Here is a 57671-nt window from a genome sequence, read left to right as displayed (position 1 = left end):
CAACAGCCGTGCATGTGCTGATCGATCAGCACCACTTCGCTGATGTGCTCCCCCAGCGCCGAACCGGAGAGGTGCGACTGCCCTGGCCCGGTCATACGCTCCAGGCCATCCGGAATTTATCCGCCAGAGCCTCCGGATCGAGGTCACCGTAACGGTCATGTTCCATCCGCCGGACCGCAACGACGAGGTCGACCACGGCGTCGCCCAGGATTGATCGCATCAGTTGTGACTCGTCAAGCGCGGCAATGGCTTCCGTCTGAGATTCGGGCAGCAGCACGGTACCGGCACGGCTTCGTTCGGAATCGGAAAGCGCACCGGGATCGACGGTTGTTTCCGGTTGCAGCACCGCTTCGCTGGTAATCCCGTCGAGCGCGAGCCCCAAGATCGCCGCCGACGCGAGATACGGGTTCGCGGCAGGATCGACGACTTTGACTTCGACGTTGCCGCCGCGCGGGTTGCCGACATTGGCCTTGACGAATCGAACGGCCGCCTCTCGGTTCTCGACGCCCCAACACGCGTAAGCTCCCGCCCAGTTGCCCGGCCGCATCCGCAAGGCCGACACGATCGACCCGCACAACATGCCCTGCGCCTGCGGCAGTCCGCGCAGCACACCGGCCACCGCGCTCTGCCCCGCCGCTGTCATGCCGCCGGGCCCCGGTCCACCGGAAAACAACGGTCCCTGCGAGGTAGTCAGTGAGAAGTGCTGGTGGGCACCGGATCCCACGCTGCCGGCGAACGGCGCCGGCGAGAGACTGATGCGCAGCCCGTGCCGGCGCGCCGCTCGCCCGAGGATGATCCGCAGCAACACCATCTGGTCGGCGGCCGCCACCGGCGGGTGCGGGGCCAACGACACCTCGAACTGGTTGGCTCCCGACTCGGGATGGAACTGCTCGATCGCTACACCGGCCGACGTCGCCGCACCGATGACGTCACGGATGAACGACTCTCGCTCGAGTATCCCGGCCAACCCGTACTGCGCCCACAGCGTGGCGGGCAGTTGGTGCCCATCGGGCCCGACGAGGACGAACTCGATCTCGTGGCCGACGAGCGCCTCGACACCGGCGTCGGCGAGCGCGGTTTCGACGCGGTGCAGCGTTCCGCGGGTACAGGCCGCAACCGGGGTGCCGTCCTGGTCGAAGAACGATGCGGGTGCCCACGCCAAGCCGTCGCCGATGATGCGCAGGGCCGAAAGATCGATGCGGATGCGTTGATCGCCGACCACACTGACGTTGTCGTTGTAGGCGATGCCGGTCTGGTCGATGGTGAAGGCGTGCCACACCGGGCTGGCCCCCAACCCGGGATCGGCGAACGTGTTGGTCCGCCGGATCGGCACCGTCTTGGCGTTGATCAAGCCGGCGGGATTGACCACGGTGCCGATGACGGTGTCGACGCCCTCGGCTTCCAATTGGGCGATCGCCGCGGCGGCAAGCGGAGTGGCTGTCATGGCAGCCATTGTGCAGCGCTGGTGTCAGCCGCGTGCTTTCACGCGCGGCTGGGCAAGGTCAGTTTGCAGGCCTGACCGATGTCGAGAGTCCGCAGGACGCGACCCATGCCGACCCACAGGGCGCACGACAGCGCCAGGTCGGCGAGCAACTCCTCGGAGAAGTGCTCGCTCGCCCTGGCCCAGAAGTCCTCGTCATCGCGCAGCACGGTGTGTTCGGTGGAGAACCGGTGCGCGAACTCGGCGGCCAGCCGCTCCTGATCGCTGTAACCCGGCCAGGTGCGCCACTGCGCCGCGTGCTCGTAGAGGTCTTCGTCGACACCGGCGGCCGGCCCGTCGGCATCGCGGGTGTTGGCGCACACAACGCACTCGTTGTTGTTGGCGATCACGGCGCGCGCCAGCTCGCGGGTACGCAACGGCAGCCGGTTGCTGGTGTAGACCGCCCGGCTGAAGTTGGCCAGTGCGCTACCGAGTTCGGGTGATTTCCCAATCCAGCCGGCCAGGTCGTCGTCGGCGAAGGTTCCGATTCGGCTCATGGCGAGATGGTACGCCCGCGCCGACCGGCCGGGGCAAACGGTTAGGTGGCGGCGCCGGCGTGTGATCCGGCGATCGCCATGGTTGGCGCGTCACCACCCCAATCCCGTTGTACGAGAAGGCGATACGCGACATGCCCGAGGGCGTCCTCGACGTGCCGGCGATCCGGGCGACCGGCGAACCCCGGGGACCGCTCCAACTTGTCCATGATCCAACCCAGCAACAGTGAGTACACGTAGTCCACTTGCTGGACGCCCGCCGGCGTCAGCCACATCCGGTCACCGTCGCGCAGGATGTAACCGGTGGCGGCCAGGCGGGTGAACGTGGGTTCCAGTACCTCGAACGGCACCCGCAGATAGTCGGCGATGTCAGTCAACCGAGCGGTACCGAAGAATTGGCCGAAGCGGTTGACCCGCATGACGCCCCACAACCCGGCCACGTCGAGTCGGCAATCGGGCCGCATCGCGATGCTGCGCAGTCGGACCCCCGGGTCCCCGCGCAGCATCCGCGCAATCGCGTTCTCCAGCAAGCTCTCCGGGGTATCGGTGCTGGGCATTCCGAAGCCGTCGCCGATGTCGACGGCGCTGTTGTGGATGTCGCGCAGCGGAACTTCGCGCAGGAACAACGCCAACACGAAGCCGACCGCGGCCACCGGTGCGGCCCAGAGAAAGACCTGGCTCAGCGATTCGGAATAAGCCTGCACGATCGGCGCGGCCACGTTGTGTGGTTGACGATGCAGGGCCGCCGGAGAACTCACCGCTTCGGGCGACGCCCCGCTGGCCGCCAGCGCGGGACCCAGCCTGCGGTTGAGGAAGTTGACGAACAATGACCCGAAAATGGCTGCCCCGAACGAACTTCCGATAGTCCGGAAGAACGTCACACCGGAGGTGGCAACGCCGAGGTCCTCGAAGTTCGAGGTGTTCTGCACGATGAGCACCAGCACCTGCATGGACAGGCCGATACCCGCACCCAGAAGCAGCAAGTACAGCGACTGCACCAGCGCCGACGTGGCAGGGTCCATGCGCGACATCAACACAAAGGCGGTGGCCATGATGGCGGTGCCCGCCACCGGAAACAGTTTGTACCGGCCGGTGCGCCCAACCAAGGTGCCGCTGCCGGTGGAGGTGATGAGCATGCCGACCACCATCGGCAGGGTGCGCAGACCCGACGTGGTCGCCGAGACGCCATTGACGTACTGCATGTAGGTCGGCAGGAACGTCATCGCGCCCAGCATCGCGAAACCGACGACGAAGGACAGCACACAGCACACGGTGAACACCGGACTACCGAAGAGCCGGATCGGCAGAATCGGTTCGGTGGCGCGGTTTTCCACCCACACGAACACGCCGAGCGCCACCACCGCACCGACGAACAGACCGATGATGGTGGTCGAGCCCCATGGGTACCGGGTCCCGCCCCAGCTGGTGGCCAGGGTCAGCGCGGAGGCGCCCAGGCCGATGAACACAATGCCGGCGTAGTCGATGATCGGCTTGGTGGCGGCGGTCAGCGCGGGTATCGCCGCGGCGGCCACGAAGATCACCACCACCGATACCGGAATGTTGATCCAGAACGCCCAGCGCCAGGTCAGGTAGTCGGTGAAATAGCCGCCGAGCAACGGACCGACCACCGTCGTGACGCCGAAGACCGCCCCGAGGATGCCTTGATAGCGGCCGCGTTCGCGCAGCGGCACCACTTCGCCGATCAACGCGCTGGCGGTCACGGTGATGCCACCCCCGCCGATGCCCTGCAGCGCCCGCGCCCCCACCAGCATGGCCATCGATTGGGCCAATCCGCACAGCACCGAGCCGATGACGAACGACACCACAGCGGCCTGGAAGACCCGCTTGCGCCCGAACACGTCGCCGAGCTTGCCGACGAGCGCGGTGACGATTGTGGACGCCAACAGGTAGCTGGTCACCACCCAGGATTGCCGTCCCGCGTCGCCCAAGTCGGCGACGATGGTCGGCAGGGCGGTCGCGACGATGGTCTGATCCAGTGCCGCCAGCAGCATGCCGAGCACGATCGCCAGGAAGATCAGGTTGCGCCGTTGCGGGCTGATCAGCGTGCTACTCGGTGCCATGGCAGTGGGGCGGGCCGCCGTCACGGCTGATGGTGTCGCGCTTGTCATGCTGCCTTTCTCGGCCTTTCTGGGCGTCAGATCCTGACGGGTGCCCTTTGTGGGCCAACGGCAATCACGCGATGGCGGCTACCGCTGTCGCTGAGTGCGCCCAGCGTCACCGACCCCCCCGCTGTCAGCTCGGTGGGCGCGAAACGCACTGAGCGGAGTACAGCTCCTCGCCCAACTTGTCCATCAACTCCAGTTGCGTCTCCAAGTAGTCGATGTGCAGTTCCTCGTCGGCCACGATCTTCTCGAGCAGCACGGCGCTGGTGCTGTCCTGTTTTTCCCGGCACAACAGGATGCCTGGCTTGAGCCGGTCCAGTACCTCGTACTCGATAGCTAGGTCGGCCTCGAACTGCTCACGCAGCGTCTGGCCGATCCGCAACGAGAAGATGCGCTGGTAGTTCGGCAGGCCGTCGAGCAGCAGGATCCGGTCGGTGATCGCCTCGGCGTGCCGCATCTCGTCGAAGGATTCCTCGCGGGTGTGCTGTGCCAGCTCGGTGAGACCCCAGTTGTCCTGCATCTTCGAGTGCAGGAAGTATTGGTTGATGGCGGTGAGCTCGCTGGTCAGTTGCTCGTTGAGCAGGCGCAAAACGTCCGGATCACCTTGCATGATCACTCCTTATGGGTGTGAAGGCTGTCATCGCGAACCACGACGGGAGGCTGGGCTGGAGCTCACCCGCGCGGTCCTAGCAGCACATTTTGCTGGCCGTCTAAATCTAGTGCAGGACAGGGGTCTGCGGGCACACCGTCTCACGCCCCGGGCGCGTCACGCTGTGCGGAGGCATGGGCCAGAAGCACTGGACTTAGGTTAGACTGCGCTAACGAACTTAGGTTAGACTCGGCTAATATGCGGGGTGTGAATAGCTGGGCTCCGCCGGTCCGCCGGCACGGCATGGGGGTTTGCTGAATGTACGTATGCCTCTGTGTTGGGGCCACCAACCAGACCGTGTGCGACATCGTCGCCCGGGGGGCATCGACCTCCAAGGAAATCGCCGCCGCATGCGGAGCCGGTGGAGACTGCGGGCGGTGCCGACGGACGATCCGGGCGATCATCGCCGCCGCCGCAACCGACACCACCGCGCTGCGGGCTGCTACCGACGCCGTTTGCTGAAATCCTCCAAAGCCGCCGCGTTGGCTTGGGCGCCCATCAACTCGACGAAGTGAGCGTTCTCCCGCGCGGTCGCTGCGGCGATCTCCGGACGGACCGGCTCGACCATCGTGTGCTTGACCGCCATCAGACTCGAAATCGGCCGCGCGGCCAGGATTTCGGCGTGCCGGCGGGCCTCGGTCAGCAGCGCGTCCGGATCACACACCCGCCAGACCAGCCCCATCCGCAACGCCTCGTCGGCGTCGACCCATTCCGAGGACAGCAACAACCACGCGGCGTTCTGCCGGCCGACCAGTTGCGGCAACAGATACGACGAGGCTGCTTCCGGTGCCACACCCAGGCTGGTGAACGGGCACTTCAATCGGGCCGTCGACGACATGAAGGCCAGGTCGGCGTAGCCCAGGATGGTGGCACCGATGCCTACGCCCACGCCGTTCACCGCGCAGATCAGCGGTTTCGGGAAGGCGCTGAGTGCGTCGATCAGGCCTGGGAATCCGTACCTGCCCGGAGTGAAGCCGGGGTCGGTGATGCGGGCCTGCATTTCGGCGAGATCGGTGCCCGCGCTGAAACCGCGCCCTGAGCCGGTCAGCAGCACGACGGCGACTTGCGGATCCTCGGCGGCGTCCAACAGCGCCTGCGCGGTCGCGTCGTAAAGGGCTTCGTTGAACGCATTGAGTGCTTCTGGTCGATTCAGGGTGAGGGTCCGTACCCGGTTCTCATCGTCGATCAGCAGCGTCACCGCTGCAGCCTAACCGTTGCTGTAGACGCGGGTCGGCTCGATCAGCACCACGGCGCGACGCTCCTGGGTCATGACGCGGTCGTAGGTGTCCCAGTCGTCGTGGGTGCCGCCCGCCGCGGTGAACACCTCACGCAAGAGCAGTCGCAGCTGATCGGTGTCGGTGAGCCAGGGCTGGGCATCGTCGGGACCGACCAATTCGGTGCGGCCTTCGACGGTCGCCCACTGCCAGCCGTTGCGAAACGTCACGGCAAGTTGCGGGCGGGCCCGCAGATTGGCCAGCTTGACCTTGCCGTACGTGGTGAATCCCAGCACTTGCTCGCCGCTGGCTGGATGCGATAGCAGTCCGACGTTGACCAGCGACGCCTGCACGGTGCCGTCGGCGCGGACGGTAGAGACGACCGCCAGACCGCTTTCCGCCGCGGCCAGACTCACCGCGTCGCTCAGTGTCGTCGATGTGCTCATTGGCGGGTCCCTCGCTCATCCAAACGGTGTTCGGTAGACGTAGCGGCTGGTCGGCACCGTGTCGATATTGGTGTTGGCGCCGAACGCGGCTGTGCTGGCGACCATCCGGTTCAGCCGGTCTTGCAAATCGTTGTCGTCGGCAGCACCGAAGAACGCCTTCAAGTCGGTGACCGCTTCGGCAGGGAACAACTCCTCGACGATGCCGCTGATTCCCGGCGCATCGGCGGTGAGGGCTCGGGCCACCCAATTCTGGGTGTAGCCGAATGTCGCCTGGGTTTCGATGGCGACCGACGTATGGTCGAGTTGCCAGCGATCGAGCCAGGTGGCCTGGTCCAGCTCCGGAGGGCGCCGCAGCAGCGCGACGTTGGCCAATCCACTGGTGCGGGCGCCGGATTCGGTCACCGGTGGAGCCAGCGGTACCGATTCGGTCACCAGATAAGCGGCGAGCCTGTCGCATTCCCGGCTCAGCACCCGCAGCGCTGTCGTCAGCTGCGCGCCATAGCACTGTTGTGTCCATAGGCTGACCACCGCGGCGACCGGTGGATCCAACGTCGTCAACGTCATCAGTGAATCGCGCACCGCGCTGTCTCGGACATTGACCGCAAGCCCGGGGAGGCCGAGCTCGAGCAAAGCATCGGCCACCGGCCCGCGCTGCCGGTTGCACCACTCGTCGTCCGGCTCTGCCCGCATGAGCACGGCGATCACCTTCTCCATGGGCCGAACTTAACGTGTGTGGTCTTTCGCCGGGCGGACCGGCTGTTCGGCGCTGATGACGTCCCCGATGATGCCGGCGAGGCGGCGATAAGCCTCGTCGCGTCCACTGGACGCCCGGAACACCAGGCCGATCCGCCGCCCGGGACGCGGGGCGGCGAACTCCGCCAGCGCGATCCGGCTGCGGGCGGCTTCAACGGGCACCGCGCTCTGCGGGATCAGCGTGACCCCCAGCCCGCCCATCACGCATTGAACGGCGGTGGCCAGTGATGCCGCCCGGGTATCGGCGAGGTCGGCCCGCACCCCGGCTTTGTGGCAGACGTCGAGGGTCTGATCACGCAGGCAGTGTCCTTCGTCGAGCAACAACAGAGGTAGCTCCGCCAACGCGGCCGCAGGCACCCGATGCTTGCCGGCCAGCGAGTGTCCGGGGGGCAGCGCCAGGATGAAGTCCTCCTCATAGATCGGGATCTCCGTCACCCCGGTTGCCTCGGAGGGCAACGCGATCAAGGCGGCATCCAATGCGCCTTCCCGCAAGGACCCGAGCAGGCGTTCGGTCTGGTCCTCGATCACCCGCACCGTCAGCTCGGGCAGCCGACGGCTCAGTCCGGCCAACACCGTGGGCAGCACGTAGGGCGCGACGGTGGGAATCAGGCCCAGGCGGATGGCACCCTGCAGCGGGTCGGCGACCCCGGCCGCCGCGGTGGTGAAGGCATCGGCGGCCTCGACGGCGGCTTGGGCCAGTGGCAGCAGCCCTGTGCCGTCAGCGGTCAGGAAGACCCGACGCGTCGACCGCTCGACGAGCTGGGTGTCCAGACCGGTCTCCAGCGCGGCCAACGCCTGTGACAATGTCGACTGGCTGACGCCCAAAGCGGCTGCGGCACTTCCGAAATGCTGCTTTTCCGCCACCGCTACGAACGCCCGCAGCCCGGCCAGGGTGGGCTGATAGTTCTTATCGGTCATACCGATTAGTATAGTGGCAGGAATCACCTTTACCGCACAGTTTCTCCCAGGCACTATGGGGTACAGAGGGCGCAATCCTCGAAAAGCCTTGTGTAGATATCGAATAAGGAGTGCTATGTCCCTGCTCACCATCGGTGACCAATTCCCGGCCTACAAGTTGACCGCGTTGATCGGCGGTGACCTGTCGAAGGTCGACGCCAAGCAACCCGGTGACTACTTCACCACCATTTCCAGCGACGACCACAAAGGTCAGTGGCGAGTCGTGTTCTTCTGGCCCAAGGACTTCACCTTCGTGTGCCCAACCGAGATCGCGGCGTTCGGGAAGCTGAACGACGAATTCGCTGACCGCGACGCGCAGGTCCTGGGTGTTTCGATCGACAGCGAGTTCGTCCACTTCCAGTGGCGGGCCCAGCACGAAGACCTCAAGAAGCTTCCGTTCCCGATGCTTTCGGACATCAAGCGCGAACTCGCCCTGGCGACGGGCGTGCTCAACGCCGACGGCGTCGCGGACCGGGTCACCTTCATCGTCGACCCGAACAACGAAATCCAGTTCGTCTCCGCGACCGCCGGATCGGTGGGGCGTAACGTCGACGAGGTGCTGCGGGTCCTGGATGCCTTGCAATCCGACGAATTGTGCGCCTGCAATTGGCGTAAGGGCGACCCGACCATCGACGCGGGCGAATTGCTCAAGGCGTCAGCGTAATTCGGACCTGGCTGATTGGAGTCGAGATGAGTGTGGACAACCTCAAAGCGGCGCTGCCCGAGTATGCGAAGGACCTCAAGCTCAACTTGGGCTCGATCACTCGCAGCACGGCGCTCAACGAGGAACAGCTGTGGGGCACACTGCTGGCCAGTGCCGCGGCGACCCGCAACGCTCAGGTGCTGAGTGAGATCGCGGCCGAGGCCGGTGATTACCTGTCGGCCGATGCCTACAACGCCGCCCTGGGTGCGGCCTCGATCATGGGGATGAACAATGTGTTCTACCGTGGTCGTGGCTTCCTGGAAGGCAAGTACGACGACCTGCGGCCCGGACTGCGGATGAACATCATCGGCAACCCGGGGGTGGACAAAGCCAATTTCGAGCTGTGGAGCTTCGCCGTATCGTCGATCAACGGTTGCGCGCACTGCGTGGTCGCCCACGAGCACACCTTGCGGGAGGCGGGTGTCGACCGGGAGGCCGTGCTCGAAGCACTGAAGGTCGCGGCCATCGTCGCCGGTGTGGCACAGGCCATCACCGCCGCCCAGACACTCACGGCCGTCGGCTGATCGTGTCCCCTTCGTGGGTGCAGCACGCGATCTGGTGGCAGATCTATCCCCTGGGCTTCGTCGGGGCGTTCCCCAGCGAAACCCCGCCCGGCCCAGGGGAACATCGGCTGCGCCGGATCGTCGACTGGTTTGACCACGCCATCGAACTGGGCGCTTCCGGCATCGCGCTGGGTCCCATCTTCGCTTCCCGCACCCACGGTTACGACACGACGGATCACTATCGCATCGATCCTCGCCTCGGCGACGACGGCGACTTCGATCACCTTGTGGCCGAAGCCCGTCGGCGCGGCCTACGCGTGTTGCTCGACGGCGTGTTCAATCACGTCGGCCTGGACTTTGCGCGCCACCAGCAGGCACCGCATGACGAGTCGTCGGCGCGCTGGTTCCGTGGCCGCCCCGGTCGGTTTCACACCTTCGAAGGCCACTCCGAACTCGTCACTCTCAACCACCGCAATCCCGACGTGGTGGACTACGTTGTCGACGTCATGGCGCACTGGTTGCAACGAGGCGCCGATGGATGGCGTCTGGATGCGGCTTATGCTGTGCCGCAACAATTCTGGTCCGAAGTGCTGCCCAGGGTCCGCGACCGGCACCCCGACGCGTGGTTCGTCGCGGAATTGATTCACGGCGACTATGCGGCCGAGGTCACCGCGGCCCGATTCGACTCGGCTACCCAGTACGAGCTTTGGAAAGCAATATGGAGCAGCCTCAACGACGGCAACTTCTACGAGCTGGACTGGGCGATGCAGCGGCACAACGAATTCCTCGACAGCTTTGCGCCGCTGACCTTCATCGGCAATCACGACGTCACCCGCATCGCAAGCCGGCTGGAAAATCCCGCCCAGGTGGCCCATGCCTTGGTTGTGCTGTTGACCGTCGGTGGCGTCCCCAGCCTGTACGCCGGTGACGAGTTGAATTTTCGCGGCGTCAAGGAGGAGCGCTACGGCGGCGACGACGCGGTGCGACCCGAATTCGGTGCTCCGCCACCGCAGCTGGACCCGTCGGGCGTTCAGATTTGGGAATTGCATCGATACTTGATTGGGCTGCGCCGCCGGCACCCCTGGTTGCACAACGCCAAGACCAAGGCGCTGCGGCTGGACAACCGCCAGTACGTGTATGAGACCCGCGACGGCGATGACGTGCTGCTGGTAGCACTCAACATCGACGACAAGCCACTGCGGATCCGGCTGACGGAGCTGGGTGCGCCCCAAGGCCAAGTAGTCGCCGGATCGTCGGCGCCGCCGCCGGAAACCCTCGACGCGGTGGTCGTCGAGCCACACGGTTGGCGCATACTCAGTCCGGCCTGAGGCCTATTTGAGCCGGGCGACCGTGCGCTGATCCTCTCCCCCGCCGTAGTACTTGGCCAGTACTGCCACAAAATCCGCGTTGTCGTCGGTGGCGCGGGCGAACAACGTCATCGACGAGGACAACTTGAGGTCGTCGGGCGAACCGAAGATGTCTCGAGCGGAGCGTCCTTCGACCTGCACGACCAGCCGGGCGCACTCGCGCAGCCGCGGACCCAGGATGTCGTGTTCCAGATACGCCCGGGCCTCGTCAAGTGAGGAAATGCCGTACTGGTTGGCGATCTGGCTGCTGCCCAACCCGCGGAGTTGGGGGAAGATGTACCACATCCAGTGGCTCCGCTTTTGCCCGGCGCGCAGTTCCTCGACAACTCTGCGGTAGACCGGAGCCTGGGCGTTGACGAAACGCTTGAGGTTGTAGGGGTCGCTTGCCGAATCCATAGGACCACGGTTGCACACTGGGGGCAGGGTCCGCGTGGGCTTGACTCGAGCAGGACGGAGACGGATGTAGATGGCGGTCGAGCGACGCGTACCGCGGGTCCGCGACCTGGCCCCGTTGATCCGATTCCAGAAGCCCCGGCTTGACCGAACGCAGCGTCGCCTCGACAACGCGTTGACCATCGCAGACCTGCGCCGCATCGCCCGACGCCGGACCCCCAGGGCGGCCTTTGACTACACCGACGGCGGGGCCGAGGACGAAGTCTCCATCCAACGCGCCCGACAAGCCTTCGAGGACATCGAGTTTCACCCGACGATTCTGCGCGACGTGCGAAACATACGCGCGGGGTGGGATGTGCTCGGGGGCCCAGTGGCTTTGCCGTTCGGGATCGCGCCGACCGGGTTCACCCGCTTGATGCACACCGAAGGTGAGGTCGCCGGCGCTCGAGCGGCAGCCGCGGCCGGCATCCCGTTCTCGCTGTCGACGTTGGCCACCAGCTCGATTGAAGACGTGGTCGCCGCGGCGCCACAGGGCCGCAAGTGGTTTCAGCTGTACATGTGGCGCGACCACGATCGGTCCATGGCCTTGGTGCGGCGGGCCGCCGATGCGGGGTTCGACACCCTGCTGGTGACGGTCGACGTTCCGGTCGCCGGCGTCCGGCGGCGAGATGTTCGCAACGGAATGTCGATACCGCCGGCGCTCACCGTGCGCACCGTCCTGGACGCGTTGCCGCGACCACGCTGGTGGTTCGATCTGCTGACCACCGAGCCGCTGGCGTTCGCGTCCCTGGATCGCTGGCCCGGGACGGTCGCGCAATACCTCGACTCCATGTTCGACCCCGGAGTCACCTTCGACGACCTCGCCTGGATCAAGGCGCAATGGTCAGGAAAGCTGGTCGTCAAAGGGATCCAGACGCTCGACGATGCCCGCGCGGTGGTTGACCACGGCGTGGACGGCATCGTGTTGTCCAATCACGGTGGCCGCCAACTAGATCGAGCGCCAGTGCCTTTCCACCTGTTGCCCTCGGTTGCTCGGGAACTGGGTAACGACACCGAGATTCTGCTGGACACTGGCATCATGTCCGGGGCTGACATCGTCGCGGCGGTCGCCCTCGGCGCGCGGTGCACCCTGATCGGGCGGGCCTACCTGTATGGATTGATGGCCGGCGGTGAGGCCGGCGCCCGACGTGCGATCGAGATTCTGGCGAACGGGATTACCCGCACCATGCAGTTGCTCGGCGTGAGTTGCCTGGAGGAGCTGTCACCCAAACACGTCACGCAACTGCGCCGGCTGGGGCCAGCACGGTAGTCACTTGTCGCGCGGATGGTCTACCTGACCGGACAGGGCCGTCAGAATGCCCCGGTCCAAATCGGCCGCACCCGGGCCCTTGGCCGGAGGAACACCTTGGCAATCGCAGGTGAGACTGCCGAACGGGCTGGTGTGCGGCTCGGAAAGCTCGGGTTCGGCGTTCGTCGGCGCCGCGCCAACGGCGAAGAAAGAAAGTGTCATCGCAGCGCTGACAAGCACTTTGGTGAACATTTGCGGGTCCTTCCGCTACTGCGACTAAGCCGCCCGGCCTCTTGGTGGACATTCTACGTTCAAAGGTTGTTCATTTTGCGTTAACCCGGGCTTCTCGGGGATCACCGGTGTGCCCAGCGACGATGCGGCTCGCCGAGGCGTCCAGCGCGACGTAGCTCACCACAGACGGGGAACAAAAGGCGGCCGGCCCGGGTTGAGCGCATCAGGCTTAACTTTTGGAGGATTGATGCCTGAAGCCATATCACTGCCGGTGCTGTTCGCTACCGACACCATCGTCTTGCCGGGAATGGTGGTGCCCATTGCCCTCGACGACGCGGCGCGGGCGGCGGTCGACGCCGCTCAGTCCAGCGAGTCACGCCAGCTGCTCATCGCCCCCCGGCTCGAGGACCGCTATCCCACACACGGCGTAGTGGCCAAGATTCTGCAGGTGGGCAGGATCGCCGGCGGAGGAACTGCCGCCGTCGTCCGCGGCGAGCGTCGCGCGCACATCGGAGCGGGCGCCACCGGACCGGGTGCCGCGCTGTGGGTCGAGGTGACCTATGTTCCCGAAACACCGGTGACCGACGAAGTCAAAGCGCTGGCAGCCGAATACAAGAAGTTACTGCTGGCCATGCTGCAACGGCGCGAAGCGTGGCAGATCATCGACTACGTCAACCAGCTGACCGATCCGTCGGCATTGGCGGACACGTCCGGGTACGCCTCGTATCTGACCGACGTGCAGAAGCGCCAGCTCCTGGAGACAGTCGACGTCGCCGAGCGGCTGCGCGTGTTGATCGACTGGACCGGCGAACACCTCGCCGAGGTCGAGGTCAACGACAAAATCGCCGAAGACGTGCGCGACGGCATGGAGAAGACGCAGAAGGAATTCCTGCTGCGCCAACAGCTGGCCGCCATCCGCAAAGAACTCGGCGAGGGCGAACCCGACGGTTCGGACGACTACCGGGCCCGCGTGGAAGCTGCCGAGCTGCCCGAGAAGGTGCGCGAGGCCGCGCTGCGCGAGGTCGGCAAGCTCGAACGCGCCAGCGACCAGAGCCCGGAAAGCGGCTGGATCCGCACCTGGCTGGACACCGTGCTGGACCTGCCCTGGAACGTCCGCACTGACGACGCCACGGATTTGCAGGCCGCCCGGGCAATTCTGGATGCCGATCACCACGGGCTGGACGACGTCAAGGACCGCATCGTCGAATATCTGGCGGTGCGCACTCGGCGCGCCCAGCGGGGACTGCAGGTGGTCGGTGGCCGCGGTTCCGGTGCGGTGATGGTGCTGGCCGGCCCACCCGGTGTCGGCAAAACATCGCTGGGTGAGAGCGTGGCCCGGGCGCTGGGCCGCAAGTTCGTGCGCGTCGCCCTAGGCGGTGTGCGCGACGAGGCCGAGATCCGCGGGCACCGGCGCACCTACGTCGGCGCGTTGCCCGGCCGGATCGTGCGGGCCATCGGTGAAGCGGGTTCGATGAACCCGGTGGTGCTGCTGGACGAGATCGACAAAGTCGGCTCGGACTATCGGGGCGACCCGAGCGCGGCGCTGCTCGAGGTGCTCGACCCCGCGCAGAACCACACCTTCCGTGACCACTATCTGGACCTGGATCTGGACCTGTCCGATGTGGTGTTCCTGGCGACGGCCAACGTGATCGAGAACATCCCTTCGGCACTGATGGACCGCATGGAATTGGTGCAGATCGACGGCTACACCGAAGACGACAAGGTGGCCATCGCCCGCGACTACTTGCTGCCGCGTCAGCGCGAGCGGGCGGCGCTGAGCGACGACGAGGTCGTGGTCACCGACGCCGCCCTGCGCAAGATCGCCGCCGATTACACCCGCGAGCCGGGGGTTCGGCAGTTCGAACGGTTGCTGGCCAAAGCGATGCGCAAGGTGACCACCAAGCTCGCGCCCGGATCGGATGGGTCAGCGGGTCCGCTTGTCATCGACGAGCCGGATCTGGTCGGCTACCTGGGCCGGCCCCGCTTCACCCCGGAGTCGGCGGAACGCACCGCGGTGCCGGGCGTTGCCACCGGCCTGGCCGTCACCGGCTTGGGCGGGGACGTGCTCTTCATCGAGGCCGGGGCTACCGACGGCGAAGCCGGTCTGCAGTTGACCGGCCAGTTGGGTGACGTGATGAAGGAGTCGGCGCAGATCGCGCTGTCCTACGTGCGGTCATATGCCGCTCAGTTGGGGGTCGACCCGAAGTCGTTGGATCGGCGCATCCACGTGCACGTGCCCGCCGGGGCGGTGCCCAAGGACGGGCCGTCGGCCGGCGTCACCATGGTGACCGCTCTGGTGTCGATGGCCACCGGACGTCAGGTTCGCTCCGATGTCGGCATGACCGGCGAAGTGACCTTGAACGGTCGCGTGCTGCCGATCGGCGGGGTCAAGCAGAAGCTGCTGGCCGCTCAGCGCGCCGGATTGTCCACGGTGTTCATTCCGGCACGCAACGAGCCGGATCTGGATGACGTGCCCGCCGAAGTGCTCGATGCGCTCACGGTGCTACCGATGACCGACGTCGCCGAGATCGTGACGCAGGCGCTGGAGTCGGCGGCGCCGACGGCAACGGCAGCGGCCTGATCGGTCGGGCGGCCGGGTGGCGGCTCCACTCGGCCGCCCAACTGAGACTGCTAGTCGCATGTCAGACAGCTGGGAGAAAGCTGGAAGATTTCTGGGAGATTGCGTTTTCGTATCGGCGGGCTGGGGTAGCCCAGAGGCAGGGGGTCATCCCTGAAGCCTCGAACAGGGGCAATGGGACTAACCGAACATAGCTAGTTGCTGTCAGCTGCCCCCATAGCAGCGAAGCGCAGAGAAGGAGTCACCATGAAGTTCAAGCAATTCGTCGCCGGTGCGGCGATGACCGGTGGTCTTGCAGCGGGCGCACTCGGGCTGGGCGCCGGTTTCGCCGCAGCTGACCCGCCGGGACCAGGCCCGAACATCCCCGGCCCGAACATCCCTGGGCCGGACGTCCCAGGTCAGAATGGGCCGGGTCCGAACGTGCCGGGGCCGAACAACAACCCGATTTGTTACGGGCCGGGTGCCAACTGCTTGGGGCCGGGCAGCCCGCTTCCGCCCGGACAGAACGGATTCCCGCCGCCGGGGCACTACAACGACCCGGTCCGCTACGGACAGCCGGCGACCTTCTTCGTTCCCCAGTACAACCAGGCCTTCCCGGTCGTGTTCAACCCGGACGCGGGGGCTTGGGGAGTCATTACGCCCGATGGTGCCTTCATCGCGGTGAATGCCTAGCGAAGCCGAAGAAGACAGCCGCCGCCTTTATGGCGGCGGCTGCTTCGCGTCTCCGACCTCTCAACCCAGCAATGGCCTACGACGCCGACCTCGCTGAGCGGATCCGAGAGCTGCTCGCGTCGCAGCCCGACGTGGACGAAAAGCGCATGTTCGGTGGGCTGGCCTTCATGGTCGGCGGGCACCTGGCCGTGGCGGTAAGCGGGCAGGGCGGAATTATGGTGCGAGTGCCGCCCACCGACACCGACAAATTGCTCGATCGAGCCCACGTCAGCCCCATGGTGATGGCCGGTCGGGAAACCCGCGGCTGGCTGCGCATCGCCGCCGAGGGAGTGAAAACCAAACGACAGCTGGACAGTTGGGTCTCGCGTGGCGTCAGCTATGCGCTGTCCCTGCCCGCCAAATGACGCCCGCGGTTTGTCATATCGCCGTAGGGGTACGCCGCTGACCATGGACAAGTCGCGGCAAATGGTGCGGCGGCTGCTCAAGGTTGCCGGCACCACGTATGCGGCCGAGGCTGGGATTCGCCTCGATGACAAACCCATGCCGCTGTTCCAGCTGTTGGTGTTGTGCATGTTGTCCAGCAAGCCGATTGACGCAACCATCGCCATGCGCGCGGTGCGAGAACTGTTCAAAACAGGACTACGCACGCCGAAAGCCGTGCTGGCCGCCGACCGTGGCACCATGATCAGCGCCTTCGGTCGCGCCCATTACGTCCGTTACGACGAAAGCTCGGCGACCCGGCTCGCCGAGATCGCCGAGCGAGTGCGCGACGAATTCTCGGGCGACCTAAGGGAACTGGCCCGGCGCAGTGACCACGACCCCCAGTCGGCCAAGCGAATGCTGAAGAAGTTCAAAGGCATTGGCGACACCGGAGCTGATATCTACCTGCGCGAGATACAAGACGTCTGGACCTGGGTGCGGCCGTATTTCGACGACCGCGCCACCGCGACGGCCAAGCAGTTGGGTCTGCCGACCGATCCCACCCAGCTCTGTGCGCTGGCCCCGCGCAACGCCAGCGCCGAACTCGCGGCCGCCCTGGTGCGTGCGTCACTGGATGACGACGTGCGCCGGCAGGTGACCGGTTGAACCGGCCATGAGCGTGCGAATCGGCACTTCCGGGTGGTCCTACAACCACTGGGCGGAGGTGCTGTACCCGCCGCGCTTGCCACCTGCCCGCCGCTTGGCGCGCTACACCGAGGTCTTCGACACCGTCGAGTTGAACGCCAGTTTCTATCGCTGGCCCAAGGATTCGACATTCGCCGGCTGGCGCGAGCGAGTGCCCGACGGATTCACCTTCTCGGTTAAGGCGCACCGCGGTCTGACGCACTACCGCCGACTGGCCAACCCAGAACCCTGGGTCGAACGGTTCGAGCGATGCTGGCAGGCGTTGGGTGATCGTCGCGGAGTGTTGCTGGTGCAACTGCATCCGGAGCAGCAGCGGGACGACGCGCGCCTGGATCATTTTCTGGCCAGCGTGCCGAACTGGATCCGGGTTGCCGTCGAGCTACGCCATCCGTCGTGGAACGACCCGGCCGTCTACGAACTGCTGGAACGCCACCGCGCTGCCTATGTCGTGATGAGCGGCGCCAATCTGGTGTGTGTCCCACGCGCCACCACCGACCTGGTGTACGTCCGCATGCACGGGCCGGAACCGGCGTCGCTGTATACCGGTTCCTACACCGACAGCGACCTGCGGTGGTGGGCCGAGCGCATCACCGAGTGGGACAGTCAGGGCCGCGACGTATGGATGTACTTCAACAACGACATAGGCGGCCACGCGGTGCGGAATGCGTTGTCGCTGCGGGAAATTCTGACATGAGCCGGCGATGATCGGTTACTCGACGGGCTTCCAGGTGTGGTCGATGATGGCGGGCGGGTGTTGGGCCTGCAGCCGTTCGCGCTCCGCGCGGCGGCGCTTGATCCGTAGCCGGGCGTCCGCAGGCATCGCGATCACCTCGTCGCACGTCAGGTAGTACACGTCATCGACGACGTCGATCAGGTCCGCAGCGACACGACGGGAACCCAACTCGCGCAGTGTGGTTCGAAGTTCGTGGGTGAACCGCAGGGTGGTGTCATGAGCCAACTCCCGCGAGCCGCGGGCACCGGCAGTCAGCCGCCGACTGAACTTCGCCGTCGGGGTCGGCTGCTCGGGACTCATCGCAAGTTCGGCCGCCATCATCAGCAGCGACGCCGGATCATCGCCGAAAGTCGGGTTGGCCAACTCGGCTTCCCCGCGACCCCGATGCCACAATTGCGCGACGGCCGCATCGAGTGCGGCAGCCGCGGCCGGAGAAAGGGCGCGAATACTCGCGGCATTGCCTTCGCGGGCCAGCGCGCACAACGGCGGGTCGGCACGCAGTGCGGCCGCAAGAGCGGCTGTCTCGGCAGCGATCCGGCTGCTTTCCATGATCGCCCCGAGTCCCGAGACGCCCGCCTCGGCGCGATTGTGTTCCAGCAGTGCCGCTCTGATGCCGGTGTCCAGAACCCACAGTCCGGTCAGCATCCATCCTTGCTGAATGCGATTCCGTAGCAAGCCGACTCGCACTTCCAGGGCGGCCTCCGGCAGTGAGGTCAGCTGCGCGGGGTCGAGGTGCTCGGCGGTTGCCGCGGTGAGATAGGCCTGCGTGTCCGCCCGCAAGTGCCGCAACAGCCCCAGCGACCGCGCCGTCACAACCACTTTGGCAACCGAGCCGAGCGGTCCAGCCGCCACCTGGGGGCGGCCCATCGGCAGCAGTTCGGTGACTTCGGCCCGGTCGCCCAAGGAGCGCTGGGCGACCGTACGTTCGTTCCAGCCCGGAAGTTGAGCTGCGGCAACGATGTTGGCCGATACCCCGACATAAGGCCGGTGACCGAAGACCGCAATGGCCCGGTTCGCCCACTCCTCGGCGACGACGTCGCCGAGGGCGAGCACATGCCCCATCTCCCGACCGGCGGCACGCAGGCCGCTGACCTGAACGTCCAGCGTTATTGGGGTCAACGGTCCGGGCAGGGCCTCGGCCAAGGCGGCGGCGCTGAAGACCGGAAAGCGCGGATCGACCCGGTCGTCGAATTCACCTTCCAGGCCCTCAGGTGCCGCCGAGTCCAGCACTGCGCCGTCCGGCGGTTGCGGCCGTGCCGGTGCCTCTATCGGTAGTGGCAACTGACCCGATCCGTCGACCGCACCCTCTGGGTGCAGTCTGCGCCCCGCCAAACCTCGTCCGGTGTCGACGATTGCGTCGAGCGCCTGCCAGCCGAACTCGAAGTGCCAATCTTCCGGCGCGGAACTGATGTCCATCTTCGGGATCAGCTCGTCCCACTTACGGACGCCATGTATCCGCAGTCGAGGGTCGACCGAGCGCAGCAGTCGCCACGCAGTCACTACGTTGATGGTGTCCGGGGTGGCCAGATCGACGACCCCGGTGCGGTCGCTGCTGACCGCCAGAACCAGGAAGCGGACCAGGTCGTCGAGGTGCAGCACCCGCATGGGCAGGGCGGAGACCTTGTCGCGCATCAGCGTGGCCACGGTGCGGCACACCATCCAGTCGAGGTGGCGACCGACCGGGGGCGCGATGCGGATCACCAAGCCCGGCGCCCAGCCGGTGGACACCAACGACTCGGCCTGCTCGTACAGGTCCGGTCGTCCGGCGGCGTGGGTTACCAGCAGCATCCGTGCGCCCGCGCGGGCGGCGGCATGGCTGGCGTGAGCGACGCCGGAAATACCTGCACCGCCCGGTGCGGTGGTGTCCACCGGCGCGAGATGGATGACGGCGTCGGCCTCGGCGGCTAATTCCCCCAGCACGGGGTGGTGCAGCGGCGCGCAAACGAAGTCGACGTCACGGTGCAGCGCCGGGTGGTGACGCCGGCCGACGCCGCTGACGCTGTGTCCGGCGGCGATCAACTGGCGCGTGACCTGCCGCCCAACGGCGCTGGTGGCGTCGGTAACCAGGATCCGCACCTGGCCTCACCTCCCACGACGTCTGTGATGACAATAGGCAGGCGGCGATACTTGCGCGACGTTTGAGTCTTGAACGTGACCCTAACTGTGACCCTCGCGCAAGGTTGCCGCACCGCGGCGGTGTTTACCGGTCGGTTACTGAAGTGCCGCGCTGCCGTCGGCAGCTACCGCAACTTTGGCGCCCCCGATGTCTTCGCTGACGGTCGTTTCGGCAGCGGCGGGATCAGTGATGATCGCCAAGGCGCGGGCGTCGTCGGGCGTGCGCACCGCCAGGAACGCCTTTTCCGGGCGTCCGTCCCGGTCGAACGGTGTCGTCCACGCTTCGACCGTTCCGACGCCCTCCCATTCGATCAGGCCGGTGCGGGTCGGCTCGCGATCGACCGCCGCCTGCACATCCTCCCAGCGGAATTCCGCGGGCGGCTCGGTGCTGTACACACCGAAGCTGTGCTTGGTCAGGAAGCCGCCGTTGGCGGTGATCAAGCCGCGTCGGCCGGGGTTGGCGATCAACACTTCGGCCATGGTGGCGATCGAGTGGGTGACGTAGTTGCTCCACGGGCCGCCGGCGAAGGTAAGGCCTCCGGTCACAGTCAACGGCCGAGCCGGGTCATCGACCGGAAGGCCCAGCTCTGCGGCGGCGACCTGAACGGCAGAGGGGAAGCAGGAGTACAGGTCGACGTGGTCTACCTCGTCGATGCCCAACCCGGCCAGTTCCAGCGCACGGGCACCGCCGAGGCGGATGGCCGGTGACCGGTGCAGTTCGGCCCGCTCGGCGATGGCCGAGGTGTCGTGCGCGTCGGTACCTGCGTGCGGGTAGACCCACCGTTCTTCCGGTACGCCCAGGTGCCTGGCCTGCTCGACCGACGTCAGAATCAGCGCCGCCCCCTGGTCGACCATGTTGTTGGAGTTCATCAACTTGGTGTACGGCCAGCTGATCATTCGGTTCTGCGGACCAGCCTGCCAAATCTCCTCGGCGCTCACCGGCTGACGGATCCAGGCGTTCGGGTTGTCGACCGCTACCGCGTTGAACCGCGCCCAGAGCTCTCCCACGCGGCGGCGGTGGTCTTCGGTCGACTCGCCGTTGGCCAGCCGCAGTGCCTGCTCGAACAGCGGGTACACGAAGGCAGGCCGATCAAGTTTGATCCTGATCTCGGCGTCGCCGGCCATCGGTACGTCGTCATCGGCGACTTCCGGCATCGGGACGGAGTTGTCCTGGTCGGTCCACACCAGCCGGGCGCCCACCTTCTTCAGCCCGGTTCTCGTGCGCCATGTTTCGGCGCCGGCAATCAGGACCGTTCGCGTCGCGCCGCGCTGGATGTCCAGGCAGGCCTGATTGACCAGCGATTGGGGGGTGTTGCCGCCGACGCTGCTGTAGCCGGCGCGATAGTCGCGGAGTCCCAGCCGTTCGCCCAGGAGCAGCCCGGGATTGCGGTAATGGGCGGACAGGATGTTGACCACACGGATGGAGTCGACCGCTTCGATCACTCGGGCATCCGCGGCTTGTCGGGTGGCGGCCACCATGAGGTCGACCGGTTCCACGGAGTGCTTCTCCGGATCGATTTCGTCGCGATGGTTGACCTGGCCGGATGCGATGAGGACCGGAGTCCTGGGATCGACGGGCATGCCTCGAACCTATCGCGGGGGTAGGCGGGGCGGCGTTGCACCCTGGGCGGCGCTAGAGCCGCTAGGCGTATTCGGCGGGCGCGAACAGCGTTCCTTCGGCGATCAATCGCTCGATGTCCGCTGCGGTCAGGCCGAGCAGGTCGCGGCAGACCTGCCGGGTGTGCTCGCCGGGCAGGGGCGCCGGGCGCTGTGGCGCGGGCGGGATGTGCCGAAACGGCGCCGGGCCTGTCTCGGCGGGCAGCGGACGCTGGATCAGCGGATGCACCAACTCCTGCAGCACGTTGCGCTCGAGCAGTTGTGGGTCGGTGAGGAGGTCCGGTGGGCGGTTCATCGGACCGGCCGCTACACCGGCGGCTTGCAAGAGGGTGGCGGCTTGCACCGGAGTGCGCGCCTGCGTCCAGGTCGACACCAGGGCGACCAGGTCGCGACGGTGGGCGACCCGCGCTGCACCGGTGGCAAAGCGTGCGTCCGCCGCCCACCGCGGCTCGTCGAAAACGTTTGTGGCTGCCCGCCATTCGTCGTCGGACCGGATCGAGATGACGCACCATTCGTCGTCACCCGCGCACGGGTAGACGGCGTGCACGCTGGTGTCGGCGCGAATGTCATCAGTGCCACCGGCCCGCGCGGCCTCGGTAACGAACAACGTGTCCAACTGATTGACGACCGCTTCGGCTTGGGAGACATGGACATTGGCGCCGGCGCCGCTGCGGTCCCGACGTATCAATGCCGCCAATGCCCCGATCGCGGTGATCCGACCGACGACGTGGTCGGGGAAGATCGTCGTCGCGTCGTAGAAGGCGTGGCGGGCTGCCTTGGTGGGCGCTTCGTCTGATGTCCAGAGCCGGGTCACGCCGGTGGCGGCCCGAACCAGTGGCCCGTAGCCGAGCCGATTGGTCCAGGGCCCGTGGTGGCCGTACGCGCTGCTGCCGGCGAGCACGATGCGGGGATTGAGGGCGTGCAGCGTCTCGTAGGAAAAGCCAAGTGCAGTAAGGGTTCCTGGCTTGAAGTTGGCGAACACCGCATCGGCTGCGGTGACCAGGCGAGCGAAGATCTTCTTGCCTTCGTCGCTGCGCAGATTCAGCCCTAGACCTAACTGGTTGCGGTGCGTGCGGGCGAACGACTCACTCATCGCGTCCCCGACGCGGGCCTGCCGCAGACCGTCCGGGTACTCGGCACTTTCGATTTTGATGACCTCGGCGCCCATGTCGCCGAACAACCGGCCGACCTCCCCTCCAGCGACGATGATGCCAAGGTCGAGGATGCGCAGCCCATGTAGTGGATAGCCGCTGGCCGTGCTCGGATGCGGCGCCGGGGCCGACTGACCGCGCCACGCCGCTTCGTCGTGGCCCGGCGCGGGGGCCGCATGACGCAAGCCGCAGCGTTGCCCGTCGACGACGAAATATCCGGTCGGCGCGGCCGTGTTGACGTGGGGTGCGATCTCGACGTCGGTGCTGGCGCCCACCGCCGTGAAATGTTCGGAGGTCAAGATCCGCGACGGCTTCAAGACCGCCGCGATCGGAACTCCGCGGGCCTGGCCGGCGACCACCAGGTCCTTCATCGTCTGGTCGGCGAACAACCTCTCGACCAAGCCGCTGATCTGCGGCCAGGCCGCCAGACGTTCGCCGATGAGTTCGTACTTGGGATCCTGGAACTGCTGCGGCTCCCCCAGCCAGCCGCGCAGCGCGCGCCACTGCCGGGGCGCCATGACGCACAGCCGGACGTAGCCGTCGCGGCATGAATAGATCGGGTAGGCGTCCTGATTCTGTGGGCGTCCCCGCCAAGGCTCGGTGCCGGTGGAGCCGGCCGCGACCTGACCGTGCGCCCCGAACGGCGGATCCAGGGCCATGACGACCGCGTCGAATCTGGAGAAGTCGACGAAGTCGCCTGTGCCACAACGAATCCGGTGGTAGTACGCCAGAAGGACCGCCCACGTGGCTTGGACAGCCGCGGTCGCCGACGCAATGCCCTCCGGAAGCAGCACCGGAGTCCCGCTGCTGGGACCTGACCGCGACAGTGCGCCTGACATCGCATATAAGACCGGATCGGTGGCGCGCCAGGACGACCGTGGGCCGGTGAGGCCGAAGTCGGCGACCGACAACACCACCAGGTGTTCATAGCGATCTGCCAGTTCGGTGCACGACGTCCCAAACGCCTCGGCCTGCCCGGGATTGCCGCAATCCACCACGATGTCGGCGGTTGCGACAAGGTCGAAGAACCGCCGGCGATCGTGTTCGCTGCCGGGATCCAGCACGGCACTGCGTTTGTTCGCGTTGTGCAGGGCGAACGCGATGCTGGACCCGTCGACGGTCGGTAGCGCGGCACGGGCGGCACAGCCGTGGGCGGGTTCGATCTTCAGGACGTCGGCACCAAGATCGGCAAGCAGCCGCGTCACCGAATCGGCGTCGCCGCAGGACAAGTCGAGCACGCGGACGCCGTCAAGCAACCCGTCGGTCATGGGGCCACCGTAGTCGTCGCGGCTCCGCAGTCCCCCGAAGTGGCCGCCTCGAGCAGCATGCGAGGTGACTCAGACCGGCGTGCATCGATACCGCAGTTCTTCCACGGGCGCGCCGCCGTAACTGCCCAACCGCCGCGTCCCGTCGAACGCCCAGCCGTCACGTTCGTAGAACCATCGCGCGCGGTCGTTGCCGGCCAGTACCCACAGCGACGCTCCGGCGACACCCAAGGCCCGCATCCGCTGCCGGGCGGCGCCCATCAGCGCACGCCCCACTCCCCGGCCCAGATAATCCGGGTCGACGTAAAGGGCCATCAGCTCACCATGATTCGGCAGTTCATCGGAAAGACCGGTGGTAGCCAGGCCGCAGATGACCGAGCCGTCGACCGCGACGACGGTGGACGGCAACCGGACACCGACGCGACCAAAGGTGTACCGGCTGGCCCACGCGGCGGGTGTCAGGCTGTCGAGATAGTCCTGCGCGATCAGTCCCCGATAGGCCCACTGCCAGGACCGGACGTGGACCGCTGCTACTGCCAGCGCGTCCTCGGCCTGGGCGGGCCGAACGTGCGTCACCTGTGCAGTATGGCTGGATCCGCGGCAGGGCTCAGAACGTGTGGTTGAGTGGCGGGCGGACGCGATAGCTGTGGAGAGGTTGGCGGACGATGAGCGAAGGCGACCTCGACGTCCTGGTGATCGGCGCGGGACTGGCCGGACTGCGGTGTGCGAGTGTGCTGGCCGCCGCAGGGCGCGAGGTCGGCGTGTGGGAGGCCGGCGACGACGTAGGCGGGCGGATCCGCACCGATGTGATCGATGGCTTCCGCTGCGACCGGGGGTTTCAGGTGCTCAACCCCGCCTACCCCGAACTCGGACGCGCCGTCGACATCGCCGCCCTTGACCTGCAGGCCTTCGGCGCGGGTGTCGCAGTGCGGCGAGAGCAGGGTCACGCGGTGCTGGTGCATCCACTGCGCGAACCCGCGCGGGTCCCGAAGATGATCGCTGCGCGCGCGATCGGCCCCCGCGAAGCGCTGGCGCTGGCGCGGTGGGCAGCACCGGCACTGCGACCCCGCCGGCTCAAGACGAGTGGTCGCGACGAGACGTTGCGACAGGCGCTGGATCGCTGCGGTGTGCGCGGGCTACCCCGTCGCGTGGTCGACCGATTCCTGGCCGGCGTGCTGCTCGAGGACAACGGGGCCACGTCCAACGCGTTCAGTCTGTTGCTGGCCCGCTCTTTCGTGTTGGGAGTCCCCGGTCTGCCGGCTCAGGGCATGCGGGCGCTGCCGCGCCAACTTGCTGAGCCGCTCGCGGGCCGCATCGCGCTCAACCGCAAAGTGACCCGCGTCGAGCGGGACGGGCAGGGCTGGATGGTGCGGGGTGACGACAGTGTCGTCAGCGCCAGAGACGTGGTGGTGGCGGCCGACCCGGCACACGCGGCCGCGCTGACCGGTCAGCCGGTGCCTCGCACTCACGGGGTGGTCACCGACTGGTGGGCGGTGAGCGAGGTGCCCTCGCCGTACTCGATGCTCTGGGTGGACGGCCGGGTCAAGCCGCGAGGGCCGGTGCTGAACACCGCGGTCATCAGCGCCGCCGTCCCGAGCTATGCACCGCCGGGCCGCCATTTGATCAGCGCGTCGGCGCTGTTGGCCGAAGATGGTGCCGAACCGCCGGAGACGGTGACGCGACGCCACGCCGCAGACATCCTGGGCGGCGACGGTCACGGCTGGGAACTGGTGACTCGACACGTCATTCGCCACGCGCTGCCGGCTCAGCCGCCGCCGTTGCGCGTCCGGCGGTCAGTCCGCGTCGGTGACGGCTTGTGGTGGTGCGGTGATCATCGCGACACCGCCTCCATCCAGGGCGCCCTGGTCAGCGGACGGCGTACTGCCGAGGCGTTGCTCAACGAGCGCCGCGTGCCCGGATAACCGGGCGCAGCCGCGGCCGGCTTGTTGCACTGAACGGCGACGAGTGTTGTGCTTACTCGAGTTGACACCCGTCAAGTCTTTGGGGAAGGACGGCAATGGCAGACAAGCACGCGCAATTCCTGGGCCTGAAAGTCCGCGGCAAGGTCGTCGTCATCACCGGCGGGGCGCGGGGTATCGGGTTGGCGACCGCAACCGCGCTGCACCGGTTGGGCGCCAAGGTGGCCATCGGTGACATCGACGAGGCGACGGTGAAGGAAGCCGGCGCGGACCTCGGGCTCGACGTGTACGGCCGACTCGACGTCACCGATCGGGAGTCGTTCACCGAATTCCTCGACCAAGTGGAGCGCCAACTGGGCCCGATCGACGTGCTGGTCAACAACGCGGGCATCATGCCCGTCGGCCGGATCATCGACGAACCGGACGCGGTGACCCGACGCATCCTGGACATCAACGTCTACGGCGTCATCCTGGGCAGCAAACTGGCCGTCGAGCGGATGGTGCCCCGCCGGCGCGGACACGTCATCAACGTCGCGTCGCTGGCCGGGGAGATCTATGCGATAGGCCTGGCGACCTACTGCGCCAGTAAGCACGCGGTGGTCGCCTTCACCGACTCCGCGCGGTTGGAATACCGCTCGGCCGGGGTGAAGTTCTCGATGGTCCTGCCGTCGTTCGCCAACACCGAACTGGTCGCCGGCACTTCGGGCATCAAGGGTTTCAAGAACGCCGAACCATCCGACATCGCCGACGCCATCGTCGGGCTCATCGCGCGGCCCAAGCCGCGGGTGCGGATCACCAAAGCGGCCGGCGCCATGGTCGTTTCGCAGAAGTTCATGCCTCGTCCGTTTGCCGAGGGATTGAACCGGATACTCGGCGGCGAACACGTTTTCACCGATGATGTCGATGTCGCCAAGCGCAGGGCCTACGAGTCGCGCGCCCGCGGCGAAGGGGAGTAACCCGGTCTTCATGAGCTCAGCATCCACCACCGTGTCCGCGACCCTTTCCCACGACGAACTCGCCGTGATCGACGCCTATTGGCGGGCGGCCAACTATCTTTCGGTCGGCCAGATCTACCTGCTGGACAACCCGTTGCTGACCGAACCGCTGTCCCCCGAGCACGTCAAACCCAGGTTGCTGGGGCACTGGGGCACCACACCAGGGCTCAACCTCATCTACGCCCACCTGAACCGAGTCATCCGCAACCGCGACGCCAACGTCATCTACGTGACCGGGCCGGGCCACGGCGGTCCAGGGCTGGTCGCCAACGCCTATCTCGAAGGCACCTACAGCGAGGTGTACACCGGGATCGAGGAGAACGCCGAAGGGCTGCGCAAGCTGTTCCGGCAGTTCTCCTTCCCCGGCGGCATCCCCAGCCATGTCGCGGCGCAGACCCCGGGATCTATTCATGAGGGCGGCGAACTGGGTTACGCCCTGGTACACGCTTACGGCGCGGCGTTCGACAACCCCGACCTCGTGGTCGCCTGCGTGATCGGTGACGGCGAGGCCGAGACCGGCCCGCTGGCGACCAGCTGGCACTCCAACAAGTTCCTCAACCCGGCCGTCGACGGCGCGGTGCTGCCCATCCTGCACCTCAACGGCTACAAGATCGCCAACCCCACCGTGCTGGCGCGCATCCCGCACACCGAACTCGAGTCGCTGCTGCGCGGGTACGGCTATCGCCCCATCACGGTCGACGGCGACGACCCCGCCGCCGTCCACCAGCAACTGGCCGCCGCCCTGGACGACGCGTTCGATGACATCGCGTCCATCCAGCAAGCCGCACGCGGCGGTGAGCAGACCGACCGCCCGGTCTGGCCGATGATTGTCCTGCGCACCCCCAAGGGCTGGACCGGTCCCAAAGAGGTCGACGGTAAGCGGGTGGAGGGCACCTGGCGCTCCCACCAGGTGCCGCTGGCCGCCACGCACGAAAACCCCGAGCACCGTAAGCAGCTCGAGCAGTGGCTGCGCAGCTACCGCCCCGAGGAGCTCTTCGACCAGGACGGCGCCCTACGGCCGGAGCTGAAGGCCGCCGCCCCCACCGGCGACCGGCGGATGAGTGCCAACCCGCACGCCAATGGCGGGCTGCTGCTGCACGACCTGGACCTTCCGGACTTCCGCGACTACGCGGTCGACGTCGAGCAGCCCGGAGCGAAGATGCACGAAGCCACCCGAGTGTTGGGAGCCTTCCTGCGCGACGTCATCAAACGCAACCCCGACCGGTTCCGCTTGATGGGACCCGACGAGACCGCGTCCAACCGGTTGGATGCGGTGTTCGGTGCGACCGACCGGGTCTGGGTGTCCGAACTCGAGGACGACGACGACCACCTCGGGCCCGATGGGCGGGTGATGGAGGTGCTGTCCGAGCACCTCTGCCAGGGCTGGCTGGAAGGCTACCTGCTGACCGGTCGGCACGGCTTGTTCAACTGCTACGAGGCCTTCGTCCACATCATCGACTCGATGCTCAACCAACACGCGAAGTGGTTGGGCACTTGCCTGGAACTGCCCTGGCGACAACCGATCGCGTCGCTCAACTACCTGCTGAGCTCGCACGTGTGGCGTCAAGACCACAACGGCGCGTCGCACCAAGACCCCGGCTTCATCGACCTGGTGGCCAACAAGCGCGCCGAGCTGACCCGCGTCTACCTGCCGCCGGACGGCAACACCTTGCTGTCGGTGGCCGATCACTGCCTGCGCAGCCGCAACTACATCAACGTCATCGTGGCCGGCAAGCAACCTGCCCTGGCCTACCTCGATGCCGAGGAAGCGATTGCCCACTGCACCCGCGGTCTGGGCATCTGGCAGTGGGCCAGCACCGCCACCGGGGATCCGGACGTGGTGCTGGCCTGCGCCGGTGACATTCCCACGCAGGAAACGTTGGCCGCGGCCGACATCTTGCGTCGGGAGCTGCCGGACCTGGCCGTTCGGGTGATCAACGTCGTCGACCTGATGCGGCTGCAGCCCGATTCCGAGCACCCGCACGGGCTGCCGGATCGCGAATACGACGCGCTGTTCACCCAGGACAAGCCGGTCATCTTCGCCTACCACGGCTATCCGTGGCTGATTCACCGGCTCACCTATCGCCGCGCCGGACACGACCACATGCACGTGCGCGGGTTCAAGGAGCGCGGCACCACTACGACGCCGTTCGACATGGTCATGCTCAACGATCTGGACCGCTTCCATCTGGTGATGGACGTCATCGACCGGGTGGAAGAGCTGGGCAGCCGGGCGGCGGTCCTGCGCCAGCGGATGGCCGACGCGCGCATCGCGGCGCGGCGCTACACCCGCGAGCACGGGGAGGATGACCCACAGATCAGCGGGTGGACCTGGGAGTCGAGCGAGCGGAATGAACGTAGTGAGTGACGGGAGCGAGACGACCGATTGGACCTGGGGAGTCGAGCGACTGACGTCGGCACGGCTAACCTGTGCGGGTGGCAAAAGTGCTGTCGGTCAACCTGGCGCGGTTCCGCGAGAACCCCGATCCGCGCCGGAAGGCGAAGATGACGGGCATCGACAAAGTGCCCGCGACCGGCGCGGTGTTGGTGCGACCGCCCGGGCCGATGCGCGGCGGGCTGGGCAGTGGACTCGTCGGCGACAGCATCGGCAATCAGAAGCTGCACGGCGGGGACGACCAAGCCGTGTACGCCTATGCCCGCGAAGACCTCGACGCGTGGGAAACGCAGCTCGGGCGCACCCTGACCGACGGCATGTTCGGTGAGAACCTGACCACATCCGGGATTGATGTCACCAACGCGCGCATCGGGGAACGCTGGCGGGTTGGCAGCGACGGTGTGCTGTTGGAAGTGTCGGCCCCCCGCACCCCGTGTCGGACGTTTTCGGCATTCCTGAACCTCAGCCAGTGGATCAAGACCTTCACTCAAGCAGGCAAACCCGGCGCCTACTTTCGCGTGCTCTCACCGGGAACGGTGCAAGCCGGTGACCCGATCACCGTCGACTATCGGCCCGACCATGACGTGACTATCGCGTTGGTGTTCCGCGCCCGCATGCAAGAGCCGGAACTGCTTCCCCGGCTGCTGGTTGCCGACGCCTTGTCCGCCGAGATGAAAGGCTATGCGCGCCGTCGGCTGGCGTCGACCGAAGGCTGAGTCACTCCTGTGCTGGCTCGGCGCAGGTAAACTCGCGTCAATGTCTGACCACGCCGCGACCGACGTAGCTGCCGTCGACCCGCTGGTGTCTCTGCTCTCGGCGCTGCACCGGTTCCGGGTGCAGGTCGATGTCGCCGTCGTCGTGGTCGTGCTGGTGCTCACCAATCTGATTGCGCACTTCACCACGCCTTGGGCGAGTTTCGCGACCGTGCCCGCCGCAGCGATCGGGCTGGTGGTTCTGGTTCGTTGCAACGGCCTGGGGTGGTCAGATCTCGGGTTGGGCCGCGAAGATTGGAAGTCCGGCTTCGGGTACGCGCTGGCGGCCATGGCCGTAGTCGTGTCGGTGATCGCTGTCGCCGTAGCGCTGCCGATGACCCGGCCGATGTTTCTCAACAACCACTACGCCACCATTTCGGGGGCGCTGATCGCTTCGATGGTCATCATCCCGCTGCAGACTGTCATCCCCGAAGAGCTGGCGTTTCGCGGTGTGCTGCATGGTGCGCTGAACCGGGCGTGGGGCTTTCGTGCTGTCGCGGTCGCGGGGTCGCTGCTGTTCGGTCTGTGGCACGTCGCGACGTCGCTGGGCCTGACGAGCAATAACGTCGGTTTCACGCGGCTGTTCGGGGGCGGCATCTTCGGCATGCTGGCCGGAGTCACCCTGGCCGTATTGGCCACCGGGGCAGCCGGTTTCGTATTCAGCTGGCTACGGCGGCGCAGCGGCAGCCTGATCGCGCCGATTGCGCTGCACTGGTCGCTCAACGGGATGGGTGCCCTGGCCGCCGCGCTGGTCTGGCACCTGTCCTAAATCGCCTACACGAGCAACACTGCTGCTCCGGCGATGCGGCCACTGCTCAGATCGGTCAGTGCGCGATCGGCTTCTGTCAGCGGGTATTCCGGCGTGGTGACCTGAATGTGGTGTTGCGCCGCGAAGTCGAGAAACGCGCGCGCGTCCGCCCGCGTGTTGGAGGTGACCGACCGCACCTGGCGCTCCTGAAACAGGTGACGCTGGTAGTTGAGCGCCGGAATATCGGTCAGGTGGATACCCGCGATCGCCAGGGTCCCGCCGCGATCGAGGGCCTCGAGGGCGGGCGGCACCAGGTCGCCCACCGGTGCGAACAGTATCGCGGCGTCCAGCGGCACGGGCGGCGGGTCTGCGGCTCCTTGCGCCGAGGCCGCGCCGAGCTCCAACGCCAATTCCCGAGCACGCTCCCCACGCGTCATCACGTGCACCTCGGCGCCCTGGGCTAAAGCCACCTGCGCGGTGATGTGGGCACTGCCGCCGAATCCGTACAGCCCCAGTCGGCCGCCGGGCGGCAACTCGGCGCGCAGCAGCGAGCGGTATCCGATGATGCCGGCACACAGCAGCGGCGCGAGCTCGGTGTCGCTGTAACCGCTGGGCAGATGATGCGCGTAAGCGGCTGGGACCGTGGTGAATTCGGCGTAACCGCCGTCGGCGTCCCAACCGGTGTAGCGAGAGTTCGGGCAAAGATTCTCGGCGCCGCGGCGGCAGTACTTGCACAGCCCGCACGTGTGGCGCAGCCACGCCACACCGACTCGGTCCCCCACAACGAAGTCGTCGCCCGCTTCGGCGCCCACCTCGACGACTTCCCCGACCACCTCGTGGCCGGGTGTCACCCGGTCGCGGTGTACGGGCAGGTCGCCTTCTGTGACGTGCAGGTCGGTCCGGCATACCCCGCACGCGCGGACGGCGACCAGCAGATCGGACGGTCCGGGCCGCGGCACTTCGGTGGTAACTCGTTGCAGCGGGCCGGTTTTCATCGGACCCGGTTGGCGAACCTGCCAAGCGGTCATGGTGGTCGTCGCTGACGCCATTACCCCATCATGCCGCTGCCGGTCGCGAACCGTCCGATCCGCTGGGCCGGTAACGCGGGTACTACAAGGTGCGCGTGCGGGAGGTGGCGAACTTGTAGATCAGCAACAGGATCACCGCACCAACCAGGGCCCCCAGGAAGGAGTGCTCGATCGGCGGGGTGATGGTGAATTTGTGCGGCGGGAACACCACGCTTCCCAAAGTGCCGCCGACGTAGGCGCCTGCGATGCCCAGCAAGGCGGTGGCGATCCAGCCCATGGGCTGCCTACCTGGAACGATGAGTCGCGCAATCAAGCCGACGACGAGCCCGATGACGATTAGCCAGATGATGTGCAGGATCATGACCAGCTCCTTGGTATTGACTTGTAGCAGGGTGCGACAGGTATACCCGGAGCCGACGCCGTCTATTGCATCATCAAAGTAACGATTTCCTAACCCGTTGGGTGACGTCCGCGGCCGTCGCGGCCGCGACGCGAACCTCCGCCTAGGTCGAAGTCGTGATGCGTGGTGACACGGCGCCAGGCACCGTCTCACCTGCCGGCGCCTGCGCCGGAGCCTGGGCGGGAGCCGGTGCCGCAGGGGCGGCCGGTGCCGCCGGCGCGGGTGCGGCCGGAGCCGCGGGAGCCGCCGGAGCCGCCGGCGCGGGTGCAGCCGGTGCCGGCGCTGCCGGAGCGGGCGCGGCGGGCGCCGGGGCGGGTGCTTGGTCGCCGGGGGCCGGTGCGGGCGCGGCCGGCGCGGTCCACGGGCGAATCGACTCCGCCAGCGTCTTGGCCGCGTTCTTGTCGACCGGGTTGTTCGCCGTTCCGAGCCACACGACGAACCAACGTTGCGGCGGCCCGGTGGTGGTGGTTCCGGCCGGTGGCGTGCCCACCACACCCGTCCAGATCTGACCGTTGGGCTTGGTGGTGTCGCTGAACTTCACCTCGTAGTACGAGGCGCTGCCCGACAGCCCATTGGCGCTGAGCGGCGTCGCCTCTTGGTTCACGCGCGTGCCCGGGTACGGCATGAAGAACTCACCCATGTCCGATCCCAACCGCACCGCAGCCTTCGGGTTGGTCGTCTCGGCGCTGGCGTACAGCTTCGCGTCCAGCCGTCCCAGCACGATCCGGGTGTCATTGGCGACCGGCGGGGCCTGCCCGGGCGATGGCGGCTCGCCCGCCGTCTTACTCAGCAGTGCCGATCCGTAGTCCAGGTGGGACGCGTCGGACTCCACCCAACCGGCAGGCACGACATAACTGAATCCGCCCACGGCGTTGGTGACGCGCCCCGGCTCAGGGGCATTCGGGTCCGCCACCACTGGCTGCGGGGCGTTCGGATCGGCCGGTGCGGGCACCGCGCCCGGGTCGCCCGGGGCCGCGTTGGGCGCCGCGGGTGCTGGTGATGCCGGATTGTTCACTTGCGCCGGCGCGGGGTTCGCCGGGGCGGGGTTCGCCGGGGCGTTCGACGGAGGCGACGCAGCGCCCGGACTGGGCGGCGGCGCCGGTTCGGGATCTGCGCTCGCGGTTGCCGGCAAAGCGACGGCGATGACGCTGGCACCGGTCGCCGCGGTGATGGCCAGCGTTGCCCACAGCCCTTTGCGGCGTGGCGTGTTCGGGTGCACCTGATGCATGGCGACGAACCTACCCTGTTAGCGCGGCGAAGCAAGGATGCCCAGCCGGTGTCTGGCCAGTTGATTACTAGCGGGTCTGCGTCACGAGGAATTGTGGCGCTGCACAGCCGCATGCAGCCGAACCTCCTGCGCCTTAACGCTGAACCACACGCGCGCGCCCGGGGTCAGCCGCAACTCCGCCGCGGCGTCGGCGGTGATGGTGGCGGCCAGCCCGGGCGCACCGTCGGGTTGGTCGTGTCCGCGCACCACGACGGCAGACCCGCGGGTGCCCAATTCGACGACAACCACCTCGACGCTGTTGCGGGGGCTGCCATGCGGTGGCTGGGGGTAGACCGACACCGCGGCAGGCGCGAATACGGCCACCGCCTCCTGGCCGTTGCTGAGCGCCTCGTCAGCAACGCCATACCAGCGCTGCCCCGACGGATCCCGCAAGCTGCCGTCGTCGTCGATCGATCCGCTGACCAGGTTGACGCCCGCGACCCGAGCCCCGAAGTGGCTGCGTGGCGCGGCCAGCACCGCTGCGACCGAGCCGGTCTCAGCGACCCGGCCAGACTCGAGCACCACTACGCGATCGGCCAGCGTGAGCACATCCACCAAGTCGTGGGTGATCATGACGACCGCGCAACCGCTGCCGGCCACGACGTCGCGCAGCACCGCTCGAATCCCGGCGGCAGCGGCCACATCCAATCCGGTCAGCGGCTCGTCGAGCAGTAACGCCTGGGGTTGGGCCGCCAACGCGCGGGCGATGGCCACGCGCTGCGCCTGCCCGCCCGACAACTGGCGCGGCTTGCGCTCGGCCAACTCCGCAGCGTCCACTTCCCGCAGCCACCGCAGCGCCGCTTCCCTGGCCGGCGCGCGGCCGGGCCGAAACCAGCCGTGGCGGCTGCGTAGCCCGAACGCCACGTTGGCGGCCACGCTGAGATGCGGGAACAGCAGCGGATCTTGGAGCAGCAAGCCGACTCGGCGGTCATGAGTGGCGACCTCTATCCCGGCGGCGGTGTCGGTGAGAATCCGGTCCCCCAGCCGCACCAGACCCACATCGGGGCGCACCAGCCCGGCGATGACATGCAGCGCGGTCGACTTGCCCGCCCCGTTGGGGCCGAGAACCGCCAATACCTCGCCGGCGGATACCGAGAAGCCGACGTCCAGACCGCGGTCGGCGACGACGGCGCGCAGCTGCAACTCGGTCATCGCCGGCTACCTCGGGTCCGCCGCGGCGAGCCGGCGCGCACCCAGGCCCAACACCACCAGCGCCGCCACCACCACCAGCACAATCGACAGGGCCACCGCGGCAGCCGGGTCATCGACGCGCTGCAGATAAATCTCCAGTGGAAGGGTGCGGGTGACGCCCTCCCGGGAGCCGGCAAACGTCAGCGTCGCACCGAACTCCCCCAGCGACCGGGCGAACGCCAATATCGCTCCGGACGCCATACCGGGCAACAACAGCGGCAGGGTGACCCGCCACCAGACGGTGCTGGGCCGCGCGCCGAGCGTCGCCGCCACGACCTCGTAGTCAGCGCCGGCACTGCGCGCGGCGCCTTCCAGCGAGATCACCAAGAAGGGCAGTGACACGAAGGTCTGCGCCAGCACGACCGCCGTCGTGCTGAACGCGATGCTGACACCGGCACCCTCCAGATACCGCCCGATGAGTCCCAGCCGGCCGAAGGCGTACAGCAGCGCTATGCCGCCCACCACCGGCGGCAGCACCAAAGGCAGCAGGATCACCGGCCGGATCACTCGTGTCAGCCGGGGGCCGCCGCGGGCCAAGACCAACGCCATCGGCACGCCGAACCCCACGCACAGCGCGGTACTGGCCGCGGCGGTCTTGAGGCTGAGCAACAGCGCCGTCAGGGAGGAGTGGCTGGTGACCAACCACCAGAACCGCGGCCAGTCGACTTTCCCGGCGATCGCCACGAGCGGTAACGCCACGAAGACGATGCCGGCCGCGGCGGGCAGATAAACCCAACGGGGTAGCTCGGTCGGCCGGTGCACAGCAGCTCGTCAGGGCCTTGCGAAACCGGCCTGGTCGAGGATCTGCTGCCCCGACTCGGCGCCGACCCCGGCCACGAACTTCCCCGCCAGCGCGGCGTGCGGCGCGTTCTTCAGCACCGCGATGGGATAGACGTTCACCGCGCCGGCGGCTTCCGGGAATCCGACCGTGGTGACGTTGTTCGCGGCGCTGCGCGCGTCGGTGACATAGACCAGCGCCGCATCGGCTTGGCCGGTGGTCACCTTGTTGAGCACGTCGCTGACGCTGGGTTCCTCGCTGACTGGGTTGAGGCGAGTGCCCGTGGCGTCTTCGACGCGGTGCGCGGCCGATCCGCAGGGCACCGGCCGTTGGCAGATGACCACACTGAGGCCGGGCCGGCCGAGGTCGGCGAAGGACGCGATGTGCTTCGGGTTGCCGGGGGCGGTGACAATCACCAGCGTGTTCGACGCGAAATTCGTCGGCGCACCGGCAAGCAGCCCGGCTTTGGTGACGACATCCATCTGCGCGGTGTCCGCCGAGGCGAAGACGTCGGCGGTAGCGCCCTGGGTCAATTGCGTCGCCAACTCCGAAGAGCCCGCGAAGTCGAACTCCACGTCCGTGCCCGGATTGTCGGCTTTGAAGCGCTCACCGATCTGGGTGAACGCCGATCTGAGCGAAGCGGCAGCGAACACCACCAGCCGGGTATGCGGTGCGGAGGTCGAGTCGCACCCACCTGCCACCACGACGCAGACCAGCGCCGCAGCGGCCAAACCGGCCCGGACCCCGATTCGACGCACTGATTCAACCTACGTGTCCACGCCGTCGATGACCCGCAGAGGGCGCGCGGCCGAATAGTTATGCAATTGCCCCGCGAGTCGCCGCGGCGGCAATTTCGCCGGATAGCTACTGTCCAGTAACATCAGCAGGGATTGACGCCGTAACACGCGGAGATCCCGGGCGCGTGTGGTGCGCTGGTGCAGTGCCAGGGTCTGGGTTCAGCGTTGAACACGAGGAGGCATGGCCGTGGAGGTTGTGGTCACCGGTGCCGATACCGACCTGGGACGCACCGTCGCCGAGGGCTTTCGCGACGACGGCCACAAGGTCACCCTCGTAGGCGCCCGCCGCGCCGAACTGGAAGTCGTCGCCAAGGAACTCGACGCCGACGCCATCGTCTGCGACACCACCGACGCGGCGAGCCTGCAGGACGCCCGCGCGTTGTTCCCGCACCACTTGGACACCATCGTCAACGTGCCCGCGGCCGCCACGGATGCCGGTGACCCGCGTACCTATTCGCTGTCCGACACCGCTACCGCCTGGCGCCGGTCGCTCGACGCAACGGTGCTTTCCGCGGTGCTCACCGTCCAGTGCGTGGGTGACCACCTCCGCTCCGGCGGATCCATCATCAGCGTGGTCGCCGAGAACCCTCCGTCCGGCAGCGTCGACGCCGCGATCAAGGCCGCGCTGTCCAACTGGGTCGCCGGGCAGGCCGAGATCTACGGCACCCGTGGCATCACGGTCAACACGGTCGCCTGCGGGCGCAGCGCCCAGCCCGGCTACGAGGGCTTGTCCCGCACGCCGGCACCGGTCGCGGCGGAGATCGCGCGGCTCTCGCGGTTTTTGACTACGCCCGCAGCGCGCCACATCACCGGCCAGACCTTGCACGTCAGCCACGGTGCGTTGACGCATTTCGCCTGAGCATCCCGGATAACCCAGCCGAACGCTACGGTGAGTACCGTGGCCATCAAGCTGGGGTTTCAGATTCCGAAATTCTCCTTCGGAACCGGTGTGGAAAAGCTCTTCCCGTCCGTCATCGCGCAGGCTCAAGAGGCTGAATCAGCGGGATATGACTCGGTTTTCGTGATGGACCACTTCTATCAGCTGCCCATGCTGGGAGCGCCCGACGAACCGATGCTCGAGGCGTACACCGCGCTGGGCGCGCTGGCCACCGCCACCGAACGCGTGCAGTTGGGCACGCTGGTGACCGGCAACACATACCGCAACCCGGCCCTGCTGGCCAAGATCATCACCACCTTGGACGTCGTCAGTGCGGGCCGGGCCATCCTGGGCATCGGAGCCGGGTGGTATGAGCTCGAACACCGCCAACTTGGCTTCGAATTCGGCACTTTCACCGATCGGTTCCATCGGCTCGAAGAGGCCCTTCAGATCATCAAGCCGATGATCGACGGTGAGCGGCCTAGCTTTTCGGGCGACTGGTACACCACGGAGTCGGCGGTGGCCGAGCCGGTTACCGCGATCACATCCCCGTATTGATCGGCGGCGGCGGTGAGAAGAAGACGTTCGCGATCGCTGCGCGCAACGCCGACCATCTCAACATCGTCGCGTCACTGGACGACCTGCCGCGCAAGATGAAGGCGATGGCGGCGCGGTGCGAAGAAGCCGGCCGCGACCCGTCGACACTGGAAACCAGTGTCATGCTCACGGTCCGGATCGACGAAAGCCTCAGTCCACAAAGGCTTCCCGAGCAGGTCAGCGGTCGCATGGTGGTCGGTAGCCCGGCGCAGATTGCCGAGCAAGTGCAAGCCAAGGTGCTCGACGCTGGAGTCGGCGGAGTCATCATCAACCTGTCCTCGCATGGCTTCGCCCCGGGGGTCATCACCACGGCTGCAGAAGCACTGCGACCGCTGCTGGGTGTTTAACGCCACAAAAGCGCGCGGCCCGCGGTGTGGCTGATTACACACCCGTGCGCCTGGGTATCTGGGTGAGGCTTGACTACCCTGGATTTAGGGTGAGTAGCTAACTAAAGGCGCCCGCCGAGGAGCCCCGTCAGGAGCAGAGGCACATGAGTCCCCAGCAGGAAATCACAGCTGAGCCGCGCCGTAGGCATCGCGTCGTCATCATCGGCTCTGGGTTCGGCGGGCTGAACGCGGCAAAGAAACTCAAGCATGCCGACGTCGACATCAAGCTGATCGCCCGGACCACCCATCACCTGTTCCAACCGTTGCTGTACCAGGTGGCCACCGGCATCATCTCCGAAGGCGAGATCGCCCCGCCCACCCGCGTCGTGCTGCGCAAGCAGCGCAACGTCCAGGTGCTGCTGGGCAATGTCACCCACATCGACCTGGCCAGGCAATGCGTCGTCTCTGAGTTGCTGGGCCACACCTACGAAACGCCTTACGACAGCTTGATCGTCGCGGCCGGCGCCGGACAGTCGTACTTCGGCAACGATCATTTCGCCGAATTCGCCCCGGGCATGAAGTCGATCGACGATGCACTGGAGTTGCGCGGCCGGATCCTGAGCGCCTTCGAACAAGCCGAGCGGTCAAGCGATCCGGAACGACGCAAGAAACTGCTCACCTTCACCGTCGTCGGTGCCGGCCCAACCGGCGTCGAAATGGCCGGGCAGATCGCGGAATTGGCCGAGTACACGCTCAAAGGCGCGTTCCGGCACATCGATTCGACCAAGGCGCGGGTCATCCTGCTCGATGCCGCGCCTGCGGTGCTGCCCCCAATGGGCGAAAAGCTCGGCGAGCGAGCCGCCGCGCGGTTGAAGAAGTTGGGCGTCGAGATCCAACTCGGCGCGATGGTGACCGACGTGGACCGCAACGGCATCACCGTCAAGGACGCCGACGGCACCGAGCGGCGCATCGAATCGGCCTGCAAGGTCTGGTCGGCCGGGGTGTCGGCCAGCCGGCTGGGACGCGACCTGGCCGAGCAGTCCGACGCCGAGCTCGACCGGGCCGGCCGGGTGAAAGTGCTTCCGGACCTTTCGATCCCGGGACACCCGAATGTGTTCGTCATCGGTGACATGGCCGCCGTCGAAGGCGTGCCCGGCGTCGCCCAAGGCGCCATCCAGGGCGCCAAGTACGTCGCCAACAACATCAAGGCCGAACTCGACGGGGCGGACCCGACGGCACGAGAGCCGTTCCAGTACTTCGACAAAGGCTCGATGGCAACCGTGTCGCGCTTCTCTGCGGTGGCCAAGATCGGTCCACTGGAGTTCAGCGGCTTCATCGCCTGGCTGATGTGGCTGGTCCTGCACCTGGTGTACCTGATCGGTTTCAAGACCAAGATCACCACGCTGCTGTCGTGGACGGTGACGTTCCTGAGCACCCGGCGCGGCCAGCTGACCATCACCGATCAGCAGGCATTCGCCCGCACCCGTTTGGAACAACTCGCCGAATTGGCCGCGGAAGCCCAACAGTCGGAAACGGTGACCAGGAAGGCCAGCTAGCCGCTGTCGCCATCGCGCCGATTGCGTTGCGGCGCAGCCGGATTCAGCTGGAGCGGGACTCGAGATTCTGTAGTCGCACCTGACCGCGGGCGACCAGCCGCTCGGCATCATCGGTGATCGTGACCAGCCACAGCTGTTGACGTCGACCGCGATGCACGGGTTCGGCGTTCCCGTACACCGTCCCGGACTTGATGGCGCGCAGGAAATCGGTGTTGTTGTTCACCCCGACGACCTCGCCGCCGCCGTTCGACGCCAGCCAGGTGAAGGCAGCCACGCTGGCCATGCTCTCGATCATCGAGCAGTACACGCCGCCGTGCACGAGTCCCATGGGCTGCAACAGCTTCGGCTTGACCTCCAACTGCGCTCGCGCACCGTCGGGGCTGAGCTCGGTGAAAGTCAGACCCAGCTCGGCGTCGAACGGCGCAGTGAAATTCGGCGGGATGGCCGACGGCAGCGTGGACGGATCTGACGGGCTTGGCACGTCCTCGTGTCTACACCATCGACACCTCGCGCCCTAACCGGAGAAGCAGGCGAGCCCCGCGCACGGGGCACGGGGCTCGCCGATCGAGTAGGCCGGGGGTCACTGCAGCCCTCAGGACCTCTACGCGGCCATTTCTACGCTCGACCACGATCAGCATAGGCAAGGCTGCCCTAATTTCGCAAGCGTCGGATGCGCTATGTTTCATACGTGTCGGAGCATTCGATCCGCGTGGCGGACACCGGTGAGGACGATCCCATCTCGCGCCCACGCGGCCGGTCCTGCAGCACTCGCAAAGAGACTTGTTCGGCCTTGCGTACGACAGCCGGTAGTAAGTCGGAGTACGCTGGCGTCAACCCTGATGGAGAAGAACGGACTATGTCCAAGCTGACGCGGCTCGGGGATCTGGAACGCGCCGTGATGGATCACCTGTGGTCCACGCCCGAGCCTCAAACAGTGCGCCAGGTGCACGAAGCGTTGTCCACGCGACGCGACCTGGCCTACACCACCGTGATGACCGTGCTGCAACGGTTGGCCAAGAAGAATCTGGTCTCGCAGATCCGCGACGACCGGGCCCACCGCTACGCACCCGTGCACGGCCGCGACGAACTGGTCGCCGGCCTGATGGTTGACGCGCTGGCGCAAGCCGAGGACTTCGGGAGCAGACAGGCCGCGCTCGTGCACTTCGTCGAGCGGGTGAACCCCGACGAGGCGGACGCCCTGCGGCGTGCCCTCGCCGAATTGGAGACGACTCACCGCACTTCGCCATCTGGTGGCGCATCGGCGGCCGACTGAGGGAGACTTGCAGCGTGTCCGCGCTGGCCTTCACCATGCTCGCGGTGCTGCTGGCTGGCCCGGTGCCAGCCCTCTTGGCACGAGCGACGTGGCCGTTGCGCGCACCCCGGGCGGCGATGGTGTTGTGGCAGGCCGTCGCGCTGGCGGCGGTGCTGTCGGCGTTCAGCGCCGGTATCGCGATCGCCAGCCGGGTACTGATGCCCGGTCCCGACGGCCGACCCACCGCCAGCATCATCGAAGCCGAAGGCCGGCTCGGCTGGGCGCTATGGGCGGCCTACCTGGCTGTCTTCGCGCTGACCGTGCTCATCGGCATCCGGTTGGTCGCCGCGGTGGTGCGAGTGGCCATCGCGACACGACGGCGACGGGCCCACCACCGCATGGTGGTCGATCTGGTGGGCGTCGACCGCGACACCCCCCTGGCCGAAGCCTGCGCCTGGACCCGTGACCTGCGCATCCTCGACGTTGCGCAGCCGCTGGCCTATTGTCTGCCCGGCGTGCGCAGCCGGGTCGTGGTCAGCGAGGGCACGCTCAAAACCTTGGCCGACGACGAAGTCGCGGCCATCCTCACCCACGAGCGGGCGCATCTGCGCGCCCGGCATGACCTGGTGCTCGAAGCGTTCACCGCCGTTCACGCCGCCTTCCCGCGGCTGGTGCGCAGCGCCAACGCCCTGGGCGCGGTGCAACTGCTCGTCGAACTGCTAGCCGACGACGCGGCGGTGCGTGCCGCCGGTCGCACTCCCCTGGCCCGGGCACTGGTGGCCTGCGCGTCGGGCCGGCCCCCGTCGTGCGCGCTGGCGGCCGGCGGTCCCAGCACCGTGCTGAGGGTGCGTCGACTGTCCGGCCGCGGTAACAGCCCCCTGCTGGCAGCCGCCGCATACCTGGCCGCGGCCGCGGTACTCGTGGTGCCCACCATCGCGCTGGCCGTACCGTGGCTCACCGAACTGCACCGGCTGTTCGCCAGGTAAAGACCGAGTAAGCACCATGGAGGACCACGCGTCCGCTGTGCAACAGTGTGTCGGAAAGCTCGTCGAAAGAGTTGCCCAACCGGGAGGCAGGACATGAGTTCGTCGGATACCCACACTGATTCCACGACCGGCACCGCACAGATCGGCGTCACCGGCCTGGCCGTGATGGGTTCGAACATCGCCCGCAACTTCGCGCACCACGGCTACACCGTGGCCCTGCACAATCGATCCGTCGCCAAGACCGACGCCCTGCTCGAAGAGCACGGAGACGAGGGCAAATTCGTGCGCACCGAGACCATCGAAGAATTCCTCGACGCGCTGGAAAAGCCGCGCCGAGTGCTCATCATGGTCAAAGCCGGCGACCCCACCGATGCCGTCATCGAGCAACTCGCCGACGCCATGGAAGAAGGCGACATCATCATCGACGGGGGCAACGCCCTCTACACCGACACCATCCGGCGCGAGAAGGCCATGCGTGAGCGCGGGCTGCACTTCGTCGGCGCAGGCATCTCCGGCGGTGAAGAGGGCGCGCTGAACGGACCGTCGATCATGCCGGGCGGGCCCGCCGAGTCGTACGAGTCGCTGGGGCCGCTGCTCGAGGAGATCTCCGCCCATGTCGACGGCGTGCCGTGCTGCACCCACATCGGGCCCGACGGCGCCGGCCACTTCGTCAAGATGGTCCACAACGGCATCGAATACTCCGACATGCAACTCATCGGCGAGGCGTACCAACTGCTGCGCGACGGCCTGGGGAAGACGGCCGAGGAGATCGCCGACGTCTTCGACGAATGGAACTCCGGTGACCTGGACAGCTTCCTGGTCGAAATCACCGCGCAGGTGCTGCGCCAGACCGATGCCAAGACCGGCAAGCCGCTCGTCGACGTCATCCTCGACGAGGCCGAGCAGAAGGGCACGGGCCGCTGGACGGTGAAGTCGGCGCTGGACCTGGGCGTGCCGGTGACCGGTATCGCCGAAGCGGTGTTCGCTCGCGCGCTGTCGGGTTCGGTGGCCCAACGCAAGGCCACCACCGGACTGGCCTCCGGCGACCTCGGCCAAAAGCCCAGCGATGCAACACAATTCATCGAAGACGTCCGTCAAGCCCTATATGCGTCGAAGATCATCGCCTACGCCCAGGGGTTCAACCAGATCCAGGCCGGCAGCGCCGAGTACGACTGGGGTGTCACCCCGGGTGACCTGGCCACCATCTGGCGCGGCGGCTGCATCATCCGGGCGAAGTTCCTCAACCGCATCAAAGAGGCCTACGACGACGACCCCGAGCTGCCCACGCTGATCGTCGCCCCGTATTTCCGCAGTGCCATCGAGGCCGCGATCGACGGTTGGCGACGTGTTGTCGTAGCGGCCACTCAACTGGGTATCCCGATTCCCGGGTTCTCGTCGGCGCTGTCCTACTACGACGCGCTGCGCACCGAGCGGCTACCCGCCGCGCTGACCCAAGGGTTGCGCGACTTCTTCGGCGCGCACACCTACGGCCGCATCGACGAGGAGCCGAGCAAGAAGTTCCACACCCTGTGGAGCGGAGACCGAAGCGAAGTACCGGCTTAACGACCTACCTGGACATTCATGCAGTTTCTCAACGGGCACCGGCCCGCGCACGACCTGACCTACAACGACGTGTTCATCATGCCGAACCGCTCGGACGTGGCGTCGCGCTTCGACGTCGACCTGTCCACGCTCGACGGTTCGGGCACCACGATTCCGGTGGTGGTCGCGAACATGACCGCGGTGGCGGGCAGACGGATGGCCGAAACCGTGGCGCGCCGCGGCGGCATCGTCATCCTCCCGCAGGACCTGCCCATCCCGGCGGTGCAGCAGACGGTCGAGTTCGTCAAGAGCCGGGATCTGGTGCTCGATACCCCGGTGACGTTAGGACCCGACGACTCGGTCTCCGACGCGATCGCCCTGATCCACAAACGCGCTCACGGCGTCGCCGTCGTGCTCTTCGAGGGCCGGCCCATCGGTTTGGTGACCGAAGCGTCCTGGCTGGGCGTGGACCGCTTCACTCGGGTGCGCGACATCGCGCTCACCGATTTCGTGACCGCGCCGGTCGGCACCGAACCGCGCAAGATCTTCGACCTGCTCGAGCACGCCCCGGTCGATGTCGCCGTGCTGACCGCCGCCGACGGCACCCTGGCCGGGGTGTTGACCCGCACCGGGGCGCTGCGCGCCGGCATCTACACCCCCGCTACCGACAGCGCCGGGCGCCTGCGTATCGGGGCGGCCGTCGGCATCAACGGCGATGTCGGCGCCAAGGCCCGAGCCCTGGCCGAAGCCGGGGTTGACGTGCTGGTCATCGACACCGCCCACGGCCATCAGAGCAAGACCGTGGAAGCGATCGAGATCGTCGCATCCTTGGGGTTGGGTGTGCCACTGGCAGCGGGCAACGTGGTGTCGGCAGAGGGCACCCGGGATCTGCTGGAAGCCGGCGCCAGCATCGTCAAGGTCGGAGTAGGCCCGGGCGCCATGTGCACCACCCGGATGATGACCGGCGTCGGACGGCCGCAATTTTCCGCAGTGCTCGAATGCGCCTCTGCGGCAAGAGAGTTAGGCGGCCATGTGTGGGCGGACGGCGGCGTCCGGCACCCGCGCGACGTGGCGTTGGCGCTGGCGGCCGGCGCGTCGAACGTGATGATCGGGTCCTGGTTCGCCGGAACCTACGAGTCACCCGGGGACCTGATGCGTGACCGGGAAGACCAGCCGTACAAGGAGAGCTACGGCATGGCGTCCAAGCGGGCCGTCGTTGCGCGTACCGCCGCGGACAGTCCGTTCGACCGGGCCCGCAAGGCGCTGTTCGAGGAAGGGATCTCCACCTCACGTATGGGTCTGGATCCCAACCGCGGTGGCGTCGAGGACCTGATCGACCACATCATGTCCGGGGTGCGCAGCACCTGCACCTACATCGGCGCCTCGTCGCTGGCCGAGCTGCATGAGCGGGTCGTCATCGGCGTCCAATCCCCCGCCGGTTTCGCCGAAGGCCATCCCCTCCCCTCCGGCTGGTGATCAGTCCGCGCGGGCTGAGATCCGGTCGAACCCCTTCGCTACCATAGGAATTTCAATCCGCAGCGCAGTGCATGCGGAAGTCGAGGAAAGGGTTGACGTGCCGCAGGCACCCGCCGAGGCCCCCAATACCTGGGCGGCCCTCCGGGACGGGCGGCGAACCCACGCGCCGGCCGCACGACCACCGGGCAACGCATGATGTCCACCGTCCTGGTCAGTGTGGTGGCCATTCTGGCGCTCACCTTCGGGACGGCGATCTTCGTCGCGGCGGAATTCTCGCTGACCACCTTGGACCGCAGCACCGTCGAGGCCAACGCCCGCGGCGGCGCGCGGCGTGACCGGTTCATCCGCCGCGCCCACCGCCGGCTGTCGTTCCACCTCTCCGGCGCGCAACTGGGCATCTCGATCACCACACTGGCGACCGGATACCTGACCGACCCACTGGTCAGCGAGTTGCCGCACCCGGCGCTGACCGGGATCGGCATCTCCGACCGGATGGCCAAGGCCATCACGACGTTCGCGGCGTTGGTGATTGTCACCTCGGTATCGATGGTGTTCGGCGAGCTGGTGCCCAAATACCTGGCGGTGGCCAGCCCGTTGCGCACCGCCCGCGCGGTCGTGCTGCCGCAGTGGCTGTTCTCGGTGGTGTTCACGCCGGCCATCCGGTTGACCAACGGAGCGGCGAACTGGCTGGTCCGCCGACTGGGCATCGAACCGGCCGAGGAGTTGCGCTCGGCCCGCTCGCCGCAGGAGCTGGTGTCGCTGGTGCGCACCTCGGCGCGCAGCGGCTCGCTCGACGATGCCACCGCCGCGCTGATGCACCGGTCGCTGCAGTTCGGCGCGCTGACCGCCGAGGAGCTGATGACGCCGCGGTCGATGATCGTGGCGCTGCAGAACGACGACTCCATCGCCGACCTGGTGGCCGCCGTCGCCGACTCCGGGTTCTCCCGTTTCCCGATCGTTCGCGGCGACCTGGACGAGACCATCGGCATCGTGCACGTCAAGCAGGCCTTCGAGGTCCCGTCGCAGGCCCGCGCCCGCACCCTGCTCACCACCATCGCCACCCCGGTCACGGTGGTGCCCTCCACGCTGGACGGTGACGCGGTCCTGGCCGAGATCCGGGCCAACGCGTTGCAGACGGTCATGGTGGTCGACGAATACGGCGGCACCGCCGGCATGGTGACCGTCGAGGACCTGATCGAGGAGATCGTCGGCGACGTCCGCGACGAACACGACGACGCGACGCCGGACGTCGAGAAGGCGGGCAGCGGGTGGCGCGTCTCGGGCCTGCTTCGCATCGACGAGGTGGCCACCGCCACCGGGTACCGCGCCGCTGAGGGGCCTTATGAAACCATCGGCGGATTGGTGCTGCGGGAGCTCGGCCACATCCCGGTGGCCGGTGAAACGGTGCAGTTGCCCGCGTTGAACCGCGACGGGCTGCCCGATGAATCGGTGCGTTGGCAGGCCGAGGTGGTGCAGATGGACGGTCGCCGCATCGACGTGGTCGAGCTGACCGAAGTGGGCGGCGTGCAAGAACTCGGCTCCGACGGGAGCAGCCCGTGAACGCGGCCGTGGAAGTCCTGCTGGCGGTGCTGCTGATCGGCGCCAACGCGTTTTTCGTCGGCGCGGAATTCGCGCTCATCTCCGCGCGCCGGGACCGCTTAGAAGCCCTGGCCGAACAGGGCAGGGCCAGCGCGGTCACGGTGATCCGGGCCAGCGAGCAGTTGCCCCTGATGCTGGCCGGCGCTCAGCTCGGCGTCACCGTCTCCTCTCTGCTGCTGGGGCGCATCGGCGAACCGGCGGTGGCCGAATTGCTGCACTCGGTCATCGGCTGGACCGGGATTCCGCCGGCCCTGCTGCACACGCTGTCCTTCGCGATCGCACTGGCGCTGGTGGTGACCCTGCATGTGCTGCTGGGCGAGATGGTGCCCAAGAACATCGCCCTGGCCGGCCCGGAGCGCACCGCCATGTTGCTGGTTCCGGCCTACCTGCCCTATGTGCGTGCGGCACGGCCGTTCATCACCTTGTACAACAAGTGCGCCAATGCGGTCCTGCGCGCGCTCGGCGTGGAGCCCAAGGACGAACTCGACATCGCCGTGTCCATGGTCGAGTTGAGCGAGATGATCGCCGATTCGGTGTCCGAGGGCCTGCTCGACCCCGAAGAGCACTCCCGGCTGACCCGGGCGCTGCGGGTGCGCACGCATGTGGTGGGTGACGTCGCGGTGCCGCTGGCCAAGGTCCGTTCGGTGCCGGTGGCGGGGGTCGGCGCGGGTCCTACGATCGGCGCCGTCGAGCAGGCCCTGGCCGAAACCGGCTACTCGCGGTATCCGGTGGTGGGTCGCGACGGCACCTACATCGGCTACCTGCACATCAAAGACATGCTGACGCTGGGCGACGACCCGGACACCGTCGTCGATCTCACGCTGGTCCGGCCGCTGCCGCGGATTCCCGGGTCGATGGGTCTGCCCGACGCGCTGTCCCGCATGCGGCGCAGCAATAGTCATCTGGCGTTGGTCACCGGCGACGACGGCGTCGTGGTGGCGATGGTGGCGCTCGAGGACTTGGTGAGCGACTTGGTGGGCACCATTCGCGACAGCGCGCCGTCGGACTGAACCGCCCGCCCGCCGGGCTGGTCGGTGCCCAGCCCGTATGATCGTTAGCCGCGTTGCCAGGAAGCGGGTCGCACGCCCCGCCCAGCCGGTGCGGTGGGCGCGATCGCGGGTATGACCTGGCGTTGCACGTCGGCCGGATACGCTCGTCGGGCTGCGGGATCGGTAGGCTGACGGCGTAGCCAATTAGGGAGCCAATAGGGGCGCCAACGACGGCGCCAGCGGGGCCCGAAAGAGGCCAGAGGGGTCCAGAAGGGGGCCGGTGAGGGCCATTACGGAGGAGAACCATGACTGATCGCGTGACAGAAGGCAATCTGCGCGTCGCCCGGGTGCTCTACGACTTCGTGAACAACGAGGCGTTGCCCGGCACCGGCATCGACCCGGACAGCTTCTGGGCGGGCGTCGACAAGGTGGTCACCGACCTGACGCCGCAGAACCAGGACCTTCTGAAGGTTCGCGACGACTTGCAGGCCCAAATCGACAAGTGGCATCGGCACCGGGTGCTCGAGCCGCTCGATGTCGACGCTTATCGCGAGTTCCTCACCGAGATCGGCTACCTGTTGCCCGAACCGGAAGACTTCACCATCACCACCTCCGGGGTCGACGACGAGATCACCAGCACCGCCGGACCTCAGCTTGTGGTGCCGGTGCTCAACGCGCGGTTCGCGCTGAACGCGGCCAACGCGCGCTGGGGATCCCTCTACGACGCCCTGTACGGCACCGACGTCATCCCCGAAACCGACGGCGCCGAGAAGGGCACCGGCTACAACCAGGTGCGCGGTGACAAGGTCATCGCCTACGCGCGCAAGTTCCTCGATGAGAGCGTGCCGCTGTCGTCCGGCTCCTACTCCGACGCCACCGGTTTCAAGGTGGAGGACGGTCAGCTGCAGGTCGAGCTGCCCGACGGTGCGACCGGACTGGCGGACTCGGCGCAGTTCGCCGGCTACACCGGCGACGCGGCGTCGCCGGATTCGGTGCTGCTGGTCAACCACGGCCTGCACATCGAGATCCTGATCGACCCCGAGTCGCCGATCGGCAAAACCGACTCCGCCGGCGTCAAAGACGTGGTTTTGGAATCGGCCATCACCACGATCATGGACTTCGAGGACTCCGTCACGGCCGTGGACGCCTACGACAAAGTGGTCGGCTACCGCAACTGGCTGGGACTGAACCGCGGCGACTTGGCCGAAGAGGTGCGCAAGGGCGGCGAGACCTTCACCCGCACCCTCAACGCCGACCGCACTTACACCGCACCCGATGGCGGCGAGCTGACCCTGCCCGGGCGCAGCCTGCTGTTCGTCCGCAACGTCGGCCACCTGATGACCAACGACGCCATTGTCGACGCCGAAGGCAACGAGGTGCCCGAGGGCATCATGGATGCGCTGTTCACCGGCGTCACCGCGATCCACGGCCTGAAGGCTGGGGGCGAAAACGGCCCGCTGACCAACAGCCGCACCGGCTCGATCTACATCGTCAAGCCCAAGATGCACGGCCCGGCCGAAGTGGCGTTCACCTGCGAGCTGTTCAGCCGCGTCGAAGACGTGCTGGGCCTGCCCCAGGGCACCCTCAAGGTCGGCATCATGGACGAGGAGCGGCGCACCACGGTCAACCTCAAGGCCTGCATCAAGGCCGCCGCCGACCGCGTCGTGTTCATCAACACCGGATTCCTCGACCGCACCGGCGACGAGATCCACACGTCGATGGAAGCGGGTCCGATGATCCGCAAGGGCGCGATGAAGAACACCACCTGGATCAAGGCCTACGAAGACGCCAACGTCGACATCGGACTGGCCGCCGGGTTCTCCGGCAAGGCGCAGATCGGCAAGGGCATGTGGGCCATGACCGAGCTGATGGCCGACATGGTCGAGCAGAAGATCGGCCAGCCCAAGGCCGGCGCCACCACCGCGTGGGTGCCGTCGCCGACGGCGGCGACCCTGCACGCCATGCACTACCACCAGGTCGACGTGTTCGCGGTGCAGAAGGAGTTGGCCGGCAAGACCCGCACCACCATCGAGGAGTTGCTCACCATTCCGCTGGCCAAGGAATTGGCCTGGGCGCCCGAGGAGATCCGCGAGGAAGTCGACAACAACTGCCAGTCCATCCTGGGCTATGTGGTGCGCTGGGTGGAACAAGGCGTCGGCTGCTCGAAGGTGCCCGACATCCACAACACCGCCCTGATGGAGGACCGCGCCACCCTGCGCATCTCCAGCCAGTTGCTGGCCAACTGGCTGCGCCACGGCGTCATCACGAGCGAGGATGTGCGGGCCAGCCTGGAACGCATGGCGCCGCTGGTGGACAAGCAAAACGAGGGTGACGCGGCATATCGCCCGATGGCGCCCAACTTCGACGACAGCATCGCGTTCCTGGCCGCCCAGGAGCTGATTCTGTCCGGAGGTCAGCAGCCCAACGGCTACACCGAACCGATCCTGCACCGCCGCCGTCGCGAATTCAAAGCACGCGCTGGTGCGTAGGTTCGGCGCGACAGCCGGACTTTTTCCAAGGAGAGGACGCAGACGCCGGTATGGGTAGGCACAGCAAGCCAGACCCTGAAGAATTTGCCGACGAGCCGTCTGACAAGTACGCCGCCGACCAGGACGACAGGGTCGACGCGTCAGGTGACCACGCCCACGGCGGCCCGCCGGACCAGCCGCCGGCGCAGGACGTCGCGGGTGACTACGGCGAGGAGAGCTACCCCTCCGACGTCGACGCCGATCGGTACGCCGACGAGTACCCCGACTTCACCCCGCCGGCGCCCGAGCGGGCACCGCAGACGTCGGAGCCGCCGGCCGGTGCGCCGCCGCAGCCGTTGCGCGGTGGCCACCGCGGCCTGAGCGACTGGCGTGGCGGGCACCGCAGCGCGGCGGGCCGACGGGGCGTCAGCATCGGCGTGATCGTGGCGCTGGTGACCGTGGTCGTGGTGGTCGCCAGCGTCATCCTGTGGCGCTTCTTCGGTGACGCGCTGTCGCATCGCTCGCACACGGCCGCCGCACGGTGTGTGGGCGGCAAGGACTCGGTCGCGGTGCTCACCGACCCCTCCATCGTCGACCAGATCAAAGGCCTCGCCGACAACTACAACGCAACGGCGGGCCCGGTCGGCGATCGGTGCGTCACCGTGACCGTCAACTCTTCCGGCTCGGATGCCGTCATCAGCGGCTTCGCCGGCAAGTGGCCGTCGCAACTGGGCGCGCAACCGGGCCTGTGGATTCCGGGCAGCTCGGTGTCGGCGGCCCGCCTGGCCGGAGCCGCGGGCCAGAAAACGATCACCGACAGCCGGTCGCTGGTGACCTCGCCGGTGGTGTTGGCCATCCGCCCCGAATTGCAGCAAGCGCTGTCCACCCAGAATTGGGCCGCGTTACCCGCACTGCAGACTAATCCCACCTCGCTGGCCGGCCTGAACCTGCCGACCTGGGGTTCGCTACGGCTGGCGCTGCCGATGACCGGAAACGGTGACGCCACCTTCCTGGCGGGTGAGGCGGTAGCTGCCGCCTCGGCGCCGCAGGGCGCGCCCCCGACGGCCGGCACCGCAGCGGTGCGCACGTTGCTGAGCGGGCAACCCAAGCTCGCCGACGACTCGCTCAACGAAGCGATGAATGCGCTACTCAAAGGCGGCGACGCGGCGGCCGCCCCGGTGCACGCGGTGATCACCACCGAACAGCAACTGTTCGCCCGCGGCCAGTCCACCCCCGATGCCAAGGGCAAGCTGGCGTCGTGGTTGCCGCCCGGGCCGGTGCCGCTGGCCGACTATCCGACGGTGTTGCTCACCGGGCCGTGGCTCTCGCAGGAGCAGACCACCGCGGCCAGCGCATTCGCCAGGTACATGCACAAACCCGAGCAGCTGGCCAAGCTGGCCAAAGCGGGCTTCCGCGTCAACGGCGAGAACCCGCCGAGCAGCCCGGTCACCAGTTTCCCGGCGCTGCCGGCCCCGCTGTCGGTCGGTGACGAGGGAATGCGGGCCACTTTGGCCGAGAGCATGGCCGCGCCATCGGCCGGTGTTGCGGCCACCATCATGCTCGACCAGTCGATGCCCAACGATGACGGCGGCGGCAAGACCCGGCTCGCCAATGTCGTTGCGGCGCTGAGTAATCGGATCAAGGCGCTGCCGCCCACCGCGGTCGTGGGGTTATGGACGTTCGACGGCCATGAAGGGCGATCCGAGGTGCCGACGGGCCCGCTGTCCGATCCGGTCAACGGCCAGCCGCGTTCGGCGGTGCTGACGACCGCGCTGGACAAACAGTATTCGTCGGGCGGCGGGGCGGTGTCGTTCACCACGCTGCGGATGATCTATCAGGATGCCCTCGCGAACTTCCGTGCCGGGCAATCCAATTCGATCCTGGTGATCACGGCCGGTCCGCACACCGATCAATCTCTGGACGGGCCGGGTCTGCAGGACTTCATCCGCAACAGCGCCGACCCGGCCCGACCGGTGGCCGTCAACGTGATCGATTTCGGTAGCGACCCCGACCGGGCGACCTGGGAAGCAGTCGCGCGCCTCAGCGGCGGTAGCTACCAGAATGTGGCGAATTCCGGATCACCGGATCTGGCGAACGCGGTCAACACCTTCTTGAGCTGAGACGCGATGCCCGGCTTCACTCCCGATCCCCAGTTGTACCCCTTCGAGTCGCGCTGGTTCGACAATTCGCGCGGGCGGCTGCACTACGTCGACGAGGGCAACGGTCCGCCGCTCCTACTGTGCCACGGCAACCCGACGTGGAGTTTCCTCTATCGCGACATCATCATGGCGCTCCGGGACAAATTCCGTTGTATCGCACCGGATTATCTCGGCTTCGGTCTTTCCGAGCGGCCGCCGGGATTCGGCTACACCGCCCAGGAGCACGCCGCAGTGCTCGGCGAACTCGTCGACCATCTGGGTCTGGACGGGTACCTGACGATGGGCCAGGACTGGGGCGGGCCGATCAGCCTGGCCGTCGCCGTGGAACGCGCCGACCGGGTGCGCGGGATTGTGTTGGGCAACACCTGGTTCTGGCCCGCCGACGTGGCGACGACGAAGATCTTCAGCAAGGTGATGTCCAGTCCGCCGCTGCAGTACGCGATCCTGCACCGCAACTTCTTCGTCGAGCGGTTGATCCCAGCGGGCTGCGAGCGTCGACCCAGCGACGCCGTGATGGAGCATTACCGCGCCGTACAGCCCAACCCCGCCGCGCGGGCGGGCGTCGCCGAGATGCCCAAGGAGATCCTGGCGGCACGCCCCCTACTGGAGCGCCTCGCTCGCGACGTGCCAAAAAGGTTGGGCGCCAAGCCAACCCTGTTGGTGTGGGGCATGAAGGACGTCGCGTTCCGGCCCGGGCCGTCGATTCCGCGGATGCAGGCGACCTTTCCCGACCACGTGCTCGTGGAGTTACCCACCGCCAAGCACTACATCCAGGAGGACGCGCCGCAGCGCATCGCCGCGGCGATCATCGACCGGTTCGGTTAAGCGACTCCGGTCCGCGCCGCTCAGGCGAAAGCCTCCACCGGCGGACACGAGCAGACCAGGTTGCGGTCGCCGTAGGCGCCGTCGATGCGGCGCACCGGCGGCCACACCTTGGGCCGGAAGGCGCTACCCAGCGGATAAGCGGCTTCCTCCCGCGTGTACGGGTGGTCCCACTCCGACACCAGCAGGCTCTGCGCGGTGTGCGGCGCACCCCGCAGCGGGTTGTCCTCCACCGGCCACTGCCCACTGCCGACCTTGTCGATCTCGGCGCGGATGCCGATCATGGCCTCGCAGAACGCGTCCACCTCGGCGAGGCTTTCGCTCTCGGTGGGCTCCACCATCAGCGTGCCCGCGACCGGGAAACTCATCGTCGGCGCATGGAAACCGTAGTCGGCCAAACGCTTTGCGACATCATCGACGGTCACTCCGGTCTTCTTGGTGATGCCGCGCAGGTCCAGGATGCACTCGTGAGCGACCATGCCGTTCTCGCCGGTGTAGAGCACCGGGAAGTACTCGTCGAGGCGACGGGCGATGTAGTTGGCCGAGGTGATGGCGGTCAGCGATGCCGCGCGCAGCCCGTCGGCGCCCATCATCCGGATATAGGCCCAGCTGATCGGGAGAATCGACGCCGACCCGTAGGGCGCCGAGGACACCGGATGACCCGACGGAAGCTCGGGCGCGTACGGGTGCCCCGGCAGAAACGGCGCCAGGTGTGAGCGCACCGCCACCGGCCCCACACCTGGTCCCCCGCCCCCGTGCGGGATGCAGAACGTCTTGTGCAGGTTCAGGTGGCTGACGTCGCCGCCGAACTTGCCCGGCCGGGCCAGACCGACCAGCGCGTTGAGGTTCGCGCCGTCGACGTACACCTGACCGCCGGCATCGTGCACGGCCGCGCAGATGTCGGCGATGTCGTGCTCGTAGACGCCGTGGGTGGACGGGTAGGTGATCATCAACGTCGAAAGCCGATCGGCGTGTTCGCTGACCTTGGCGCGCAGATCGTCCAGATCGACGTCGCCGTTGTCGTGGCAGCCGACGACCACCACCCGCATGCCGGCCAGCGCCGCAGACGCGGCGTTGGTGCCGTGCGCGCTGGACGGGATGAGGCAGATGTCGCGATGCGGCTCCCCGCGGCTGGCGTGGTAGTCGTGGATGGCCAGCAAGCCGGCGTACTCGCCCTGCGAGCCCGCATTGGGTTGCAGCGACACCGCGTCGTAACCGGTGATCTGTACCAGCCACTCCTCCAGGTCGGCAATGAGCCGACGCAGGCCCGGGGTGTCGGAAGCCGGCGCGAACGGATGCTGGCGGGAGAATTCGGGCCAGGTGATCGGCTCCATCTCGGTGGCGGCGTTGAGTTTCATCGTGCACGACCCGAGCGGAATCATGCTGCGGTCCAACGCGACATCTTTGTCCGCCAGGGTGCGCAGGTAACGCATCATCGACGTTTCGGTGCGGTACTGGGCGAACGCGGGATGGGTCAGGAACTGTGTGCCGCGGGTGGCGATGTCGACGGCCGCCGGTTGGGTTCCGGTCACGCCGAAGGCCTCCAGCACGATCGCGACATGGGCATCGGTGGTGGCTTCGTCACAGGCCACCGACACGTGGTCGGCGTCGACGCGCCACAGGTTGACGTTGTTCGCCTTGGCCGCGGCCACCACCTCGTCGGCGCGCCCGGGGACCCGCGCCAGCACCGTGTCGAAGTAGGTGTCGTGCACCAGGGCATCGCCCAGCGCGCCGCCGATGGTTTCGGCATGGGCATGGACCCGGCGCGCGATCTCGGTCAGGCCTTGCGCGCCGTGATAGCTGGCGTACATGGCGGCCATCACCGCCAACAGCACCTGGGCAGTGCAGATGTTGCTGGTCGCCTTGTCCCGGCGGATGTGCTGCTCGCGGGTCTGCAAGGCCAGCCGGTAGGCCGGCGAGCCGTCGGCGTCCAGGGACACACCGACCAGGCGTCCGGGCAGTTGACGCGCGTGTTTGGTGTGCACCGTCAGGTAACCCGCGTGTGGTCCACCGAATCCCATTGGGACACCGAAGCGTTGGGTCGAGCCGAATGCGACGTCGGCGCCGATCTCGCCGGGCGGTGTGATCAGGGTGAGCGCCAGCAGGTCGGCGCCGATGGCGACCAGCGCGCCGCGCTCATGCGCCTGTTCGACCAGCGCGGCCCAGTCGGTGATGCGGCCGCTGGCGCCTGGCAGCTGCGCGATGACGCCGAAGAAGTCCCCGTCGGGCAGGCCGTCCCGGAGGTCGGCGGTGACGATCTCGATGCCCAGTGGCTCGGCGCGGGTGGTGAGCACCGCCGCGGTCTGGGCGAACACGTCGACGTCGACGGCCAGCCGGTGGGCCGGCCCGCGCACGGCGCGGTGCATCAAAGTCACGGCTTCGGCGGCGGCCGTGCCTTCGTCGAGCATGGAGGCGTTGGCGATCTCGAGGCCGGTCAGGTCGGTGACCATGGTCTGGAAGTTCAGCAGCGCTTCGAGCCGGCCTTGGCTGATCTCGGGCTGGTACGGCGTGTAGGCGGTGTACCAGGCGGGGTTTTCCATGATGTTGCGCAGCAGCACCGGGGGCGTGAGCGTGTCGTAGTAGCCCTGGCCGATCATCGAGACGGAGACGGTGTTGCTGTCGGCGAGCGCCCGCAACTCGGCGAGCGCCTCAGCCTCGCTGACCGCCGGGGGCAGCCGGTCCAGACCCGGCGCGGCGCCGGTGTCGGTGAGCTTGTCGAGAATGCCGGCGGGTACCGCCTTGGCCGCCAGAGCGTCGAGCGAGTCGACACCGATGACGGCGAGCATGGTTGCCACAGCAGCACTGTCGGGGCCGATGTGTCGGTCTGCGAACGTAGACAAAGCGAACTCCTGACACAGGGAAAGGACTATTAGCCCTCCCCCTCTGTCTTCACCCGATCCCGGGCGCCTGAGAGATTCGGCGCCGGTGCGTATGGCGCCTTTCCCCATCGGCGGGTGCGACCGGCTAGGTCGGCACCGCTTTCCAGAGGCATCGTTATCTCGGGCGGTCCAGGGTGCCTGAGAGGTTGACGGAGAGGTATTGCTCCTTCGGCGTCTGTAGCTGGCGGCCACAGAACTCTCCCGCGCGAGAGCGATGCGTCACCCAGTTTACCCGCCAGCGTTCAGCTCGCCCCGCGAGCGTGCGTGTTGGTACGGCGACACGCCGCCCAAGGCGTACAACTGCGCACCTTCGCGCCGACAGGGCGTCGGCGAGATCAGCCGATCTTGCGGTCGCGGTGCTTACGGCGGGAGGCCAGCTCGTCTTCGGGCGCGGCGATCGACTCGCCGCCGTCGGCGCGCTCCCCGGGGAAGTCGGCGATGACGCCGGTCAGCTCACGCATGGCGCCCGACACCGCGATGCCGAACACGCCTTGGCCGCCCTGGAGCAGGTCGACGACCTCTTCGGCCGACGTGCACTCGTACACCGAGGTGCCGTCGGAGAACAAGGTGATGTTGGCGAGGTCCTGCACGCCGCGCTGGCGCAGGTGATCGACGGCGACGCGGATGTTGTGCAGGGAGATCCCGGTGTCCAGCAACCGCTTGACGATCTTGAGGACCAGGATGTCTTTGAACGAGTAGAGGCGCTGGCTTCCGGATCCGGCCGCGCTGCGGATGGACGGGACCACCAACGAGGTGCGGGCCCAGTAGTCGAGCTGGCGGTAGGTGATTCCGGCGATCTGGCAGGCACTGGGTCCGCGGTAGCCGACCAGTTCGTCAGGAACGGAGTCGTCGGGGAACAGGCCGGGCTGCACGGGTTCGCTGGAGACGACGGTATCCGTGGTGACGGCCGGGTCGGCAAGCTCGAGCTGTTCTTGACGTGGCTGCTCGCTCACGGTGCTTTCCTCTCGCCGATCGCGCTCGGTTATAGCTGCGTCACAAGGCTGCTTCACAGCCACATCTCTTAGGCCCGAGTGCTAGAGAGCATACGCCGTTCGACAGCTGCCATGCTCCCCGTTGATCATCAACTCGTCTTCAAAGTATGGCCGCAGCCGCGATTCGTGGTTGATATCCGCCAGGCGTGTCGACATTGCACGTGTGTGATATGAGACGCATCCGTGATGTTTGCCGTCGCTCACCGGCCGGCGGGTGCTAGGTGGCCTTGAAGTCGTCGGGTGACACGCTGTCCAAGAACTCCTTGAACTTTTCGACCTCGTCCTCGCGCACCGCGCTGCTGGCCTCTTCGTCACCCTCGTCGGGGATCAGCAGGCCGGCCTGGGCCAGCACCGCCTCCTCGACGTAGATCGGGACACCGACCCGCAACGCGATCGCCACGGAGTCCGACGGCCGGGCTGACACCTTGATGTCGCGGTCGAAGATCAGGTCGGCGTAAAAGGTGCCTTCCTGCAGGTCGACGATGCGCACCTCCTTGAGCGAATGCCCAAGGGCAGCAATGACATCCTTGATGAGGTCATGAGTCAGCGGCCGCGGCGGCTCGACGCCCTGCTGCTCGAGAGCGATGGCCGCTGCCTCGGACTGACCGATCCAGATGGGCAGATACCGATCACCGTTGGCCTCGCGCAGTAGCAGCACCGGCTGGTTTTGCGGTTGCTCGACGCGAATGCCGACAACACGAACTTCACCCATTTGTGTCTGCCCTCCGCATATGCCGCCCTGTCGACTTAACACTCAGCGTGACGACGCGGTGAACACCATGTCTAGGGTCTTGCCGCCCAACACCAAGCTGTCAACGAAAGTCTAGTCCTCAGCGGTGCAGAAGGTCGCGAACGGCCGACTTGATCAATGAGGTGTGCAAAGTAATCGCCAGCGCGGCGACCTCGCGTGCCAGGTCGTCGGCGCGGTCCCGCGCGCCCGCCTTGTCGGCCTTGACCATTGGGCCGGCGATCTGGGCGATGAGGTCGGACTGTCGGTCGGCCGCCGACCGGAAGGCACGCAGAT

General features: G+C 67.2%; 52 protein-coding genes, 1 pseudogene and 2 riboswitches (2 of these 55 cut by a window edge). Of the genes and pseudogenes, 27 read left to right on the top strand and 26 right to left on the bottom strand.

Features of this window, described 5'->3' with window-relative positions:
- The 5 genes from I2456_RS13640 to bfr form a co-directional block, all read right to left on the bottom strand.
- Nucleotides 1-95: the 5' portion of an amidohydrolase family protein gene (locus tag I2456_RS13640; RefSeq protein WP_085074266.1), read on the bottom strand. The gene continues 1039 nt to the left of window position 1, outside the view; only the first 95 of its 1134 coding nucleotides appear in the window; it begins with the start codon at nt 93-95; its stop codon lies off the left edge, out of view.
- Nucleotides 92-1444, bottom strand: a complete 1353-nt coding sequence (locus tag I2456_RS13635; protein ID WP_085074338.1) for a type I glutamate--ammonia ligase — start codon at nt 1442-1444, stop codon at nt 92-94. The genes I2456_RS13640 and I2456_RS13635 overlap by 4 nt, the downstream gene beginning before the upstream one ends.
- 38 nt (nt 1445-1482) lie before the next feature.
- Nucleotides 1483-1977: a carboxymuconolactone decarboxylase family protein gene (locus I2456_RS13630; protein WP_068156691.1), complete on the bottom strand. Its 495-nt coding sequence runs from the start codon at nt 1975-1977 to the stop codon at nt 1483-1485.
- A 41-nt stretch (nt 1978-2018) separates the two neighbouring features.
- Nucleotides 2019-4055 (bottom strand): MDR family MFS transporter, encoded by a 2037-nt coding sequence (locus I2456_RS13625; protein ID WP_241007934.1) that lies wholly within the window; start codon nt 4053-4055, stop codon nt 2019-2021.
- Nucleotides 4056-4227: 172 nt separating this feature from the next.
- Nucleotides 4228-4707, bottom strand: a complete 480-nt coding sequence (bfr, locus tag I2456_RS13620; RefSeq protein WP_085074339.1) for a bacterioferritin — start codon at nt 4705-4707, stop codon at nt 4228-4230.
- 297 nt (nt 4708-5004) lie between these two features.
- Here bfr and I2456_RS13615 point away from each other — a divergent pair, with 297 nt between their 5' ends.
- Nucleotides 5005-5208 carry a (2Fe-2S)-binding protein gene (locus I2456_RS13615; protein ID WP_068023736.1) on the top strand — a complete coding sequence of 68 codons (204 nt, stop codon included), beginning with the start codon at nt 5005-5007 and terminating at the stop codon, nt 5206-5208.
- Here the strand turns inward: I2456_RS13615 and I2456_RS13610 are convergent.
- From I2456_RS13610 to I2456_RS13595, 4 genes are read right to left on the bottom strand one after another with little or no spacing between them, the layout of a single operon-like run.
- The gene (locus I2456_RS13610; RefSeq protein WP_085074268.1) at nt 5189-5944 is read right to left on the bottom strand and encodes an enoyl-CoA hydratase/isomerase family protein; all 756 of its coding nucleotides are present in this window, start codon (nt 5942-5944) and stop codon (nt 5189-5191) included. The genes I2456_RS13615 and I2456_RS13610 overlap by 20 nt on opposite strands.
- A 9-nt stretch (nt 5945-5953) precedes the next feature.
- A complete protein-coding gene (locus I2456_RS13605; protein WP_085074269.1) occupies nt 5954-6406 on the bottom strand; it encodes a PPOX class F420-dependent oxidoreductase in 453 nt (150 codons plus the stop codon).
- Between the two features lie 15 nt (nt 6407-6421).
- On the bottom strand, nt 6422-7120 hold the full coding sequence (locus I2456_RS13600; RefSeq protein WP_085074270.1) for an EthD domain-containing protein: 699 nt from the start codon (nt 7118-7120) through the stop codon (nt 6422-6424).
- Between the two features lie 9 nt (nt 7121-7129).
- Nucleotides 7130-8077 carry a hydrogen peroxide-inducible genes activator gene (locus tag I2456_RS13595; RefSeq protein ID WP_085074271.1) on the bottom strand — a complete coding sequence of 316 codons (948 nt, stop codon included), beginning with the start codon at nt 8075-8077 and terminating at the stop codon, nt 7130-7132.
- 115 nt (nt 8078-8192) lie between these two features.
- On the opposite strand from I2456_RS13595, the gene I2456_RS13590 reads away from it, so the two are divergent.
- The 3 genes from I2456_RS13590 to I2456_RS13580 are packed head-to-tail and all read left to right on the top strand — an operon-like array spanning nt 8193 to nt 10650.
- Nucleotides 8193-8780 (top strand): peroxiredoxin, encoded by a 588-nt coding sequence (locus I2456_RS13590; protein ID WP_085074272.1) that lies wholly within the window; start codon nt 8193-8195, stop codon nt 8778-8780.
- A gap of 26 nt (nt 8781-8806) precedes the next feature.
- A complete protein-coding gene (locus tag I2456_RS13585; RefSeq protein WP_068023724.1) occupies nt 8807-9343 on the top strand; it encodes an alkyl hydroperoxide reductase in 537 nt (178 codons plus the stop codon).
- Nucleotides 9343-10650, top strand: a complete 1308-nt coding sequence (locus I2456_RS13580) for an alpha-amylase family glycosyl hydrolase (protein ID WP_085074340.1) — start codon at nt 9343-9345, stop codon at nt 10648-10650. The genes I2456_RS13585 and I2456_RS13580 overlap by 1 nt, the downstream gene beginning before the upstream one ends.
- Nucleotides 10651-10653: 3 nt before the next feature.
- Here the strand turns inward: I2456_RS13580 and I2456_RS13575 are convergent, their stop codons facing one another.
- A complete protein-coding gene (locus I2456_RS13575) occupies nt 10654-11085 on the bottom strand; it encodes a DUF1810 domain-containing protein (RefSeq protein WP_068023718.1) in 432 nt (143 codons plus the stop codon).
- Nucleotides 11086-11155: 70 nt separating this feature from the next.
- Here I2456_RS13575 and I2456_RS13570 point away from each other — a divergent pair, with 70 nt between their 5' ends.
- Nucleotides 11156-12391, top strand: coding sequence for an alpha-hydroxy acid oxidase (locus tag I2456_RS13570; RefSeq protein ID WP_085074273.1), 1236 nt, complete (start codon nt 11156-11158; stop codon nt 12389-12391).
- Here I2456_RS13570 and I2456_RS13565 read toward each other — a convergent pair whose 3' ends face one another.
- Nucleotides 12392-12622, bottom strand: coding sequence for a hypothetical protein (locus I2456_RS13565; protein ID WP_085074274.1), 231 nt, complete (start codon nt 12620-12622; stop codon nt 12392-12394).
- Nucleotides 12623-12848: 226 nt separating this feature from the next.
- Here I2456_RS13565 and lon point away from each other — a divergent pair, with 226 nt between their 5' ends.
- The 5 genes from lon (at nt 12849) to I2456_RS13540 (ending at nt 17670) form a co-directional block, all read left to right on the top strand.
- Nucleotides 12849-15182 carry an endopeptidase La gene (gene lon, locus I2456_RS13560; protein ID WP_085074275.1) on the top strand — a complete coding sequence of 778 codons (2334 nt, stop codon included), beginning with the start codon at nt 12849-12851 and terminating at the stop codon, nt 15180-15182.
- 243 nt (nt 15183-15425) lie between these two features.
- Entirely contained in the window at nt 15426-15851 is a 426-nt protein-coding gene (locus tag I2456_RS13555; RefSeq protein ID WP_241007933.1) for a hypothetical protein, read from the top strand.
- A gap of 71 nt (nt 15852-15922) precedes the next feature.
- Nucleotides 15923-16255: a TfoX/Sxy family protein gene (locus I2456_RS13550; protein ID WP_085074276.1), complete on the top strand. Its 333-nt coding sequence runs from the start codon at nt 15923-15925 to the stop codon at nt 16253-16255.
- A 43-nt stretch (nt 16256-16298) separates the two neighbouring features.
- Nucleotides 16299-16937, top strand: a complete 639-nt coding sequence (locus I2456_RS13545; protein WP_085074277.1) for an HhH-GDP family DNA glycosylase — start codon at nt 16299-16301, stop codon at nt 16935-16937.
- Between the two features lie 7 nt (nt 16938-16944).
- Entirely contained in the window at nt 16945-17670 is a 726-nt protein-coding gene (locus I2456_RS13540; protein WP_085074278.1) for a DUF72 domain-containing protein, read from the top strand.
- 15 nt (nt 17671-17685) lie between these two features.
- On the opposite strand, the gene I2456_RS13535 is transcribed toward I2456_RS13540, so the two are convergent.
- The 4 genes from I2456_RS13535 to I2456_RS13520 form a co-directional block, all read right to left on the bottom strand.
- Nucleotides 17686-19785, bottom strand: coding sequence for a Rossmann-fold NAD(P)-binding domain-containing protein (locus I2456_RS13535; protein WP_085074279.1), 2100 nt, complete (start codon nt 19783-19785; stop codon nt 17686-17688).
- 135 nt (nt 19786-19920) lie between these two features.
- Nucleotides 19921-21405, bottom strand: coding sequence for an acetyl-CoA acetyltransferase (locus I2456_RS13530; protein WP_085074280.1), 1485 nt, complete (start codon nt 21403-21405; stop codon nt 19921-19923).
- A 61-nt stretch (nt 21406-21466) separates the two neighbouring features.
- The gene (locus I2456_RS13525) at nt 21467-23860 is read right to left on the bottom strand and encodes a CaiB/BaiF CoA transferase family protein (protein WP_085074281.1); all 2394 of its coding nucleotides are present in this window, start codon (nt 23858-23860) and stop codon (nt 21467-21469) included.
- A gap of 69 nt (nt 23861-23929) precedes the next feature.
- Entirely contained in the window at nt 23930-24433 is a 504-nt protein-coding gene (locus I2456_RS13520) for a GNAT family N-acetyltransferase (protein WP_085074282.1), read from the bottom strand.
- Nucleotides 24434-24522: 89 nt separating this feature from the next.
- On the opposite strand from I2456_RS13520, the gene I2456_RS13515 reads away from it, so the two are divergent.
- The 5 genes from I2456_RS13515 (at nt 24523) to I2456_RS13495 (ending at nt 30687) form a co-directional block, all read left to right on the top strand.
- On the top strand, nt 24523-25779 hold the full coding sequence (locus tag I2456_RS13515) for an FAD-dependent oxidoreductase (RefSeq protein ID WP_085074283.1): 1257 nt from the start codon (nt 24523-24525) through the stop codon (nt 25777-25779).
- Between the two features lie 95 nt (nt 25780-25874).
- The gene (locus tag I2456_RS13510; protein ID WP_085074284.1) at nt 25875-26732 is read left to right on the top strand and encodes an SDR family oxidoreductase; all 858 of its coding nucleotides are present in this window, start codon (nt 25875-25877) and stop codon (nt 26730-26732) included.
- A gap of 10 nt (nt 26733-26742) precedes the next feature.
- Nucleotides 26743-29139: a phosphoketolase family protein gene (locus tag I2456_RS13505; RefSeq protein WP_085074285.1), complete on the top strand. Its 2397-nt coding sequence runs from the start codon at nt 26743-26745 to the stop codon at nt 29137-29139.
- Nucleotides 29140-29216: 77 nt separating this feature from the next.
- Nucleotides 29217-29882: an MOSC domain-containing protein gene (locus tag I2456_RS13500; RefSeq protein ID WP_068156865.1), complete on the top strand. Its 666-nt coding sequence runs from the start codon at nt 29217-29219 to the stop codon at nt 29880-29882.
- Nucleotides 29883-29922: 40 nt separating this feature from the next.
- Nucleotides 29923-30687 (top strand): CPBP family intramembrane glutamic endopeptidase, encoded by a 765-nt coding sequence (locus I2456_RS13495; RefSeq protein WP_085074341.1) that lies wholly within the window; start codon nt 29923-29925, stop codon nt 30685-30687.
- 5 nt (nt 30688-30692) lie between these two features.
- On the opposite strand, the gene I2456_RS13490 is transcribed toward I2456_RS13495, so the two are convergent.
- The 6 genes from I2456_RS13490 to modA all read right to left on the bottom strand — a co-directional run bounded on the left by I2456_RS13490 (nt 30693) and on the right by modA (nt 36088).
- Complete coding sequence (locus I2456_RS13490) at nt 30693-31715, bottom strand: zinc-binding alcohol dehydrogenase family protein (RefSeq protein WP_085074286.1); 1023 nt, start codon at nt 31713-31715, stop codon at nt 30693-30695.
- A 61-nt stretch (nt 31716-31776) separates the two neighbouring features.
- A complete protein-coding gene (locus I2456_RS13485) occupies nt 31777-32055 on the bottom strand; it encodes a GlsB/YeaQ/YmgE family stress response membrane protein (RefSeq protein ID WP_067409356.1) in 279 nt (92 codons plus the stop codon).
- A 142-nt stretch (nt 32056-32197) separates the two neighbouring features.
- Entirely contained in the window at nt 32198-33322 is a 1125-nt protein-coding gene (locus tag I2456_RS13480) for an alanine and proline-rich secreted protein Apa (RefSeq protein WP_085074287.1), read from the bottom strand.
- A gap of 81 nt (nt 33323-33403) precedes the next feature.
- Entirely contained in the window at nt 33404-34513 is a 1110-nt protein-coding gene (locus I2456_RS13475) for a sulfate/molybdate ABC transporter ATP-binding protein (RefSeq protein WP_085074288.1), read from the bottom strand.
- A gap of 6 nt (nt 34514-34519) precedes the next feature.
- Nucleotides 34520-35314, bottom strand: coding sequence for an ABC transporter permease (locus I2456_RS13470; RefSeq protein ID WP_068156621.1), 795 nt, complete (start codon nt 35312-35314; stop codon nt 34520-34522).
- A 9-nt stretch (nt 35315-35323) separates the two neighbouring features.
- On the bottom strand, nt 35324-36088 hold the full coding sequence (gene modA, locus I2456_RS13465) for a molybdate ABC transporter substrate-binding protein (RefSeq protein WP_085074289.1): 765 nt from the start codon (nt 36086-36088) through the stop codon (nt 35324-35326).
- 220 nt (nt 36089-36308) lie between these two features.
- Here modA and I2456_RS13460 point away from each other — a divergent pair, with 220 nt between their 5' ends.
- The 3 genes and pseudogenes from I2456_RS13460 (at nt 36309) to I2456_RS13450 (ending at nt 39483) form a co-directional block, all read left to right on the top strand.
- Nucleotides 36309-36986 (top strand): SDR family oxidoreductase, encoded by a 678-nt coding sequence (locus I2456_RS13460; protein ID WP_085074290.1) that lies wholly within the window; start codon nt 36309-36311, stop codon nt 36984-36986.
- A gap of 39 nt (nt 36987-37025) precedes the next feature.
- Nucleotides 37026-37948 (top strand): annotated as a pseudogene (locus I2456_RS13455) (LLM class F420-dependent oxidoreductase).
- 143 nt (nt 37949-38091) lie between these two features.
- The gene (locus I2456_RS13450) at nt 38092-39483 is read left to right on the top strand and encodes an NAD(P)/FAD-dependent oxidoreductase (protein WP_068023669.1); all 1392 of its coding nucleotides are present in this window, start codon (nt 38092-38094) and stop codon (nt 39481-39483) included.
- Nucleotides 39484-39526: 43 nt separating this feature from the next.
- On the opposite strand, the gene I2456_RS13445 is transcribed toward I2456_RS13450, so the two are convergent.
- A complete protein-coding gene (locus tag I2456_RS13445) occupies nt 39527-39964 on the bottom strand; it encodes a PaaI family thioesterase (RefSeq protein ID WP_068023661.1) in 438 nt (145 codons plus the stop codon).
- Nucleotides 39965-40339: 375 nt separating this feature from the next.
- Here I2456_RS13445 and I2456_RS13440 point away from each other — a divergent pair, with 375 nt between their 5' ends.
- The 9 genes from I2456_RS13440 to I2456_RS13400 all read left to right on the top strand — a co-directional run bounded on the left by I2456_RS13440 (nt 40340) and on the right by I2456_RS13400 (nt 52779).
- Nucleotides 40340-40756, top strand: a complete 417-nt coding sequence (locus I2456_RS13440; RefSeq protein ID WP_085074291.1) for a BlaI/MecI/CopY family transcriptional regulator — start codon at nt 40340-40342, stop codon at nt 40754-40756.
- Between the two features lie 14 nt (nt 40757-40770).
- Nucleotides 40771-41721, top strand: a complete 951-nt coding sequence (locus tag I2456_RS13435) for a M56 family metallopeptidase (protein WP_085074292.1) — start codon at nt 40771-40773, stop codon at nt 41719-41721.
- Between the two features lie 93 nt (nt 41722-41814).
- Nucleotides 41815-43284, top strand: a complete 1470-nt coding sequence (gndA, locus tag I2456_RS13430) for an NADP-dependent phosphogluconate dehydrogenase (protein ID WP_068023652.1) — start codon at nt 41815-41817, stop codon at nt 43282-43284.
- Between the two features lie 18 nt (nt 43285-43302).
- Nucleotides 43303-44739, top strand: coding sequence for a GuaB1 family IMP dehydrogenase-related protein (locus I2456_RS13425; RefSeq protein WP_085074293.1), 1437 nt, complete (start codon nt 43303-43305; stop codon nt 44737-44739).
- Nucleotides 44740-44934: 195 nt separating this feature from the next.
- The gene (locus tag I2456_RS13420) at nt 44935-46299 is read left to right on the top strand and encodes a hemolysin family protein (protein ID WP_241007932.1); all 1365 of its coding nucleotides are present in this window, start codon (nt 44935-44937) and stop codon (nt 46297-46299) included.
- Entirely contained in the window at nt 46296-47348 is a 1053-nt protein-coding gene (locus I2456_RS13415; RefSeq protein ID WP_085074295.1) for a hemolysin family protein, read from the top strand. Before I2456_RS13420 ends, I2456_RS13415 begins: the two co-directional genes overlap by 4 nt.
- Before the next feature lie 284 nt (nt 47349-47632).
- Nucleotides 47633-49816, top strand: coding sequence for a malate synthase G (locus I2456_RS13410; protein ID WP_085074296.1), 2184 nt, complete (start codon nt 47633-47635; stop codon nt 49814-49816).
- A gap of 50 nt (nt 49817-49866) precedes the next feature.
- Complete coding sequence (locus I2456_RS13405) at nt 49867-51915, top strand: substrate-binding domain-containing protein (RefSeq protein WP_085074297.1); 2049 nt, start codon at nt 49867-49869, stop codon at nt 51913-51915.
- Nucleotides 51916-51921: 6 nt separating this feature from the next.
- Nucleotides 51922-52779 carry a haloalkane dehalogenase gene (locus tag I2456_RS13400; RefSeq protein WP_085074298.1) on the top strand — a complete coding sequence of 286 codons (858 nt, stop codon included), beginning with the start codon at nt 51922-51924 and terminating at the stop codon, nt 52777-52779.
- Nucleotides 52780-52799: 20 nt separating this feature from the next.
- On the opposite strand, the gene gcvP is transcribed toward I2456_RS13400, so the two are convergent.
- From gcvP to ftsR, 4 genes are all read right to left on the bottom strand, one after another.
- Complete coding sequence (gene gcvP, locus I2456_RS13395) at nt 52800-55616, bottom strand: aminomethyl-transferring glycine dehydrogenase (protein ID WP_139823162.1); 2817 nt, start codon at nt 55614-55616, stop codon at nt 52800-52802.
- 33 nt (nt 55617-55649) lie between these two features.
- A riboswitch (glycine riboswitch) is annotated at nt 55650-55770 on the bottom strand.
- Nucleotides 55771-55869, bottom strand: a riboswitch (glycine riboswitch). It abuts the riboswitch before it with no gap.
- A gap of 121 nt (nt 55870-55990) precedes the next feature.
- Nucleotides 55991-56608: a MerR family transcriptional regulator gene (locus I2456_RS13390; RefSeq protein ID WP_068023627.1), complete on the bottom strand. Its 618-nt coding sequence runs from the start codon at nt 56606-56608 to the stop codon at nt 55991-55993.
- 256 nt (nt 56609-56864) lie between these two features.
- On the bottom strand, nt 56865-57359 hold the full coding sequence (locus I2456_RS13385; protein WP_068023625.1) for a bifunctional nuclease family protein: 495 nt from the start codon (nt 57357-57359) through the stop codon (nt 56865-56867).
- A 118-nt stretch (nt 57360-57477) separates the two neighbouring features.
- Nucleotides 57478-57671 carry the 3' end of a transcriptional regulator FtsR gene (ftsR, locus tag I2456_RS13380; RefSeq protein ID WP_085074299.1) on the bottom strand. It continues 553 nt past the right edge of the window, so only the last 194 of its 747 coding nucleotides appear in the window; its start codon lies beyond the right edge, outside the window; its stop codon occupies nt 57478-57480.

The organism is Mycobacterium kubicae, from assembly GCF_015689175.1.
GTDB classification, from domain to species: domain Bacteria; phylum Actinomycetota; class Actinomycetes; order Mycobacteriales; family Mycobacteriaceae; genus Mycobacterium; species Mycobacterium kubicae.
This window is presented reverse-complemented; position numbering and strand designations above follow the sequence as displayed.

Bases quoted from the DNA above. Each gene is read 5' to 3' on its own strand.
- I2456_RS13495 (WP_085074341.1), top strand. From the start codon at position 29,923: ATGTCTGACCACGCCGCGACCGACGTAGCTGCCGTCGACCCGCTGGTG.
- I2456_RS13635 (WP_085074338.1), bottom strand. From the start codon at position 1,444: ATGACAGCCACTCCGCTTGCCGCCGCGGCGATCGCCCAATTGGAAGCC.
- I2456_RS13545 (WP_085074277.1), top strand. From the start codon at position 16,299: ATGGACAAGTCGCGGCAAATGGTGCGGCGGCTGCTCAAGGTTGCCGGC.
- I2456_RS13420 (WP_241007932.1), top strand. From the start codon at position 44,935: ATGTCCACCGTCCTGGTCAGTGTGGTGGCCATTCTGGCGCTCACCTTC.
- I2456_RS13490 (WP_085074286.1), bottom strand. From the start codon at position 31,715: ATGGCGTCAGCGACGACCACCATGACCGCTTGGCAGGTTCGCCAACCG.
- I2456_RS13575 (WP_068023718.1), bottom strand. From the start codon at position 11,085: ATGGATTCGGCAAGCGACCCCTACAACCTCAAGCGTTTCGTCAACGCC.
- I2456_RS13590 (WP_085074272.1), top strand. From the start codon at position 8,193: ATGTCCCTGCTCACCATCGGTGACCAATTCCCGGCCTACAAGTTGACC.
- I2456_RS13600 (WP_085074270.1), bottom strand. From the start codon at position 7,120: ATGGAGAAGGTGATCGCCGTGCTCATGCGGGCAGAGCCGGACGACGAG.
- I2456_RS13425 (WP_085074293.1), top strand. From the start codon at position 43,303: ATGCAGTTTCTCAACGGGCACCGGCCCGCGCACGACCTGACCTACAAC.
- I2456_RS13485 (WP_067409356.1), bottom strand. From the start codon at position 32,055: ATGATCCTGCACATCATCTGGCTAATCGTCATCGGGCTCGTCGTCGGC.
- I2456_RS13510 (WP_085074284.1), top strand. From the start codon at position 25,875: ATGGCAGACAAGCACGCGCAATTCCTGGGCCTGAAAGTCCGCGGCAAG.
- I2456_RS13480 (WP_085074287.1), bottom strand. From the start codon at position 33,322: ATGCATCAGGTGCACCCGAACACGCCACGCCGCAAAGGGCTGTGGGCA.
- I2456_RS13475 (WP_085074288.1), bottom strand. From the start codon at position 34,513: ATGACCGAGTTGCAGCTGCGCGCCGTCGTCGCCGACCGCGGTCTGGAC.
- I2456_RS13550 (WP_085074276.1), top strand. From the start codon at position 15,923: ATGGCCTACGACGCCGACCTCGCTGAGCGGATCCGAGAGCTGCTCGCG.
- I2456_RS13605 (WP_085074269.1), bottom strand. From the start codon at position 6,406: ATGAGCACATCGACGACACTGAGCGACGCGGTGAGTCTGGCCGCGGCG.
- I2456_RS13585 (WP_068023724.1), top strand. From the start codon at position 8,807: ATGAGTGTGGACAACCTCAAAGCGGCGCTGCCCGAGTATGCGAAGGAC.
- I2456_RS13450 (WP_068023669.1), top strand. From the start codon at position 38,092: ATGAGTCCCCAGCAGGAAATCACAGCTGAGCCGCGCCGTAGGCATCGC.
- I2456_RS13385 (WP_068023625.1), bottom strand. From the start codon at position 57,359: ATGGGTGAAGTTCGTGTTGTCGGCATTCGCGTCGAGCAACCGCAAAAC.
- I2456_RS13405 (WP_085074297.1), top strand. From the start codon at position 49,867: ATGGGTAGGCACAGCAAGCCAGACCCTGAAGAATTTGCCGACGAGCCG.
- I2456_RS13460 (WP_085074290.1), top strand. From the start codon at position 36,309: ATGGCCGTGGAGGTTGTGGTCACCGGTGCCGATACCGACCTGGGACGC.
- I2456_RS13515 (WP_085074283.1), top strand. From the start codon at position 24,523: ATGAGCGAAGGCGACCTCGACGTCCTGGTGATCGGCGCGGGACTGGCC.
- I2456_RS13410 (WP_085074296.1), top strand. From the start codon at position 47,633: ATGACTGATCGCGTGACAGAAGGCAATCTGCGCGTCGCCCGGGTGCTC.
- I2456_RS13630 (WP_068156691.1), bottom strand. From the start codon at position 1,977: ATGAGCCGAATCGGAACCTTCGCCGACGACGACCTGGCCGGCTGGATT.
- I2456_RS13615 (WP_068023736.1), top strand. From the start codon at position 5,005: ATGTACGTATGCCTCTGTGTTGGGGCCACCAACCAGACCGTGTGCGAC.
- I2456_RS13525 (WP_085074281.1), bottom strand. From the start codon at position 23,860: ATGACCGACGGGTTGCTTGACGGCGTCCGCGTGCTCGACTTGTCCTGC.
- lon (WP_085074275.1), top strand. From the start codon at position 12,849: ATGCCTGAAGCCATATCACTGCCGGTGCTGTTCGCTACCGACACCATC.
- I2456_RS13505 (WP_085074285.1), top strand. From the start codon at position 26,743: ATGAGCTCAGCATCCACCACCGTGTCCGCGACCCTTTCCCACGACGAA.
- I2456_RS13540 (WP_085074278.1), top strand. From the start codon at position 16,945: ATGAGCGTGCGAATCGGCACTTCCGGGTGGTCCTACAACCACTGGGCG.
- gndA (WP_068023652.1), top strand. From the start codon at position 41,815: ATGAGTTCGTCGGATACCCACACTGATTCCACGACCGGCACCGCACAG.
- I2456_RS13555 (WP_241007933.1), top strand. From the start codon at position 15,426: ATGAAGTTCAAGCAATTCGTCGCCGGTGCGGCGATGACCGGTGGTCTT.
- I2456_RS13400 (WP_085074298.1), top strand. From the start codon at position 51,922: ATGCCCGGCTTCACTCCCGATCCCCAGTTGTACCCCTTCGAGTCGCGC.
- I2456_RS13565 (WP_085074274.1), bottom strand. From the start codon at position 12,622: ATGTTCACCAAAGTGCTTGTCAGCGCTGCGATGACACTTTCTTTCTTC.
- I2456_RS13570 (WP_085074273.1), top strand. From the start codon at position 11,156: ATGGCGGTCGAGCGACGCGTACCGCGGGTCCGCGACCTGGCCCCGTTG.
- bfr (WP_085074339.1), bottom strand. From the start codon at position 4,707: ATGCAAGGTGATCCGGACGTTTTGCGCCTGCTCAACGAGCAACTGACC.
- I2456_RS13530 (WP_085074280.1), bottom strand. From the start codon at position 21,405: ATGCCCGTCGATCCCAGGACTCCGGTCCTCATCGCATCCGGCCAGGTC.
- I2456_RS13625 (WP_241007934.1), bottom strand. From the start codon at position 4,055: ATGGCACCGAGTAGCACGCTGATCAGCCCGCAACGGCGCAACCTGATC.
- I2456_RS13440 (WP_085074291.1), top strand. From the start codon at position 40,340: ATGTCCAAGCTGACGCGGCTCGGGGATCTGGAACGCGCCGTGATGGAT.
- I2456_RS13595 (WP_085074271.1), bottom strand. From the start codon at position 8,077: ATGACCGATAAGAACTATCAGCCCACCCTGGCCGGGCTGCGGGCGTTC.